The 55,794-nt window shown below is 67.9% G+C and carries 51 protein-coding genes and 2 tRNA genes (2 of these 53 running past the window's edge); 35 read left to right on the forward strand and 18 right to left on the reverse strand.

What is annotated here, in order from left to right; all coding sequences use genetic code 11:
- The 4 genes in view from ACAM42_RS18315 to ACAM42_RS18330 are tightly spaced (at most 16 nt apart) and all read right to left on the reverse strand, a layout consistent with a single transcriptional unit that may run on beyond the window.
- Nucleotides 1-430, reverse strand: the start of a protein-coding gene (locus ACAM42_RS18315) for an ABC transporter ATP-binding protein (RefSeq protein WP_369628957.1). 1,211 nt of this gene lie to the left of the window's left edge; 430 of the gene's 1,641 nt are visible here — the first part of the coding sequence; its start codon is at nt 428-430; its stop codon lies off the left edge, out of view.
- Nucleotides 427-1,470, reverse strand: coding sequence for an ABC transporter permease (locus tag ACAM42_RS18320; protein ID WP_062479825.1), 1,044 nt, complete (start codon nt 1,468-1,470; stop codon nt 427-429). Before ACAM42_RS18320 ends, ACAM42_RS18315 begins: the two co-directional genes overlap by 4 nt.
- Nucleotides 1,463-2,476, reverse strand: coding sequence for a microcin C ABC transporter permease YejB (locus ACAM42_RS18325; RefSeq protein WP_062479827.1), 1,014 nt, complete (start codon nt 2,474-2,476; stop codon nt 1,463-1,465). Before ACAM42_RS18325 ends, ACAM42_RS18320 begins: the two co-directional genes overlap by 8 nt.
- A 16-nt stretch (nt 2,477-2,492) precedes the next feature.
- On the reverse strand, nt 2,493-4,325 hold the full coding sequence (locus ACAM42_RS18330; RefSeq protein WP_369628958.1) for an extracellular solute-binding protein: 1,833 nt from the start codon (nt 4,323-4,325) through the stop codon (nt 2,493-2,495).
- 37 nt (nt 4,326-4,362) lie between these two features.
- Between ACAM42_RS18330 and fabI the strand changes: the two genes are divergently transcribed.
- A complete protein-coding gene (fabI, locus tag ACAM42_RS18335; protein WP_062479830.1) occupies nt 4,363-5,145 on the forward strand; it encodes an enoyl-ACP reductase FabI in 783 nt (260 codons plus the stop codon).
- A gap of 31 nt (nt 5,146-5,176) precedes the next feature.
- Nucleotides 5,177-6,025 carry a DNA ligase gene (locus ACAM42_RS18340; protein WP_369628959.1) on the forward strand — a complete coding sequence of 283 codons (849 nt, stop codon included), beginning with the start codon at nt 5,177-5,179 and terminating at the stop codon, nt 6,023-6,025.
- A 45-nt stretch (nt 6,026-6,070) separates the two neighbouring features.
- Here ACAM42_RS18340 and ACAM42_RS18345 read toward each other — a convergent pair whose 3' ends face one another.
- Entirely contained in the window at nt 6,071-8,368 is a 2,298-nt protein-coding gene (locus tag ACAM42_RS18345; RefSeq protein ID WP_062479834.1) for an arginine/lysine/ornithine decarboxylase, read from the reverse strand.
- A 216-nt stretch (nt 8,369-8,584) separates the two neighbouring features.
- On the opposite strand from ACAM42_RS18345, the gene ACAM42_RS18350 reads away from it, so the two are divergent.
- The 5 genes from ACAM42_RS18350 (at nt 8,585) to ACAM42_RS18370 (ending at nt 14,281) form a co-directional block, all read left to right on the forward strand.
- On the forward strand, nt 8,585-9,010 hold the full coding sequence (locus ACAM42_RS18350) for an NfeD family protein (protein WP_139701638.1): 426 nt from the start codon (nt 8,585-8,587) through the stop codon (nt 9,008-9,010).
- Nucleotides 9,011-9,068: 58 nt separating this feature from the next.
- On the forward strand, nt 9,069-9,998 hold the full coding sequence (locus ACAM42_RS18355; RefSeq protein WP_093239542.1) for an SPFH domain-containing protein: 930 nt from the start codon (nt 9,069-9,071) through the stop codon (nt 9,996-9,998).
- A 36-nt stretch (nt 9,999-10,034) separates the two neighbouring features.
- A tRNA-Ser gene (locus ACAM42_RS18360) sits at nt 10,035-10,125 on the forward strand.
- 344 nt (nt 10,126-10,469) lie between these two features.
- Entirely contained in the window at nt 10,470-13,262 is a 2,793-nt protein-coding gene (locus tag ACAM42_RS18365; protein ID WP_369628960.1) for an ATP-binding protein, read from the forward strand.
- Nucleotides 13,263-13,573: 311 nt separating this feature from the next.
- Nucleotides 13,574-14,281, forward strand: coding sequence for a response regulator transcription factor (locus ACAM42_RS18370; protein WP_062470253.1), 708 nt, complete (start codon nt 13,574-13,576; stop codon nt 14,279-14,281).
- 13 nt (nt 14,282-14,294) lie between these two features.
- Here the strand turns inward: ACAM42_RS18370 and ACAM42_RS18375 are convergent, their stop codons facing one another.
- The 3 genes from ACAM42_RS18375 to ACAM42_RS18385 form a co-directional block, all read right to left on the reverse strand.
- Complete coding sequence (locus ACAM42_RS18375) at nt 14,295-14,972, reverse strand: response regulator transcription factor (RefSeq protein WP_062470250.1); 678 nt, start codon at nt 14,970-14,972, stop codon at nt 14,295-14,297.
- A gap of 121 nt (nt 14,973-15,093) precedes the next feature.
- Nucleotides 15,094-15,492 (reverse strand): helix-turn-helix domain-containing protein, encoded by a 399-nt coding sequence (locus ACAM42_RS18380; RefSeq protein WP_369628961.1) that lies wholly within the window; start codon nt 15,490-15,492, stop codon nt 15,094-15,096.
- Nucleotides 15,493-15,565: 73 nt separating this feature from the next.
- On the reverse strand, nt 15,566-15,718 hold the full coding sequence (locus ACAM42_RS18385; protein WP_369628962.1) for a hypothetical protein: 153 nt from the start codon (nt 15,716-15,718) through the stop codon (nt 15,566-15,568).
- Nucleotides 15,719-15,872: 154 nt separating this feature from the next.
- Between ACAM42_RS18385 and ACAM42_RS18390 the strand changes: the two genes are divergently transcribed.
- Both ACAM42_RS18390 and ACAM42_RS18395 read left to right on the forward strand, forming a co-directional pair.
- The gene (locus tag ACAM42_RS18390; protein WP_369628963.1) at nt 15,873-16,088 is read left to right on the forward strand and encodes a hypothetical protein; all 216 of its coding nucleotides are present in this window, start codon (nt 15,873-15,875) and stop codon (nt 16,086-16,088) included.
- A 102-nt stretch (nt 16,089-16,190) separates the two neighbouring features.
- Nucleotides 16,191-19,214, forward strand: a complete 3,024-nt coding sequence (locus ACAM42_RS18395) for an ATP-binding protein (RefSeq protein ID WP_369628964.1) — start codon at nt 16,191-16,193, stop codon at nt 19,212-19,214.
- A 7-nt stretch (nt 19,215-19,221) separates the two neighbouring features.
- Here ACAM42_RS18395 and ACAM42_RS18400 read toward each other — a convergent pair whose 3' ends face one another.
- Nucleotides 19,222-20,460, reverse strand: coding sequence for an EAL domain-containing protein (locus ACAM42_RS18400; RefSeq protein WP_369628965.1), 1,239 nt, complete (start codon nt 20,458-20,460; stop codon nt 19,222-19,224).
- A 228-nt stretch (nt 20,461-20,688) separates the two neighbouring features.
- Here ACAM42_RS18400 and ACAM42_RS18405 point away from each other — a divergent pair, with 228 nt between their 5' ends.
- Together ACAM42_RS18405 and ACAM42_RS18410 are read left to right on the forward strand one after the other, a co-directional pair.
- A complete protein-coding gene (locus ACAM42_RS18405; protein WP_070060782.1) occupies nt 20,689-21,054 on the forward strand; it encodes a hypothetical protein in 366 nt (121 codons plus the stop codon).
- Nucleotides 21,055-21,157: 103 nt separating this feature from the next.
- Nucleotides 21,158-21,547 (forward strand): response regulator, encoded by a 390-nt coding sequence (locus ACAM42_RS18410; RefSeq protein ID WP_062470237.1) that lies wholly within the window; start codon nt 21,158-21,160, stop codon nt 21,545-21,547.
- A 104-nt stretch (nt 21,548-21,651) separates the two neighbouring features.
- Here the strand turns inward: ACAM42_RS18410 and ACAM42_RS18415 are convergent, their stop codons facing one another.
- From ACAM42_RS18415 to ACAM42_RS18430, 4 genes are all read right to left on the reverse strand, one after another.
- Nucleotides 21,652-22,857, reverse strand: a complete 1,206-nt coding sequence (locus ACAM42_RS18415; RefSeq protein ID WP_369628966.1) for a branched-chain amino acid ABC transporter substrate-binding protein — start codon at nt 22,855-22,857, stop codon at nt 21,652-21,654.
- A gap of 136 nt (nt 22,858-22,993) precedes the next feature.
- Entirely contained in the window at nt 22,994-23,422 is a 429-nt protein-coding gene (locus ACAM42_RS18420) for a hypothetical protein (protein ID WP_139701649.1), read from the reverse strand.
- Nucleotides 23,422-23,865 (reverse strand): DNA polymerase III subunit chi, encoded by a 444-nt coding sequence (locus ACAM42_RS18425; protein ID WP_369628967.1) that lies wholly within the window; start codon nt 23,863-23,865, stop codon nt 23,422-23,424. Before ACAM42_RS18425 ends, ACAM42_RS18420 begins: the two co-directional genes overlap by 1 nt.
- Nucleotides 23,862-25,421 (reverse strand): leucyl aminopeptidase, encoded by a 1,560-nt coding sequence (locus tag ACAM42_RS18430; RefSeq protein ID WP_369628968.1) that lies wholly within the window; start codon nt 25,419-25,421, stop codon nt 23,862-23,864. The genes ACAM42_RS18425 and ACAM42_RS18430 overlap by 4 nt, the downstream gene beginning before the upstream one ends.
- A gap of 21 nt (nt 25,422-25,442) precedes the next feature.
- On the opposite strand from ACAM42_RS18430, the gene lptF reads away from it, so the two are divergent.
- The 8 genes from lptF (at nt 25,443) to ACAM42_RS18470 (ending at nt 31,400) form a co-directional block, all read left to right on the forward strand.
- Nucleotides 25,443-26,588 carry an LPS export ABC transporter permease LptF gene (gene lptF / locus ACAM42_RS18435; RefSeq protein WP_062470224.1) on the forward strand — a complete coding sequence of 382 codons (1,146 nt, stop codon included), beginning with the start codon at nt 25,443-25,445 and terminating at the stop codon, nt 26,586-26,588.
- On the forward strand, nt 26,585-27,691 hold the full coding sequence (gene lptG / locus ACAM42_RS18440) for an LPS export ABC transporter permease LptG (protein ID WP_369628969.1): 1,107 nt from the start codon (nt 26,585-26,587) through the stop codon (nt 27,689-27,691). Before lptF ends, lptG begins: the two co-directional genes overlap by 4 nt.
- Nucleotides 27,688-28,059, forward strand: coding sequence for a sirohydrochlorin chelatase (locus ACAM42_RS18445; protein WP_369628970.1), 372 nt, complete (start codon nt 27,688-27,690; stop codon nt 28,057-28,059). Before lptG ends, ACAM42_RS18445 begins: the two co-directional genes overlap by 4 nt.
- 63 nt (nt 28,060-28,122) lie before the next feature.
- Nucleotides 28,123-29,064, forward strand: a complete 942-nt coding sequence (locus ACAM42_RS18450) for a CysB family HTH-type transcriptional regulator (RefSeq protein WP_062470216.1) — start codon at nt 28,123-28,125, stop codon at nt 29,062-29,064.
- A 32-nt stretch (nt 29,065-29,096) separates the two neighbouring features.
- Complete coding sequence (locus ACAM42_RS18455) at nt 29,097-30,278, forward strand: pyridoxal phosphate-dependent aminotransferase (RefSeq protein ID WP_369628971.1); 1,182 nt, start codon at nt 29,097-29,099, stop codon at nt 30,276-30,278.
- Between the two features lie 28 nt (nt 30,279-30,306).
- The gene (locus tag ACAM42_RS18460; RefSeq protein WP_062470211.1) at nt 30,307-30,681 is read left to right on the forward strand and encodes a hypothetical protein; all 375 of its coding nucleotides are present in this window, start codon (nt 30,307-30,309) and stop codon (nt 30,679-30,681) included.
- A gap of 11 nt (nt 30,682-30,692) precedes the next feature.
- Nucleotides 30,693-31,142, forward strand: coding sequence for a DUF3592 domain-containing protein (locus ACAM42_RS18465; protein ID WP_369628972.1), 450 nt, complete (start codon nt 30,693-30,695; stop codon nt 31,140-31,142).
- A 99-nt stretch (nt 31,143-31,241) separates the two neighbouring features.
- Nucleotides 31,242-31,400 (forward strand): DUF3309 family protein, encoded by a 159-nt coding sequence (locus ACAM42_RS18470; RefSeq protein ID WP_082817953.1) that lies wholly within the window; start codon nt 31,242-31,244, stop codon nt 31,398-31,400.
- 45 nt (nt 31,401-31,445) lie between these two features.
- On the opposite strand, the gene hrpA is transcribed toward ACAM42_RS18470, so the two are convergent.
- Nucleotides 31,446-35,228 (reverse strand): ATP-dependent RNA helicase HrpA, encoded by a 3,783-nt coding sequence (gene hrpA / locus ACAM42_RS18475; protein WP_369632782.1) that lies wholly within the window; start codon nt 35,226-35,228, stop codon nt 31,446-31,448.
- A gap of 533 nt (nt 35,229-35,761) precedes the next feature.
- On the opposite strand from hrpA, the gene ACAM42_RS18480 reads away from it, so the two are divergent.
- The 11 genes from ACAM42_RS18480 (at nt 35,762) to ACAM42_RS18530 (ending at nt 49,227) form a co-directional block, all read left to right on the forward strand.
- Nucleotides 35,762-37,783, forward strand: a complete 2,022-nt coding sequence (locus tag ACAM42_RS18480) for an AAA family ATPase (protein ID WP_369628973.1) — start codon at nt 35,762-35,764, stop codon at nt 37,781-37,783.
- 43 nt (nt 37,784-37,826) lie between these two features.
- Nucleotides 37,827-39,173 (forward strand): amino-acid N-acetyltransferase, encoded by a 1,347-nt coding sequence (gene argA / locus ACAM42_RS18485; RefSeq protein WP_062470199.1) that lies wholly within the window; start codon nt 37,827-37,829, stop codon nt 39,171-39,173.
- 31 nt (nt 39,174-39,204) lie between these two features.
- Nucleotides 39,205-39,852 (forward strand): LysE family translocator, encoded by a 648-nt coding sequence (locus ACAM42_RS18490; protein WP_369628974.1) that lies wholly within the window; start codon nt 39,205-39,207, stop codon nt 39,850-39,852.
- Nucleotides 39,853-39,973: 121 nt separating this feature from the next.
- Nucleotides 39,974-40,969, forward strand: a complete 996-nt coding sequence (locus ACAM42_RS18495; RefSeq protein ID WP_369628975.1) for a DUF3829 domain-containing protein — start codon at nt 39,974-39,976, stop codon at nt 40,967-40,969.
- A 58-nt stretch (nt 40,970-41,027) separates the two neighbouring features.
- Complete coding sequence (dapC, locus tag ACAM42_RS18500; RefSeq protein ID WP_369628976.1) at nt 41,028-42,239, forward strand: succinyldiaminopimelate transaminase; 1,212 nt, start codon at nt 41,028-41,030, stop codon at nt 42,237-42,239.
- Between the two features lie 49 nt (nt 42,240-42,288).
- The gene (dapD, locus tag ACAM42_RS18505) at nt 42,289-43,122 is read left to right on the forward strand and encodes a 2,3,4,5-tetrahydropyridine-2,6-dicarboxylate N-succinyltransferase (RefSeq protein WP_095745420.1); all 834 of its coding nucleotides are present in this window, start codon (nt 42,289-42,291) and stop codon (nt 43,120-43,122) included.
- Nucleotides 43,123-43,212: 90 nt separating this feature from the next.
- Entirely contained in the window at nt 43,213-44,361 is a 1,149-nt protein-coding gene (locus tag ACAM42_RS18510) for a PilT/PilU family type 4a pilus ATPase (protein WP_062470184.1), read from the forward strand.
- A gap of 25 nt (nt 44,362-44,386) precedes the next feature.
- Entirely contained in the window at nt 44,387-45,574 is a 1,188-nt protein-coding gene (gene dapE / locus ACAM42_RS18515) for a succinyl-diaminopimelate desuccinylase (RefSeq protein ID WP_369628977.1), read from the forward strand.
- Nucleotides 45,571-46,452, forward strand: coding sequence for a 50S ribosomal protein L3 N(5)-glutamine methyltransferase (prmB, locus tag ACAM42_RS18520; protein WP_369628978.1), 882 nt, complete (start codon nt 45,571-45,573; stop codon nt 46,450-46,452). The genes dapE and prmB overlap by 4 nt, the downstream gene beginning before the upstream one ends.
- Nucleotides 46,453-46,593: 141 nt before the next feature.
- On the forward strand, nt 46,594-48,597 hold the full coding sequence (locus ACAM42_RS18525; RefSeq protein WP_369628979.1) for an ABC-F family ATP-binding cassette domain-containing protein: 2,004 nt from the start codon (nt 46,594-46,596) through the stop codon (nt 48,595-48,597).
- Nucleotides 48,598-48,714: 117 nt separating this feature from the next.
- A complete protein-coding gene (locus ACAM42_RS18530) occupies nt 48,715-49,227 on the forward strand; it encodes a hypothetical protein (RefSeq protein WP_139701662.1) in 513 nt (170 codons plus the stop codon).
- 40 nt (nt 49,228-49,267) lie between these two features.
- On the opposite strand, the gene ACAM42_RS18535 is transcribed toward ACAM42_RS18530, so the two are convergent.
- Complete coding sequence (locus ACAM42_RS18535) at nt 49,268-49,498, reverse strand: helix-turn-helix domain-containing protein (protein ID WP_062470169.1); 231 nt, start codon at nt 49,496-49,498, stop codon at nt 49,268-49,270.
- A 70-nt stretch (nt 49,499-49,568) separates the two neighbouring features.
- Between ACAM42_RS18535 and ACAM42_RS18540 the strand changes: the two genes are divergently transcribed.
- The 3 genes from ACAM42_RS18540 to ACAM42_RS18550 all read left to right on the forward strand — a co-directional run bounded on the left by ACAM42_RS18540 (nt 49,569) and on the right by ACAM42_RS18550 (nt 52,229).
- Nucleotides 49,569-50,294: a LexA family transcriptional regulator gene (locus ACAM42_RS18540; protein WP_083259139.1), complete on the forward strand. Its 726-nt coding sequence runs from the start codon at nt 49,569-49,571 to the stop codon at nt 50,292-50,294.
- A 540-nt stretch (nt 50,295-50,834) separates the two neighbouring features.
- Entirely contained in the window at nt 50,835-51,068 is a 234-nt protein-coding gene (locus tag ACAM42_RS18545) for a hypothetical protein (protein ID WP_369628980.1), read from the forward strand.
- A gap of 102 nt (nt 51,069-51,170) precedes the next feature.
- Nucleotides 51,171-52,229 carry an asparaginase gene (locus tag ACAM42_RS18550; protein WP_369628981.1) on the forward strand — a complete coding sequence of 353 codons (1,059 nt, stop codon included), beginning with the start codon at nt 51,171-51,173 and terminating at the stop codon, nt 52,227-52,229.
- 15 nt (nt 52,230-52,244) lie between these two features.
- Here ACAM42_RS18550 and ACAM42_RS18555 read toward each other — a convergent pair whose 3' ends face one another.
- Nucleotides 52,245-53,147 (reverse strand): LysR family transcriptional regulator, encoded by a 903-nt coding sequence (locus tag ACAM42_RS18555; RefSeq protein ID WP_369628982.1) that lies wholly within the window; start codon nt 53,145-53,147, stop codon nt 52,245-52,247.
- A 121-nt stretch (nt 53,148-53,268) separates the two neighbouring features.
- Between ACAM42_RS18555 and ACAM42_RS18560 the strand changes: the two genes are divergently transcribed.
- Nucleotides 53,269-53,976 carry a type 1 glutamine amidotransferase domain-containing protein gene (locus ACAM42_RS18560; protein WP_369628983.1) on the forward strand — a complete coding sequence of 236 codons (708 nt, stop codon included), beginning with the start codon at nt 53,269-53,271 and terminating at the stop codon, nt 53,974-53,976.
- 15 nt (nt 53,977-53,991) lie between these two features.
- Entirely contained in the window at nt 53,992-54,849 is an 858-nt protein-coding gene (locus tag ACAM42_RS18565) for a type 1 glutamine amidotransferase domain-containing protein (protein WP_307635746.1), read from the forward strand.
- 78 nt (nt 54,850-54,927) lie between these two features.
- Here the strand turns inward: ACAM42_RS18565 and ACAM42_RS18570 are convergent.
- Both ACAM42_RS18570 and ACAM42_RS18575 read right to left on the reverse strand, forming a co-directional pair.
- A tRNA-Lys gene (locus tag ACAM42_RS18570) sits at nt 54,928-55,003 on the reverse strand.
- 51 nt (nt 55,004-55,054) lie between these two features.
- Nucleotides 55,055-55,794, reverse strand: the 3' portion of a protein-coding gene (locus ACAM42_RS18575) for a ThiF family adenylyltransferase (protein WP_369632783.1). The gene runs 79 nt beyond the window's last position; only the last 740 of its 819 coding nucleotides appear in the window; its start codon lies beyond the right edge, outside the window; the stop codon is at nt 55,055-55,057.

The following is a 55,794-nucleotide window of genomic DNA, read 5'->3' on the forward strand; positions in this document are numbered from 1 at the left end:
GCTGCACCGCCGCCTCCTGTGCGGCGCGGGCCGACAGCCCTTCGTGCAACTCGAGCACCTCGGCGATCTGGTCGCCCACGGTGTACAGCGCATTGAGCGCAGTCATCGGCTCCTGGAAGATCATCGCGATCTCCTTGCCGCGGATGCCGCGCAGCTCACGCTCCGGAATCGACAGCAGGTCACGCGCACCGCGCTGCGCCTGCGACCCCAAGAGAGTCGCCACCCCGCCAAGGTCGGCGTTCTGCACCAGCCGCAGCAGCGACAGCGCCGTGACCGTCTTGCCCGAGCCCGACTCGCCGACCAGCGCGAGCTTTTCGCCCGCCGCGATCTGCAGGTCGATGCCGTGCACCACCGGCTTGCCGCCGAAGGCGACGCGCAGCCCCTTCACGTCGAGCAGGGGCTGGTTCTTCGTCGTGTCGCGCGTCGTCATTTGTCGGCCTTCCGGGGATCGAGCGCATCGCGCAGCGCGTCGCCCATGAAGGTCAGCAGCATCAGCGTGACGACCAGCACGCAGAAGGTGGACAGCGAGATCCACCACGCATCGATGTTGCCCTTGCCCTGGCTCAACAGTTCGCCGAGCGACGGCGTGCCGGGCGGGACGCCCAGTCCGAGGAAGTCGAGCGAGGTCAGCGCGAGGATGGCCGCGCTCATGCGGAACGGCAGGAAGGTGACGACCGGCACCATGCTGTTGGGCAGGATGTGGCGCCACATGATCTGCAGGTTGCCCACGCCGAGCGCGCGCGCGGCGCGCACGTAGTCCATCTGGCGGTTGCGCAGGAACTCGGCGCGCACGTAGTCCGACAGTCCCATCCAGCCGAACAGGCTCAGCAGGATCAAGAGCAGCGACACGCTCGGCGTGAAGATCGCGCTGAAGATGATCAGCAGGTACAGCTCGGGCATCGCGCTCCAGATCTCGATCAGGCGCTGGAAGGTCAGGTCGATCTTGCCGCCGAAGAAGCCCTGCACGGCGCCGGTCGCGATGCCCAGCACCACCCCGACCACCGTGAGCGCCAGCGCGAACAGCACGCTCACGCGAAAGCCGTAGATCAGCTGGGCCAGCAGGTCGCGCCCGCGTTCGTCGGTGCCCAGCAGGTTCGCGTGCGAGGGCGCGGCGGGGTTCGGCGGCTTCGAGAAATAGTTGAGCGTGGCCGGGCCGTAGCGGTTGGGCGCATACAGCGCCCAGTTGTCGCCCTGCGTGATGCGCTGCTCGATGAAGGGGTCGAGGTAGTCGGCCGGCGTTTCGAAGTCGCCGCCGAAGGTCTTCTCGGAATAGTCGCGCAGCACGGGGAAGTAGGTCTGGCCTTCGTAGCGCACCACCAGCGGCTTGTCGGTGGAGAGCACGTCGGCGAACAGGCTCAGCACCACCAGCGCCGAGAAGACGACCAAGCTCCAGAACCCCAGCGGGTTGCGGCGGAAACGGCGCCAGGCACGGCGCCCGGGGCTCACGGACACGGCGGCGGCTTCAGTCAAACTTCACCCTCGGATCGACCCAGACGTAGCAAAGATCGGAGATGAGCTTGGTCACCAACCCGATCAGCGTGAACAGATAGAGCGTGCCCAGGAACACCGGGTAGTCGCGCCGCAGCACGCTCTCGTAGCTCAGCAGGCCCATGCCGTCGAGCGAGAACAGCGTCTCGATCAGCAGCGCGCCCGAAAAGAAGGCGCCGATGAACGCCGTCGGAAAGCCCGTGATGATCGGGATCAGCGCGTTGCGGAACACGTGCTTCCACAGCACCTGCCGCTCGGCCAGCCCCTTGGCCCGCGCCGTCAACACGTACTGCTTGCGGATTTCCTCGAGGAAGGAGTTCTTGGTGAGCATCGCGGTGATCGCGAAGCTGCCCAGCACCATGGCCGTCACCGGCAAGGTGATGTGCCACAGGTAGTCGACGATGCGCGCGCCCCAGCTCAGCGACTCCCAGTTCGGCGAGGTCAGCCCGCGCAGCGGGAACCACTGCAGCTGGCCGCCGAAGATCACCAGCAGCGCCACGCCCAGCACGAAGCCCGGAATGGCGTAGCCGACGAGCACCAGCAGCGTCGTGAAGAAGTCGAAGCGCGAGCCCGCGCGCACGGCCTTGGCCACCCCGAGCGGCACCGCGATCAGGTAGCTGATGAAGAAGGTCCACAGCCCCAGGCTGATCGACACCGGCAGCTTCTCCTTGATGAGCTGCCACACGTCCTTGCTCTGGAAGAAGCTCTTGCCCAGGTCGAAGCGGGCGAACTGCTTGAGCATCTGCCAGAAGCGCTCGGGGGCCGGCTTGTCGAAGCCGTAGAGCGCCTTGATCTCGGCCACCTGCTTGGCGTCGAGCGTGCGGCCGGTGGGGCCGCCCGAGATGCGGTTCTCCTTGTTGGTGAGTTGCGAGAGCAGCTGCTCGGCCGGACCGCCCGGCACGAACTGCACGATGGCGAAGTTCAGCAGCAGCACGCCGAACAGCGTCGGAACGATCAGCAGGAGGCGTCGGATCAGGTAGGCGGCCATGCGTGTTCTTGTTCTCTTACTTGGCGCTCGGCTCGATCCACCACATCGTCAGCATCGCCGACCCCGCGAGCAGGCGCTGCGGCAAGGGCGCGTCCGGGCGACGCAGCTTTCGCTTGTGGGCAATGAAATACTGCTTGCCGTAGTACATCGGGGTCATGTAGTGCTGGTGGAGCAAGTAGCGGTCCAGCAGCCGCGCGGCCGCCGCGAGCGAGGCGCGGTCGTGGCTGTTGACGATCACCTCGACGATCTCGTCGACCACCGGGTCGCTGATGCCGCTCAGGTTCTGGCTGCCCTTCTCGCTCGCCGATTTCGAGCCGAAGTCGTCGTACAGCTCGTTGCCCGGGCTCGACGAGCCACCGACGAGGCTGATGGCCATGTCGAAGTCGAAGTCGTCCAGCTTCTTCTTCAGCAGGCTCGGGTCGCGCAGGCGGTAGTCCAGCCGGATGCCCAGCTTGCCGAGGTTGCGCGCATACGGCGCGAGCACCACGCCCGAGCTGCGGTCGGCGATGTCGATGGTGATCACGAACGGCGTGCCGGCCTTGTCGCGCAGCGCGCCGTCGCGGTAGGTCCAGCCGGCCTCCTTGAGCAGTTCCTGCGCCTTCACGAGGTTGCGCCGCAGGCCCTCGGCGGTGTCGCCGCTGCCGTCGGGGCGCGGCAACTCGCCCTTCGTGTTGTCGAGGTAGCGCTGCCGGGTCTTGAGCTTGTCGATCAGCGCCTGCTCCTCGGGGCTGACCTCGGGCTGCGCCATGAGGTCGTCGCTGTTCTGGAAGTAGCTCTGGGTGCGCCCGCGGCGGCCGTAGAACAGGTGGGCGTTGAGCCAGTCGAAGTCGAAGGCCAGCGCCAGCGCCCTGCGCACGCGCATGTCGGCGAAGCGCGGCTGCCGCAGGTTGGGCGCCAGGCCCTGCATGCCGGTGAAGCGGCGATGCGCGATCTCTTCCTTGACCAGCTCGCCGGAGTCGAAGCGGCGGCCCTTGTAGCGGCGCACCCACGCGATGATCGAGCGCTCTTCCATCGCGTCGAGCGCGCCGGCCTTGAGCGACTCTTCCTCGCCGAGCGAGTCCTTGAAATACTGGTACGACACCGTGTCGTAGTTGAACATCCCCTTGCGCACCGGCAGGTTGGCGGCCCAGTAGTCCGGGCGCCGGCGGTAGGAGATGAACTTGCCGAAATCGACCCTGTCCACCACGTACGGCCCGCTCGCGATCGGCGCCTCGGTCACGATCTGGTCGAAGGGCTTGCCCTTGCCCCAGGCGCTGGAGAACACCGGCAACCCGCCGATGATCATGTGCAGCTCGGCGTTCTGGCGCACGAAGTCGAAGCGGATGGTGCGCTCGCCCGTCACCACGGCCTCCTTGATGTCGGCCCAGTACGAGCGGAAGGTCGGCCCGGCCGCCTTGCTGCGCAGGGTGTCGAAGGAGTACTTCACGTCTTTCGCCAGCACCGGCGAGCCGTCGGAAAACCGCGCCTTGGGGTTCAGCCGGAACGTGACGCTCAAGCGGTCGGGCGCCAGCTGGATGTCCTCGGCCAGCAGGCCGTACTGCGAGAAGGGCTCGTCCTCGCTCGGCGTGGTCAGCGAGTCGAAGAGCAGGCCGTACTCGGAGAACACGAAGCCGTTGGCGCTGTAGCCCATGCCCACCGGGGGCACGCCGCGCAGGGTGAAGGGGTTGAGCTTGTCGAAGCTGCCGGCGGCCGACAGGGTCAGGTCGCCGCCCTTGGGCGCGTTGGGGTTCACGTAGTCGAAATGCGTGAACGATGCCGGGTACTTGGGCTCGTAACCCATGCCCAGCCCGTGCGCCGCCCACGAGGGCAGCGCCAGGAGCGCCAACATCCAGAGCAGCCAACCTCGCATGCGAGAATTCTGCCCAAGATTTTCACGAGGCAACTTCATGGGCTTTCTTTCCGGCAAGAAACTGTTGATCACCGGTGTGTTGAGCAATCGCTCCATTGCATATGGCATTGCCAAGGCCTGTCACGACCAGGGCGCGGAACTCGCCTTCAGTTATGTCGGCGAGCGATTCAAGGACCGTATCACCGAATATGCCGCAGACTTCGGCTCGAAACTGATTTTCGACTGCGACGTGGGCGACGACGCGCAGATCGACAAGCTCTTTGCCGACCTCGCCCAGACTTGGCCCACCTTCGACGGCTTCGTGCACAGCATCGGCTTCGCCACGCGCGAATCGATCGCCGGCGACTTCCTGGAAGGCCTCTCGCGCGAAGGCTTCAAGATCGCGCACGACATCAGTGCGTACAGCTTCCCGGCCATGGCCAAGGCGGCCCTGCCCTACCTCAACGACAAGTCGGCCCTGCTCACGCTGACCTACCTGGGTGCCGAGCGCGCGCTGCCCAACTACAACACCATGGGCCTGGCCAAGGCCTCGCTCGAGGCGTCGGTGCGCTACACAGCCGCCTCGCTCGGCCCGAAGGGCATGCGCGTGAACGGCATCAGCGCCGGCCCCATCAAGACGCTCGCCGCCAGCGGCATCAAGAGCTTCAGCAAGATCCTCACGGCCGTGGCCGACGCCTCGCCCATCCGCCGCAACGTGACCATCGAGGAAGTCGGCAACGTGGCTGCCTTCCTGCTGAGCGATCTGGCCAGCGGCGTGACCGCCGAGATCACCTACGTGGACGGCGGCTTCAGCAACGTGGTCGGAGGCATGGCGGAGTAATTTCCCCTCTCGGCTCCCAGCGCCTGCCACCGTGTTGAACCGACGCACCCTCCTCCTGTTCGCGGGACTGGGCGCAGCCCTTTCGGGCCGCGCCGCGTTCGCGCGCGTGGCCGCCCCCGCCCTGATGCTGGCCGAGGTGTACCGCCCCGGCATGTCGCTCGCGGGCTACTGGGTCAGCGAGAAGTTCGACGGCGTGCGCGGCTACTGGGACGGCCAGAAGCTCTGGACCCGTGGCGGCGAGCCCGTCATGGCACCGGCCTGGTTCACCGCCTCGCTGCCCAAGCAGCCGCTCGACGGCGAACTGTGGGCGGGACGTGGGCGCTTCAACCACACGATGTCCACCGTGCGCAGCCAGACGCCCAGCGACACCGCCTGGCACGAGATCCGTTTCATGGTGTTCGATCTGCCGGCCCAGGGCGGGGACTTCAACACCCGCCTCGCGGCGCTGCGCAAGCTGCTGCCGATCACCGACGCGCCCTGGGTGGTGGCCGTGCCGCAGCAGCCCGCCACCACGCACGAAGACCTGCAGGCGCTGCTCGACAAGACCGTGAAGATGGGCGGCGAAGGCCTGATGCTGCACCGGGGCGCGTCGATGTACCGCGGCGAGCGCAACAACGACCTGCTCAAGGTCAAGCCCTTCGAAGACGCCGAGGCCCGCGTGGTCGCGCACCTGCCTGGCAAGGGCAAGCACCACGGCCGGCTCGGCGCGCTGATGGTCGAGATGCCTGACGGCCAGCGCTTCCGGCTCGGCACCGGCCTGACCGACGCCGAGCGCGACCAGCCACCGCCGATCGGCAGCCTGGTCACCTACCGCTACAACGGCACGCACCCGAGCGGGTTGCCCAAATTTGCCCGCTTCATGCGGGTGCGCGAAGGCTAGCCCAGCCTTCGCAGACCGTGCCCCTCACCTGGGCACGCTCCTCTTTCAACTTGCCTGACGCACGCAGTCCGCGTAGTACCGCTTCTTGCCCGTCTCGTCGATGCGCGCCACCAGGCCGTGGATGTCGGTCTCGAAGCCCGGGCACTGCAGGTTGAACTCGCGCGAGAACTTGAGGTAGTCGACGATCTTCTTGTTGAACACTTCGCCCGGGATGAGCAGCGGAATGCCCGGCGGGTACGGCGTGATCAGGCTGGTGGTGATGCGGCCTTCGAGCTCGTCGATCTCCACGCGCTCGGTCTTGCGGTGCGCGATGTGGGCGAAGGCGTCGCTGGGCTTCATGGCCGGCGTCAGGTCGCTCAGGTACATCTCGGTCGTGAGGCGAGCCACGTCGTAGCGCGCGTACAGCTGGTGGATGTGCTGGCACAGGTCGCGCAGGCCCAGGCGCTCGTAGCCCGGGTGCTGCTGGCAGAACTCGGGCAGGATGCGCCACATCGGCTGGTTGCGCGCGTAGTCGTCCTTGAACTGCTGCAGCGCCGTGAGCAGCGTGTTCCAGCGGCCCTTGGTGATGCCGATGGTGAACATGATGAAGAAGCTGTACAGGCCCGTCTTCTCCACGATCACGCCGTGCTCGGCCAGGAACTTGGTCACCACGCTGGCGGGGATGCCGGTCTCGGCAAAGTTGCCTTCCAGGTCCAGGCCCGGCGTGACGATGGTCGACTTGATCGGGTCGAGCATGTTGAAGCCGTCGGCCAGTTCGCCGAAGCCGTGCCAGTTGCGCGGCGACTTCTTGCTCTTGGGCTTGCCGTTCTTCTCGCCGTGCATGATCCAGTCTTCGGCGCGGCCGATGCCTTCGTCGACGAGCTTCTCGGGGCCCCAGACCTTGAACCACCACTCGTCCTTGCCGAACTCTTCCTCGACCTTGCGCATGGCGCGGCGGAAATCGAGCGCTTCCAGAATGCTCTCTTCCACCAGCGCGGTGCCACCGGGCGGCTCCATCATGGCGGCGGCCACGTCGCAGCTCGCGATGATCGCGTACTGCGGGCTGGTCGACGAGTGCATCAGGTAGGCCTCGTTGAAGAGGTCCCGGTCCAGCGCGCGGTTCTGCGAGTCCTGCACCAGCACGTGGCTGGCCTGGCTGATGCCGGCGAGCAGCTTGTGCGTCGACTGCGTGGCGAACACCAGCGATTCCTTCGGGCGCACGCGGCGCTTGCCCATCGCGTGGTACGCGCCGTAGAACGGGTGGAAGGCGGCGTGCGGCAGCCAGGCTTCGTCGAAGTGCAGCGTGTCGACGTAGCCGTCGAGCATGTTCTTGATGGTCTCGGTGTTGTAGATCACGCCGTCGTAGGTCGACTGGGTGAGCGTCATCACGCGCGGCTTGACCTTGTTCGGATCCACGTCGGCGAGCAGCGGGTTGGCCTTGATCTTGGCCTTGATGGCGCTCTGCTCGAACTCGCTCTTCGGAATCGGGCCGATGATGCCGAAGTGGTTGCGCGTGGGCTTCATGAACACCGGGATCGCGCCGGTCATGATGATCGCGTGCAGGATCGACTTGTGGCAGTTGCGGTCGACCACCACCACGTCGTCGGGCGCCACCGTGTGGTGCCACACCATCTTGTTGCTGGTGCTGGTGCCGTTGGTCACGAAGAAGCAGTGGTCGGCATTGAAGATGCGCGCCGCATTGCGCTCGCTGGCCGCCACCGGGCCGGTGTGGTCGAGCAGCTGGCCCAGTTCTTCCACCGCGTTGCAGACGTCGGCGCGCAGCATGTTCTCGCCGAAGAACTGGTGGAACATCTGGCCCACCGGGCTCTTCAGGAACGCCACGCCGCCCGAGTGGCCAGGGCAGTGCCACGAGTACGAACCGTCTTCGGCGTAGTCGATCAGCGCTTTGAAGAACGGCGGCTGCACGCCTTCCAGGTAGCTCTTGGCCTCGCGGATGATGTGGCGCGCCACGAATTCGGGGGTGTCCTCGAACATGTGGATGAAGCCGTGCAGCTCACGCAGGATGTCGTTCGGGATGTGGCGCGAGGTCTTGGTCTCGCCGTAGATGTAGATCGGCACGTCGGCGTTCTTGCGACGCACCTCGCCGATGAAGCTGCGCAGGCTCAGCACGGCCGGGTCGAGGTCGGGGCCGACCGAGAACTCTTCGTCGTCGATCGACAGGATGAAGGCGCTGGCGCGGCTTTGCTGCTGCGCGAACTGGCTCAGGTCGCCGTAGCTCGTGACGCCCAGCACCTCGAAGCCCTCGCTTTCGAAGGCCTGCGCGAGCGCGCGGATGCCGAGGCCCGAAGTGTTTTCGGAGCGGAAGTCCTCGTCGATGATGACGATGGGAAAGCGAAATTTCATGAGCGGGGCTCCGGACGGGCAGTCAGACAGGCAATGAGCGAGGCGCGAAGTGTACGGAATTCGGATGACGGATTGCGCCAGGCGCCTGCAAGCCCCGCAGGGCAAGCCGGCCCAAGCAGCCCCACCGGGCGCCATATCCCTACGCGACACAGGCGCATGGCGCGCCATGCCGCAGAATGGCGAAGGTCCAAGTAACAAAAGAAGAGAGGAGTTGCCATGGGAAATCCCACCTTCTGGTGGTTGATCGCAGGCGCGGCCATCGTGGCCGAGTTGTTGTCCGGCACGGTGTACCTGCTGCTGCTGGCCGCCGGCTTCGCCGCCGCAGCCATCGCCGCGCACCTGGGCTTCAGCCTCGTCACGCAGCTGCTGGTGGCCGCCGTGGTCGGCGTGGGCGCAGTCGTGACCTGGTACCTGATCCGCCGCAACCGCCCTGCCGAGCCCTCCAGCGAGGCCAACCGCGACCTCAACCTGGACATCGGCGAGAGCGTGTACGTCGATGCCTGGAACCTCGACGGCACCGCCACCGTGCGCTACCGCGGCTCGCAATGGACCGTCGTGCTGCGCGCGGGCCATGCGCCCTCCACCGGCGAACACCGCGTGGTCGAGGTGGTCGGCAGCCGCCTCGTGGTCGACAAGATCTAGCAGATCTAACAGTTCAATCGGTCAGTCAGAAAAACGCATTCGAAAAGGAAGCAACACCATGGAATTTTCCGTTCCTCTCATCATCCTGGTCATCGCGATCATCTTCATCAGCCAGTCGGTCAAGTTCGTGCCGCAGCAGAACGCATGGGTGCGCGAGCGCCTGGGCAAATACCACGGCACCATGACGCCCGGCCCGAACTTCCTGATCCCGTTCATCGACCGCGTGGCCTACAAGCACAGCCTGAAGGAAATCCCGCTCGACGTGCCCAGCCAGATCTGCATCACGCGCGACAACACGCAGCTGCAGGTCGACGGCATCCTGTACTTCCAGGTGACCGACCCGATGCGCGCCAGCTACGGCTCGTCGAACTACATCGTGGCCGTGACCCAGCTCGCACAGACCTCGCTGCGCAGCGTGATCGGCAAGCTCGAGCTCGACAAGACTTTCGAGGAGCGCGACGTGATCAACGCCCAGGTCGTGGCCGCCATCGACGAGGCCGCGCTCAACTGGGGCGTGAAGGTGCTGCGCTACGAAATCAAGGACCTGACGCCGCCCAAGGAAATCCTCTTGGCCATGCAGGCGCAGATCACCGCCGAACGCGGCAAGCGCGCGCTCATCGCGGCCTCGGAAGGCCGACGCCAGGAACAGATCAACATCGCCACCGGCGAACGCGAAGCCTTCATTGCCCGCTCCGAGGGCGAGAAGCAGGCGCAGATCAACAACGCGCAAGGTGAAGCCGCTGCCATCACAGCCGTGGCCACCGCCACCGCAGACGCCATCGAGCGCGTGGCCGCCGCCATCCGCCAGCCGGGCGGCGAACAGGCCGTGCAGCTGAAGGTGGCCGAGCGCGCCGTCGATGCCTACGGCAAGGTGGCCGCCGATTCGAAGACCACGCTCATCGTGCCGAGCAACATGACCGAGACGGCGGCGCTGATCTCGTCGGCCATGCGCATGATCCAAACCGGTAAAAGCTCTGGCCCGACCTGAAAACGGCTGAAAACCCGCGCTACAATCGTGGGCTCAGGAGCGGTGGATGAGCGGTTTAAGTCGCACGCCTGGAAAGCGTGTGAGGGTTAATAGCCCTCCGCGGGTTCGAATCCCGCCTGCTCCGCCAGAGAAGTCATGAACAACGGGGCCTTGTGCCCCGTTTTTCTTTGGCGCCTTCGAACCCGCATCGGGGCACGCCAGTGCCCTACGATGGCAGGCATCTCCTGCCCGCTCCGATCACACGGATGCCATGATGCCCAGCGATCTCCCGCGTTTCTTCGGCTTCGGCGCGTCGCGCGCCACCCCACGCGGTGTGATCAGCCTGCTGAACCGCTACCAGCGCGCGCTGCTGTACGTGGGCGGCGCCGTCACCTCGCTCGTGCTGCTGGCCGCCACCGGCGTGATGCTCTCGTCGCGGAGCGACAAGCCGAGTTCAATGCGCGCAAGGCCCTGCTCCACCTCGAACTCTTCGTGCGCCAGGGCTCGGCGCGGATCAACATCTTTCACGAGGAAGGCGCCTGGGAACGGCGCGCGCGCGCGCCGCAGTCGCTGGTCGACGCCTTCGCCGCGCACGACGGCCGGCTGGTGCTGCCCAGCAACAAGGACTTCCCGCCGATGCTGCTGCTGGGCGACCTCTCGGCGCAGCGCCCGGCCGACAGCTTCGCGCAGTACCTCGGGCTGGCCGAAGAGGTCGGCTACCGCTCGGCGGCCTACACGAAGACGCTGACGCTGCACTCCAGCTATTTCTATGCGCCCGACCTGCGCTTTCTGGCCGTGGTGCCGGCCCCCGCCGCGGCCGACCTGTTCGAGCGCCACGGCGCGCGCAGCACCGAAGACCTGCTCCAGCGCATCGCGCCGCCCGAGCTCGGCGACCTGAGCGACCCGGCCGTCGTCGCCCGCCTGCGCGACAGCGGCACGGCCGTGTGGCTGCCACCCGCCGTGAGCCCCTTCACCGGCGAGACGGTGCTGCGGCTGGCGCAGCCCGGCTTCCACGACGGCAAGCCCTTCGTCGTGCTGGTGAACGACTACCCGCTGGACATCATCACCGCGCACCTGTCGAACGAGCGCCACGACGAGGCCTCGATGTTCGTGGACCCGTCGGGCCGGGTGATCGCCGAGACGCACGGCCCCAACGGCACCGAGGGCCTGCAGGCGCGCGCGCTGCAACTCTCGCAGCCGTCGCTGGCCGCCAACAGCGCCACGCTGCAGTACCGCGACGGCCTCTTCACGCTGCGCGCCCCGATCGCCGACGCCAACTGGACCTACCTCTACGCCTTTTCGTGGCGCACCATCGCGTCCGAGCTGGGGCTGCGGTTCGCGCTCTACGCGGGCGCCATGCTGCTGCTCATCGCCTTCGTCTGGGCCGCGCTGCTCCTGCTCGACCGCAAGGTGTTCCGGCCCGGCTATGCGCGCTCCCAGCGCATCGTGGAGAGCGAGAACCTCAACCGCACCATGGTCGCGACCACGCCCTCGGGCCTGGCGCTGCTGCGCTACCCCTCGGGCGAGGTGCTGCTGCAGAACCAGGTGATGCAGGCCTGCACCGACAACGCGCGCCCCGAAGACCCGCCCCTGCCGCAGCGCCTGCTGCGCCTGTACGACGACGCGCCCGGCGCTCCCGAATGGCTGCCCGACCTGGAGCTGCCCGTGACGCTGGCCAGCGGCGAGGTCACCGAGCTGCTGGTGAGCGTGGTGCGCACCAAGTACCAGGGCAGCGACGTGCTGCTGTGCAACTTCTCCGACATCACGACGCGCAAGAACGCCGAGCGTGCATTGGAAAGCGCGCGCGAGGCCGCGCACCAGGCCAACCATGCGAAGTCGGCCTTCCTGGCCATGATGAGCCACGAGATCCGCACGCCGCTGAACGCCATCATGGGCAACCTCGAGCTGCTGCAGCGCTCGCCGCTGTCGGCCGCGCAGAACGAGCGGCTCGGCGCCGTGACGTCGTCGTCGACCGCACTGCTGGGCAGCATCAACGACATCCTCGACTTCTCGAAGATCGAGTCGGACCAGATGCGCCTGGAGTCGATCCGCTTCGACCTCGCGGACACGGCGCGGCAGGTGATCGCGGTCTTCACGCCGCTGGCGCAGGCCAAGCGCCTGGCGCTCGATTGCGTGATCGACGACGCCCTCGCCCCGCACCACCTCGGCGACCCGACGCGCCTGCGCCAGCTGCTCATGAACCTGCTGAGCAACGCCATCAAGTTCACCGACACCGGCGACGTGCTGCTCGAGGTCTACCTGAAGGACGACGCCGACCCCGCCTCGCCGGTGGTGATTGGCGTGAGCGACACCGGCATCGGCATGACGGCGGCGCAGCAGAAGGCGTTGTTCGAGCCCTTCACGCAGGCCGACAGCAGCATCGCGCGCCGCTTCGGCGGCACCGGCCTGGGGCTGGCGCTGTGCCGCCGGCTGGCCGGGCTCATGGGTGGCGACATCCAGGTGGTGAGCTCGCCGGGCAAGGGCAGCACCTTCCTGGTCACGCTGCCGCTGCCTGCCGCGCCCGCCCTGCCCCCGCGCGCGCCCGCACCGCCGGCCACCGGCGCCGACACGGCCGCGCCGGCGGCGCACATCCTTGTGGTGGATGACCATCCGGCCAACCGCGAGCTGGTGAAGATGCAGCTCGAGGCGCTGGGCTACACCTCCGACCAGGCCTCGGGCGGCCTGCAGGCGCTCGACCTGTTCGCCCGGCGGCGGCACGACCTCATCATCACCGACATCAACATGCCGGGCATGGACGGCTACACGCTGGCGCGCGCGCTGCGCGCACAGGGCTCGCGTGTGCCCATCGTGGCGCTCACGGCCGACGTCGCGGTGCGCGAACGCGAGCGCTGCGAATCGGCGGGCATCGACACCGCGCTGATCAAGCCCATCCTGCTGGGCACGCTCGACCAGACCGTGCGGCAGCTGACCCTGCGCGACCCCGAGGCCGCGCCATCGGCCGGCGCCCGGCGGCAGGACATCGCCCAGGGCACCCTGCCCGCGTCGGTGCACCGGCCGCTCGCGCAGTCACTGGCCGACACCGCGGCGGCCATCCGCGCGGCGCTGGACGCCGGCGACAGCGCCGCGCTCGGTGCCGGGCTGCATTCGCTGCGCGGCGCCTTCGCGCTGATCCACGAAGCCGGGCTCGCCGCCGACTGCGTCGCCATGGAAACGCAGCTGCGCGACGCCGACCTGCCCGCGCTGGCGCAGGCCTTCGAGCGCTTCGAGCCGGCGGCGCGCGCCGCGCTCGCACGCCGGGCGCCCGAGGGCGCGGCCGCGGCCTGAAGCTGCCCGGGTCCGAACCCGTTTTCGGACCCGATCCGATCCGCCGGCGCCCCCGGTCCTAGCCCCAGGCACCCCGCGTCTTACAAATTAGGACGGGTCCTATGCATTGGCGGCCCGCTATCGGATCAGGCCGCTTAACGCAGGACCGATGCCCTCCTAAAGTCCAGTCATCCCCTGCTGGCATCGCCCGAGGCACCCGCCACCGGCCCCTTTTTCAGACGTCCCCGACGCCGGGGGCCGGGCGTTCGACAGCAGCCCTTCCTGCACGCGGCGCGCGCAGGTCCGACCCCTCTGCGTTCCACAGGTCCGCCATGAAGCCATTCAATCTCCGCGTCCTGATCGCGGACGACCATCCCGCCGTTCGCATCGGCATCGAGAGCACGCTGCGCGAAAGCCAGGCGGTCACCGTCGTGGGCGCCGCGCGCGACTCCACCGAGATGATGGAGATGCTCAAGCAGCACGACTGCCAGATCCTGGTGTCCGACTACGCCATGCCCGGCGGCCTGCACGGCGACGGCATCGCGCTGTTCGCGCTGGTGCGCCAGCGCTACCCGCGGCTGAAGATCGTGGTGATGACCATGCTGGACAACCCCGGCATCATCCATTCACTGCTGGACATCGGCGTGCCCTGCATCCTGAACAAGGCCGACTCGGTGAGCCACCTGCTGCCGGCCGTGCATGCGGCCTACGCGAGCGGACGCTACCTGTCGCCCAGCATGGCGGAGATCGCCGCGCGCACCGCGCCGCACCGCACCGACACCCAGCCGCACGCCATGCTCTCCAAGCGCGAGCTCGAGGTGGTGCGCATGTTCGTGTCGGGCCTCACGGTGACGGAGATCGCCGAGCGGCTGCACCGCAGCAAGAAGACCATCAGCACGCAGAAGGGCTCGGCCATGGCCAAGCTCGGCATCCTGCGCGACATGGACCTCGTGCGCTACGGCATGGAGACGGGGCTCATGAGCACGTCGGCGGCTCCCCCGCCGCCACCGCCGGGCCTGCCGGCGTTGCCCTGGCCCTGAGGCCACACGCGGGTCAGCCTTGCGGCGCGCCCGTCACCGTGGCCGTCAGGCCGTTTTCGAGCGCGTAGCGCAACAGGTCGACATCGCGCTCGATGCCCAGCTTTTCCATCGCCTTGGTCTTTTGCGTGCTGATGGTCTTCTTGCTGCGGTGCAGCTGCTCGGCGATCTCGTTGATCGTGAGCCCCGACGCATACAGCCGCACCACCTCCGACTCGCGCTGGCTCAGCACGCCCGCGGCGTTGCGGCTGCGCACCTCCCAGTCGATGGAGCGCACCACCGCGTCCATGGTCGGCGAGTAGTACGTGCCGCCGGTGCGGGCGGCGTGGATGGCGGGAATGAGGTGCGCCACCGCATCCGATTTGCTCACGATGCAGCGGATGCCACTGGACACCAGCGAGTGCAGCACCGCCGGGTTGTCGAGCATGGTCATCACCACGATCTGCGTGTCGGGAAAGCGCCGCTTCACCAGCTTGAACAGCGGCACGCCGTCGCCGAACTCGCCGGCCGGCATCGCGTAGTCGGACACCAGCACATCGCAGGGCGTGGTCTCCAGCAGCGCCATGAGCCCGGTCGAATTGGCCACCTCGCCCACCAGCGTGAGGGTCTCGACCGACGCCAGCTCATGCCGGACCCCGGCCAGCATGCCGGGATGGTCGTCGGCCAGAACGACGCGGATTTCGAAGCGGTCCATTGCCATTGTTTTTTCCCTTTCGCTTGCCGGCGTGGCCGGCGGACGAGGGTCCGGGCGCTGCGCCGGGGCATCTTACCCGCCGGTCTTGCGCGGGCGGGGCCGCGGCGCGCAGGTGAACGGCTCAGGCGGTTTCGGTGGGAGGCGCCGCGGCAGCGGGCTGCGAAGCGCGCGCGCCCGAGGCCGACAGCATGTCGCCCGGGAAGGCCTGCGCGATGGCCTGGAGCGCCGCGTGCGCGGCTTTCTTGCCGGCGTCGTCCGAGGTCCGGTAGGCGCGCAGCAGCGACACCTCCTCGCGGCTCACCGACAGGTCTTCGGTGCAGGTGGGCATGCCGGTCACGACGTACAGCACGTCGATGCCGATGACGGCCATGGTGGCCAGGTAGGCCGCGTCGGGGTGGCGCGCGCCTTTTTCGAAAGCCTCCTGCACGGAGGCATCGACGCCACCGAGCACCGCGAAGGCGGAGGCGCTCAGGCCGAGCCTGCAGCGCTCCATGGACAGGCGGTGTCCGATCATCCGCATAAGCGCGCTCCCCATGAAGGGTCGAGGCCCCATCCGCCTGCGATCTTGATCAAGGCCAAGTGCGACCGCCTGCTCAAAGGAAGTTGTCGTTCCGAGCCGTGGCCGATGGCTTATTTGCCAGCACCAAAGCGCCGAACAACGCGCTTCGCCGCGTGCAGCCGGTTGCCTGCATTCGCTTGCCACGCAGGAATTCCCACAATTTCTTGATCCACAAGATATTCATCATCGATGACCTCTAAAAAATATTCAATCCAGCGCCCTTGCACAGATGCCAAAGAGGCGACAAAGGTAATTTTTCAATCCTATGTTTTCAGCCTCAAAAATCCAATCGGACCCGTCTGAAAATCGCTCGCGCGGTGCTTGCCTATTGGTAGCTCATCGTGAAGGTCGCGCGGCCATTGGCGTTGCCGCTCGTCACTGTCGATTTGCAGGGCAGCCTTGCCGACCCAGCGATCTGTTCGCAAGAGATCGAATCCACCCGAACAGATGATTTATTTTTCATCGACACCTGCGACTGCAGAATACAGATGGAAATTCCAGAAGCCCAGCCTCGCTCACCGGCTCAGCCGAATCCTGAAAAAGAAATACCTGCATAGGACTCGTCCTATAAACAGAAGCACTCCTGGAATTCATGGAAATCCACGTGCAATTCACCCTACCATTTCCGCCAATCATTTTTTATTCGCGTCTTTTTCGCCATGTCTCCGCCCGCCCTCCCCGCCAGCGCCCCTCCAGCCCCGACACCTTCCCGGCAGGCCCAGGAGCTGGACCTGCTGCGCCGCTACCAGCACGCCCTGCTCTATGGCGGCGGCGCGCTGCTGTCGCTGCTCATCGTGCTGGCCGCGGGCCTCGTGCTGTACAACGCCGCCGCCAATGCACTCGCGAACCTGCGCACCACGCTGGCCGCGCACAGCGCGCAGATGCAGCTCGACATCGAGGAAAAGCAGGCGGCGATGCGCCGCGGCGTGGTAAATGCCGAGCTGCTCTGGAACAGCCAGACGCCGCCGGCCGTCGGCACGCTGGAGGCCTTCGTGCGCGACGGAGGCCAGGTGGTCCTGCAGGCCGGGGCCCAGCTGACGCCGGCCATCGCCGCGGTCGACACCGCCCACACCCACGACCTGCATGAATTCGCGCCCTACCTGGGCATGCTCGAGATGCAGGCCTACAGCGTCACCGCCGTCGCACAGCTGCGCAATTCGCCGCTGGGCGCCTACGCCTACACCCCCGACCACCGCCTGCTCACGCTGATGCCCGCGCCCGAAGGCGGCCTGCAGGGCGCGCTGGCTCGCACCGGCCTGCCGGACACCGCAGCGCTCATCGCGCGCCTGAGCTACGACATCGGTGATCTCGCCGGCGACCCGGCACTCGCCGCGCAGTGGCGCATGCAGCGGCGCGTGGCCTGGCAGCCGCCGGCGCCCGACCTGCTGGCACCGGGGGCATCGCCCTTCAAGCTGGTGCAGCCCGGCTTCGACGCCCAGGGCCGCCCCTTCATGGTGTTCGTGAGCAACCTGCCCTCGGGCGTGCTGCAGGACCGCCTGCGCCACACGCCGCAAGACACGGCCGCCCTGCTGGTCGACGCGCAGGGCCGGGTGCTGCTCTCGGCCGACCGCACGGGCGACGCCATCGACGGCGGCGCGCTGATGGCCACGGCGCTGGCCCACAGCCTGCGCCAGGCCGGCCCCGCGCTGCCGCGTGAAACCTACCGCGCGGGCGTGTTCAGCCTCTCGACGCCGCTGGCCGGCACCGGCTGGTCGCTGGTCTACGCCTACTCGTGGCGCACGGTCTTCGCCACGCTGAAGCCGCAGCTGCTGCGCTACGGCGGCGCCACGCTGGTGGTGCTGGGCACGCTCTGGGGCCTGCTGCTGCTCTTCAGGCGCAAGCTGCTGGAGCCCGCCTATCGCCGCTCGCAGCGGGTGTTCGAGAGCGAGCAGCTCAACCGCGCGATCATCGCGACCTCGTCGTTCGGCGTTTGCCTGATCGCGCTCGACGACGAGCGCGTGCTGCTGCAGAACACCCTGATGGAACACTACGCGGCGGCCACCGCGCCGCCCGAGCCGCTGCACCGCCAGATGGCCGCGCTCTACCGCGAACGCGCCCAGGGCGGCACGCTGCACGACGCCGACATGCCGCTGGCGCTGAAGAACGGCCAGGCCTGCGAGCTGCTGCTGCAATGCACGCGCACGCGCTACCAGGGCGCAGACGCCCTGCTGTGCAGCTTCTCCGACACCACCGAGCGCAACGAACTCGACAAGAAGCGCGAAGAAGCCCGCGAGGCAGCCGAGGCGGCCAACCGCGCCAAGTCGGTGTTCATCGCCACCATGAGCCACGAGATCCGCACGCCGCTGAATGCGGTGCTGGGCAACCTCGAGCTGCTCGGCCAGGGCGCGCCGCCCGAGGTGCAGGCCCGGCGCCTGCAGTCGGTGCGCCAGGCCTCGCGCACCCTGCTCGAGATCGTCAACAACATCCTTGACCTGTCGAAGATGGAATCGGGCCACCTCAAGCTCGAAACCACGCGCGTGGCGCTGCCCGAGATCGTGCAGGCTTGCGCGCAGATGTTCGAGCCTTCGGCGCACGCCAAGGGACTGCGGCTCGACTGCGTGGTGCACCCGGGCCTGGCCGCCGGCTACGAAGGCGACCCGACGCGCATCCGCCAGATCGTGGTCAACCTGCTGAGCAACGCGATCAAGTTCACGGCCTCGGGCGCGGTGACGCTGGAGGTCGGGCCGCTGTCGCCGGGGCAGGCCTCGCCGGTCGCGATCCGCGTGACCGACACCGGCATGGGCGTGCCGCCCGAGCAGATTCCGCACCTGTTCGACATCTACATGCAGGTCTCGGCCTCGACCGCGCGCGAGTTCGGCGGCTCGGGGCTGGGACTGTCGATCTGCCAGCGGCTGGCGCGCAAGATGGGCGGCACGATCGCAGTAAGCAGCCAGCTCGGTGCGGGCTCGTGCTTCACGGTGACCTTGCCGCTGGTGGCGCTGGCGCCCGAAGTCGTCGCACCGCCGGACACCGGGGCTGCCGACGCGGCCCTGCCCTTGCGTCCCGTGCGCCTGCTGGTGGTGGACGACCATCCGGCCAACCGCGCCCTCATCAGCGACCAGCTCGATGCGCTCGGCGTCGCCGCCGACGTGGCACCCGACGGCAACGCCGCGCTGGCCCTGTTCGCCGCGCAGCGCTACGACCTCGTGCTGACCGACCTGAACATGCCCGGCATGGACGGCTACACGCTGGCCCGGCGGCTGCGCGAGCGCATGCCGTCGATCCCGCTCGTCGCCATCACGGCGCACCTGGAGCAGGAGGGCTACCAGCAATGCTCGCTGGCGGGTTTCGCGGGGGTGCTGCTCAAGCCGGTGCTGTTGCCGGCGCTGGAGCAGGCGATCCTCAAGACGCTGGGCGCTGCTGCGCCGCCACGGGTGGCCAGCGCCCCGGTCGCTCCTGCGCACGCGCCGCTCGACGCGCGCCTGCACGACGCGATGGTCTCGTCGCTGGCGTCTTCCGCGCAGCAGGTCCGCGAGGCCCTGGCGACCGGCGACCGGCGCGTCATCGGTGACGAGTTGCATGCGGTGCGCGGTGCCTTCGCCATGATCGGCGAGCCGGCCATTGCCGCGATGTGCGGTCGGCTCAGCGTCCTGGTGAAGCAGGAGGCGATGGCGGTGATCGCCCCCGATTGGACGGAACTGCAGGCAGCCGCCGAAGCGGTGCTGGCACGGCGCGCCGCCTGAGCGCGCCTCAACCCGCGTCGGGGTTGTGCGGCGCCTGCGGGCGCCCCGCCGCATAGCGCAGCAGCGCCGCGTACTGCACGAGGGCCGACTCGGCCATCGGCGCGGCGTGCTGCGCACCCTGCGTGAAGTGGCACCCGAGGCTGCGGGCCAACGCGAGGTCGTGCTCGCCGTCGACGCCCTTCACGAGCAGCGTCGCATGCTGTTCGCGCGCCATGGCGATCACGCTCGCCAGGATGTGGCGCGCATGCGGGTTCTCGCGCGCCTGTACCAGTTGGCGCGCGTCGATCTGGAGCTCGCTGAACGGCACCTTGAACCAGCGGCTCAGGGTCGAGTCGCCCTGGCCGAAACGGTCGATGGCGCAGTGGAACCCGCGCAGCCGCAGGTGCGCGACCGCGCCGGCCAGCACCTCGTTGCAGCGCGCGCCGCCGTCTTCGGCAATCTCCAGCACGAGCTGGTCGGCGGCGATGCCGGCGCGTTCGGCCTGCTCGGCCACGCCCTGCGCCCAGGACACCGAGGCGGCCACCGACGCGGGCACGCGCACGCCCAGGCGCAGGCCGTGGTCCTTGTGCATGTAGCCGAGCAGTTCGAAAGCGCACTCGAGCATGCGTTGCACCAGCGCGTCGTGCAGGCCGGCCTGCGCAATGGCGGGCAGGAAGTCGGCCGCGGACAGCCAGGTGTCGTCGGGCCGGTACCAGCCCGGCTGCAGCTCGGCGCCGCGCAGCACGCCCGTGCGCGCGCAGTGCCGAGGCTGGAAGTGGGCGGCGATCTGGCGCGTGGCCAGCGCCTCGCGCAGGACTGCTTCCGTGAACGCCGGTGCGCCGTTCGCAGGTGGGGCGCTTCCGCACCGCAGCCCGGCCCGGTGGCGCCGTTCGCGCGCCATGGCCTGCGCCGCCGACGCCATCGTGACCATGGTGCGCGGCTTGGCGATGGCCGAGAGCACGCGCGCGCCGCGAGCCCGGGCGTAGTCTTGCGCCGCCTGCAGGATGCGCGGCGGCTGGGCGCTCATGAGCACCAGCGCGGCGGGGCTGCCGGCCTCGACCACGGCATCGATCATCTGCAGGCCCGTGACTTCGGGCGTGTCGATGTCCACCACCAGCAGGTCGTGGCGCCGGTGCTGTACTGCCTCGACAAAGCCATGGCCGCTGCGCGTCACGTCCACGCGGGGAATGCCGGCGTGGCGCATGAAGGTGGCCAGCGCGAGGCCGGTGCGTTCGACCTGGTCGATCACGAGTGCGTGTCTGATCATGGCGAGCCTTGGAGGGGGAAGAGGATGTTCTGCATCTTCCCGGGGGCGGCAAAAATCCCCCATCGGCCCAGTCCGAAACTCGCGGCCGATTCCGTAGGACTTCGGCTGAACCCTGTTGCCCCGCAGCAACCGTTGCCAATCCTGAGCAAGGCCGCATCTGGCGGTACGATGCGCGGAATCGAATCGACCGACATTCCACCCCACTTCGCCTGCCGCAAAGGAGCCTCGATGGCCGGACCTTCCCCCACCTTGACGCGCGGCACCACCTCGCTGGACAAGACCCTGAAAAAGAGCGAACAGGTGGCCGCCGATGTGCAGCGCGCCTCGGACAACCTCGCCGTCGTGAGCACCGTGCTGGAACAGGAACTGCCGGACGAGGTCCAGGTCGGCGAGGTGGCGCAGGCCATCGAGCACACCAGCCAGCTCGAGGAAAAACTCGCCCAGTCGGCCGAGAAGCTGGCCGAAGTGAATGCGGCGCTGAGCGAGGAAATCGAGAAGCGCCTCGAAGTGACCGCCGAGCGCGACGAGAGCCAGGCGCTGGCCGAGCAGCTCAAGGCGCGCATCCGCACGCAGGCGACGTCGGACAAGCGCTGACCGCCGTTGTTTCCGCACGGTTTGCGTGCGTCGTTCTCCCTTCTCCTACGCGGAGACCGCTTGCGCCACGCTACGCTATTGGTTCACACATCAAAACCGCGGCATGGCCCTCATCACGTTCCTCGTCGAGGACAACAAGACCATCAGGGACAACCTGGTCCCGGCCCTCGAGGACCTCGTCAACGGCCATGTCGTCGGCTATGCCGAAACCGAATCGGGCGCCCTCGCCTGGCTCGCCGCCCACCCCGATGCCTGGCAGTTGCTCATCGTCGACCTGTTCCTCAAGGAAGGCTCGGGCCTGGGCGTGCTGTCGGGCTGCCGCGAGCGCGGCCCGCACCAGCGGGTCGTGGTGCTGAGCAACTACGTCACCCCGGACATCCGCACGCGCTGCCAGGCCCTGGGCGCCGACGCGGTGTTCGACAAGTCGCGCGACCTGGACGCCTTCATCGAGTACTGCAACGCGGACCGTCCCTCGGGCCTGGCCGCGCTCTGAAGGCCGACCCGCGCCACGGCGGCGCGCACCCCTGAATGAAAAAAGGGCCCGAGGGCCCTTTTGTCATGGAACGACCCGGTGAAGGGTCGTTGGCTGCAATGCGATCAGCGCACCACGGCGATCTGCGTGCGCACGCCACCCTTGTAGGTGAAGAGCGTCAGGGCGCCGTTCTTGATGTCACCCTTTTCGTCGAAGGCGATCGGGCCGGTCACGCCCTTGTATTGCACCTTGCCGACTTCAGGCAGGTACTTTTCCGGGTCGGACGAGCCGGCCTTGGCCATGGCTTCGGCCAGCACGTTGACCGCGTCGTACACGTACGGTGCGTAGATCTGCACTTCGACGCCGTTCTTGGTCTTGAACTTGGCCTTGAAGTCTTCCAGCGGCTGCTTGAAGTCGCCGTCGACACCGCCGGCTTCGGCGCAGACCACCATGTCTTCACCGATGGCGTCGCCTGCCAGCTTCGGCAGTTCGCCGGTGCACAGGCCGTCGCCGCCCATGAACTTGACGTTCAGGCCGAGCTGCTTGACCTGCTTGAGCATCGGGCCGCCCACGGCGTCCATGCCGCCGAAGAACAGCACGTCGGGCTTGGCAGCCTTCAGCTTGGTCAGGATGGCGTTGAAGTCGGTCGACTTGTCGGTCGTGAACTCGTGGCCCACGATGGTCGCGCCGGCGGCCTTGGCAGCCTTCTCGAACTCTTCGGCAACGCCCTGGCCGTAGGCCGTGCGGTCGTCGATCACGGCGATGTTCTTGCCCTTGAGCGTTTCGACGGCGTACTTGCCGAGCGTGCCGCCCAGCTGCGTGTCGTCAGCCACGACGCGGAACGTGGTCTTGAAGCCCTGGCGGGTGTACTTGGGGTTGGTGGCCGACGGCGAGACCTGCGGAATGCCGGCGTCGCTGTACAGCTTGGAAGCGGGGATCGTGGTGCCCGAGTTCAGGTGACCGACGATGCCGTTGACCTTTTCATCGACCAGCTTCTGGGCGACGGCGGTGCCTTGCTTCGGATCGCCTGCGTCGTCTTCGGGAACCAGCACGAACTTGGCAACCTTGTCACCGATCTTGAAGCCCTTTGCATTCAGGTCTTCGATGGCCATCTTGGCACCGAGCTCGTTGTCCTTGCCGAGGTGGGCAATGGGACCGCTGGTCGGGCCGACGTGGCCGATCTTGACGACCAGGGCATCAGCCGGAGGCGCAGCAGGGGCCGGAGCCGCAGCCGTGGGTGCCGGTGCCGCCGGTGCAGCAGCTTCTTCCTTCTTGCCGCAAGCCACGAGCGTGAGTGCAGCCAGTGCGACCGCAGTCCATTTCAATTGCATGAGAACCTCCAGAACTTGGATGAAAAGATATAAAAACCGGTCGTTCGATCCGGGCGTTCAGACCTCGCAAGTTTCGCGCCGCAGACCAGCGGCACCCTCACGCCATTCCGACCTGCGGCGCAGTTTAGCCGAGGATTTATGCGCCGGAAGTTGGCGTAGACCCTGTGTTTTCCCCTGTGTTTTCACAGAGTTCAGCGGCCATGGATTCGATGACGAGCGCGCGCAGCACGGCCTCGATTTCGCCGCGCAGACGCGGCACCATTTCGTCGAGCTGATGCTGAACGGCAGCTGACACGGCGTCGCTCAATCGCTCTTCCAGCGACAGGTCGACGCGCTGCAGCACGCGGTGCAGCAATTGCTCTTCAAGGCTGACGATTTCGGCCGGCGTGAGCGACACCGACGGCGGCAACGCCACGGCGCTCGCAGGGTCCGGCGGCGGGGGCTGCGACACCGGCGCACCCGTGGGTCGCACCGTCTCGGCGACCGGCACGGGCTCGGCCGGGATCTCGAGCACGGTCGTCAGCGTCGGGACGAACCGGGGTGGCGTGCGCAGCGTGCTGGCCATCAGGAAGCGCTCCTTGCGAAATCGTGCGGCTGGATCGTGTAGCCCCGGTCGGCGTAGTGGCGCCAGCGGGTGCGGCCGACCTGCCGGTCGTTGGCCTCGTCGCTCACGATGTCGATCATGCGTTCGAAGCGTTCGAAGCCGGCCGGCACCTCGAGGCCCAGGTTGACCAGCATCTCGCGGTGCGGCAGCGAGGCTGCGTCCGCACCTTCGGCGCACAGGATGACGGGCGATCGCGCCACCACATGGGCCGGCGCATCGGCGCGGCAGTGCGCGACGAAGTCGACCGGCGACAGCTGCCAGAGCGCGGCATCGACCGTGTCGAGCGCGCGCGCATCGCCCACCACCACCACGCGCAGGCCGCGTGTGTTCACGGCCTTGCGAACCAGCCGGCAAGCGTAGGTGAGCTTGTCGGGCGCGTTGTAGTGAAAGCCGATGTCGGTCACTGCGCGGACCGGGCCTTTCGGGCCGGCTTGGCCGGGGCCTTGGGCGACGCGGCCTTCTTCACGGGCTTGGCGGCCTTCCCGGCCTTCGGTGCGGTGGCAGCGGCGTTGCTGCTGCCCGCGCGGTTCGTCAGGTACGACACCAGCAGGCCGACGGGCCGGCCGGTCGAGCCCTTGGCCGCCCCGCTCTTCCAGGCCGTGCCTGCGATGTCCAGATGCGCCCAGGCGTAGTCGGCCGTGAAGCGCTGCAGGAACTTGGCCGCGGTGATCGCGCCGCCGGCACGCCCGGCGATGTTGGCCACGTCGGCGAAGTTGCTCTTGAGGCCTTCGGCGTAGTCGTCGTCCAGAGGCAGGCGCCAGCAGCGGTCTTGCGAGGCCTCGCCGGCCGATTCGAGCGCGGAGGCCAGCGACTCGTCGCTGGCGAACAGGCCGCTGCGCACGCCGCCCAGAGCCACCACGCAGGCGCCTGTGAGCGTCGCGATGTCGATCACGGCAGCCGGGTCGAAGCGCTTGGCATACGTGAGCGCGTCGCACAGGATGAGACGGCCTTCGGCGTCGGTGTTCAGGATCTCGATGGTCTGCCCGCTCATGCTGGTGACCACGTCGCCGGGCTTGACGGCCTTGCCGTCGTTCATGTTCTCGCACGAAGGGATCAGGCCGACCACGTTGATCGCCGGCTGGATCGCGCCGAGCGCGCGGAAGGTGCCGAGCACGCTGGCGGCGCCGCACATGTCGAACTTCATCTCGTCCATCTCGGCCGCGGGCTTGAGCGAGACGCCGCCGGTGTCGAAGGTGATGCCCTTGCCCACGAGCACCACCGGGGCCTCGTCCTTGGCGCCGCCCTGGTAGCGCAGCACGATGAAGCGCAATGGTTCGGCCGAGCCCTGGGCCACGGCGGCGAATGCACCCATGCCGAGCTTGTCGACTTCCTTCGGGCCCAGCACTTCGCACTTGATGCGCGGCAGCTTCGCCAGCCCCTTGGCGGCTTCGGCCAGCAGCGTGGGCGTGGCATGGTTGGCGGGACGGTTGCCCCACTCCTTGGCGAGCTCGATGCCGGCGACCGTGGCGCGGGCGTCGTCGAAGGCCTTCGTGATGGCGGGGCTGGCAGCGTCGGGCACGCCCAGCGTCAGGTGGCGGATGCTGCGCGGCTCGGCCTTCGACTTGGTCGTGGTGTAGACATAGCTGGCATCGGCTGCAGCCGTGACGGCGGCGGCCACCGCGGCAGCGTCGGCCGGCTGCGCGAAGACGATCACGACGCGCTTGGGGCCATTGGCCTTGGCGGCGGCAACCGCCGCACTCACGGCGCTGCGCACCGAAGCGGCCTTGCCGTCGCCGATGGCGGCCAGCAGCACGCGCGAGGGCACCACGGTCTCGGGGCGGTACAGCGCGAGCAGCTTGCCGGCCTTGTCGGGCAGGTCGCCGGCCTTGCGGGCGCTGGCGGCGAGCACGGAAACGGGGTCTTTGGCGGTGGGGAGAGCGCTGCCGACGAGCACGATGAGGAGGTCGGATTTCTCGGCGGCGGCCTGGGCGACGGTGAGGGTCTTGAGTTGAAAGTCCATAATCCTTTTTTTCCTCGAACGATGTTATTCCATTCTTCCCTACGCAAGGAGCTGTCGCGCAGCTTCGGAGCGACCCTCGTCGTCCTGGTCACCATCGTGATGACCATGATGCTCATCCGTACGCTCGGGCTGGCGTCCAAGGGCAGCGTGAACCCGCAGGAGGTCTTCCTCGTGATGGCGTACACGGTGCTCGGCTACATGCCGACCATCCTGAGCCTGAGCCTGTTCATCGCCATCGTCGGCACGCTCTCGCGCATGTACCGCGACAGCGAAATGGTGATCTGGTTCTCCAGCGGGCGCGGCCTGGCCGATTTCGTCCAGCCACTGTTCCGCTTCGCCTGGCCTGTGCTGCTGCTCATCGCGGCCATGGCGCTGGTGGGCTGGCCCTGGGCCAACTCGCAGACCATCGGCATGCGCCAGCAGTACGAGCAGCGCAGCGACATCGAGCGCGTCACGCCGGGTGAGTTCCGCGAGTCCTCGGGCCGGCTGCGCGTGTTCTTCATCGACAAGGACACGCCCGACGGCGCCACCGCCACCAACGTGTTCATCTGGGCCGTCGAGCGCGGCCTGCAGATCACCACCTCGGCGCGCAGCGGCCGCATCGAGGACATCGACAACCACCGTTTCCTGCTGCTGAGCAACGGCCAGCGCCTGGAGCGCCCGCTGTTCACGGAATCGGGCCTGAAGATCAGCGAGTTCAAGACCTACGGCACGCGCGCCGGCGGCAGCTCGAACGCCACCGGCGACAGCACGCCCACGCGCGCGCGCTCCACGCTCTCGCTGCTGCGCGACCGCAGCGATGCCAGCCTGGGCGAGCTGGGCTGGCGCTTCGGCATGCTCTTGGCCGCCATCAACTTCGTGCTGCTGGCGCTGACGGTGTCCAGCGTCAACCCGCGCGTGGGGCGCAGCGGCAACCTGGTGTTCGCGCTGTTCGCCTTCGTCGTCTACTACAACCTGCTGAACCTGGGCCAGAGCTGGATCAGCTCGGGCCGCTACGGCATGGGCTCTTTCATGCTGCTGCTGCACGGCGGCGTCTTCCTCTTCGCCACGGCCTGGCTCACGCTGCGCAACAACAACTGGTCGGCCCGCCGCCAGGCCCGCGCCAGCGCCGCCACGGCCGGCGCCCTGCCGGCCGTACCGCCTTCCCGGATCGACCCGACCTCGTGAAAACCATCCGCCGACTGATCTACGTCGAGGCACTGAAGGCCGTCGCCTTCGTGACGCTCGGCTTCCTGAGCCTGTTCTTCTTCTTCGACTTCGTCGACGAGCTGCAGTCCGTGGGCAAGCCCGAAAGCCTGGCCTATGGCCCGGTGCAGGCGCTGATCTACGTCCTGCTGCTGGTGCCCAGCCACCTGTACGAACTGCTGCCGATCACGGTGCTGATCGGCTGCATCTTCGTGATGGCGCGGCTGGCGCAAAGCTCCGAATACACCATCCTGCGCACCAGCGGCCTCGGCCCATGGCGCGCGCTGCGCACCCTGCTGCTGCTGGGGCTGGGCTTCGTGGTGCTCACCTTTGCCATCGGCGACTACATCGCGCCGCTGTCGGGACGCACCGGCCAGCTGCTCAAGTCGCGCTACCAGGGCACCTACTCGCTCGTGGGCAACACCGGCGCCTGGCTGAAGGAAAAGCGCGGCGATACCTCGTATGCGGTCAATGTGCTGTCGATTTCGCGCGACGGCTCGCTGCAGAACACGCGCATCTTCGAGTTCGACGGCAACGGCTACGTGAGCAAGCAGCTCATGGCCAAGTCGGCCCGCATCCTCGACGAGAAGTGGGTGCTCTCCGAGGTCGAGCAGCAGGACTACGAAACCCGCACCGCCGACAAGGCCCGCATCACGACCACCCATGTCGAGAAGATGGACTGGCCCACCTCGCTCACCGCCGAAATGGTCTCGGTCGCCCTGCTGCGGCCCGACCGCATGAGCACCATCGACCTGTTCGACTACATCCGGCACCTGAACGCCAACGGCCAGACGGCGCAGCGCTACGAGATCGAGTTCTGGCGCAAGGTGTTCTATCCGCTGTCGTGCCTGGTGATGGTGGTGCTCGCCCTGCCCTTTGCCTACCTGCACTTCCGCCAGGCCGGCATCACGACCTACGTGTTCGGCGGCGTGATGATCGGCATCAGCTTCTTCCTGCTGAACAACGTGTTCGGCTACCTCGGCAACCTCAGCAACTGGTCGCCCTGGCTCACGGCGGCGGCGCCCGGAATGATCTATTCGGTGCTGTCGCTGACCGCCTTCAGCTGGCTGGTCCTGAGGCGATGACCGCGCGGGTGCCGGGCACGGTGCTGCTCGCGCACGGCTCGCGCGACGCGCGCTGGCGCGAGCCCATCGAGGCGGTCGCTGCCCGCATGCGCGAAGACGACCCCGCCGTGCGCGTGCTGTGTGCCTACATGGAACTGGCCGCCCCCGACCTGCCCGCGGCCGCGGCCGCTCTGATTGCCGACGGCGCCACCGCGGTGCATGTCGTGCCGCTGTTCCTGGGCATGGGCAAGCACGCCCGCGAAGACCTGCCGCTGCAACTGGACGCCCTGCGGCTGCGCTGGCCCGACGTGGACTTCTCGCTGGCCCCGATCGTGGGCGAATCGCCCGAACTGGTCGCTTTGCTGGCCCGGATTGCCATCAAATCCTGAAGTCCCGGTCATTTTTATAGACTTCAAAGGCATAATGAATTCCGCAATAAGACGGAATTTGATATGAATCTGCACCAGTTCAAGTTTGTTCAGGAAGCCGTGCGGCGCAACCTGAACCTCACCGAGGCGGCCAAGGCGCTCCACACCTCGCAGCCCGGCGTCTCCAAGGCGATCATCGAACTCGAGGAAGAGCTCGGCGTCGAGATCTTCGCCCGCCACGGCAAGCGCCTGAAGCGCATCACCGAACCCGGCCAGCACGTCATCGCCAGCATCGAACTGATCATGCGCGAGGTGGGCAACCTCAAGCGCATCGGCGAACAGTTCAGCGCGCAGGACAGCGGCACCCTCTCCATTGCCACCACCCACACCCAGGCGCGCTATGTGCTGCCGGTGCCCGTGGCCAACCTGCGCGAGGCCTACCCGAAGGTCAACGTGAGCCTGCACCAGGGCTCGCCCGACCAGGTGGCGCGCATGGTGATCGACGAGATCGCCGAGATCGGCATCGCCACCGAATCGCTCGACGGCTATGCCGAGCTGGTCACGCTGCCCTGCTACGAGTGGCAGCACGTGCTGGTGCTGCCCAAGGACCACCCGCTGGCAGCCAAGGAGCGCGTGTCGCTCGAAGACCTCGCGAGCGAGCCGATCATCACGTACCACCCGTCGTTCACCGGCCGCACGCGCATCGACCATGCGTTCGCGCAGAAGAAGCTCACGCCGCGCATCGCGCTCGAGGCCATCGATTCCGACGTGATCAAGACCTACGTGCGCCTGGGCCTGGGCGTCGGCATCGTGGCCGAGATGGCCGTGCGCGACGAGTCGAACGCCGACCTCGTGGTGCGCCCGATGGGCCACGTGTTCGGCCAGAACATCGCGCGCGTCGCCTTCAAGCGCAGCGCCTACCTGCGCAACTTCGTCTTCAAGTTCGCCGAGCTGCTCTCCGACCGCCTCGACCGCAACCTGATCGCGAAGGCCCTGAGCGGCCACCAACAAGACTACGAACTCTGATCCTCCAGCCTTTCTCCCCGCGACGACCGACCATGAGCACCGCCACCCCTTCGTCTTCTCCCCGCACGCCCGAGATCACCACCAAGCTGCCGGCTGTCGGCACCACCATCTTCACCGTGATGTCCACGCTCGCGGCCGAGAAGAACGCCGTGAACCTCGGCCAGGGCTTCCCCGATTTCCACTGCGATCCGAAGCTGCTCGAAGACGTGACCGCCGCCATGGCGGCCGGCCACAACCAGTACCCGCCGATGCCGGGCATTCCGTCGCTGCGCGACGCCATCGCCGCCAAGATCGAGGCGCTCTACGGCCGCAGCTACAGCGCCGCGACCGAGATCACGGTCACGGCCGGCGCCACGCAGGCCATCATCACGGCCATCCTGGCCATCGTGCGCCCCGGCGACGAAGTGATCGTTCTGGAGCCCTGCTACGACAGCTACGTGCCCAACATCGACCTCGCCGGCGGCAAGGTCGTGCGCGTGCCGCTCGTGCCCGGCACCTTCCGCCCCGACTTCGACAAAATCGCCGCCGCGCTCACGCCGAAGACGCGCGCGATCATCATCAACACGCCGCACAACCCGAGCGCCACGGTCTGGACCGAGGCCGAGATGCGGCAGCTCGAAGACCTGCTCGCGCCCACCGACGTGTTCGTGATCAGCGACGAGGTCTACGAGCACATGGTGTTCGACGACGCGCGCCATGAAAGCGTGGCGCGCTTCCCCGGCCTGGCGGCGCGCAGCTTCATCGTCAGCAGCTTCGGCAAGACCTACCACGTCACCGGCTGGAAGGTCGGCTTCGTGGCCGCGCCCGCGCCGCTGATGGCCGAGTTCCGCAAGGTGCACCAGTTCAACGTGTTCACGGTGAACACGCCGATGCAGCACGCGCTGGCACAGTACATGGCGCGGCCCGAGCCCTACCTGGAGTTGCCGGCCTTCTACCAGCGCAAGCGCGACCTGTTCGCGGCCGGCCTGGCCGAGAAGACCCGCTTCAAGCTGCTGCGCAGCGAAGGCAGCTACTTCCAGTGCGTGGACATCTCGGCCGTGAGCGACCTGTCGGAGGCCGAGTTCTGCCTCTGGCTCACGCGCGAGATCGGCGTGGCGGCGATTCCGCTGTCGGCCTTCTACGGCGACGGCTTCGACCAGCGCGTGGTGCGCTTCTGCTTCGCCAAGAAGGACGAGACGCTGCTCGCCGCGCTCGACCGCCTCGCGAAGCTCTGACGCCGGCGGCCACGCTCCGGGGGCAGCGATGACGATGAACCGGCCGCGCTGGATCCTGCTGGCCCTGGCCCTCTCGTTCCTCGTGGTGGGCGTCGCCGACGCGTTCCTGCCGCCGCTGCGCGGCAAGGACTACACCGCGCTGGACGTGGCGCATGTGTTCCTCATCTCGGCGCTGTGCTACACGTGGTGCCGGGCCGACGGCCTCGCGCGCGGCGTGCCCGCGCCTGGTCGCTCGGCGCTGCTCGCGGGGGTGTTTCCACTGCTGGGCATTCCGGTCTATTTCTTCCGCACGCGCCCCTGGCGACGGGCCTTGCTGGCCACGCTGGGGGCCGTGGCCTTCCTGGTGTCGAGCCTCGTGCTGGCCGCGGTGGGCACCTTGTCGGCCGAGTGGATGCGCAACTGAAAGCCGCCCGAATGAACCCCACCCGCCTCATCACGCGCATCTTCACGCTCGTCGGCGCGCTCATGCTCGTCGGCGGCTGGCTGCTCTACCAGAACACCACGAAATTCATCGCATCGGCCGGCAAGGCGCAGGGCGAGGTGATCGCGCTGCAGTCCGCGGGAAGTTCGAGCCGCAGCAATTCGCCGACGTGGCGCCCGCTGGTGCGCTTCACCCTGCCCTCGGGCGCGATCGTCGAGTTCTCGCCGTCGAGCAGCAGCAACCCGCCGGCCTACGACAAGGGCGAAGTCGTGGGCGTGTTCTTCAACCCCGCGAACCCGCAGGACGCCCGGCTCGACGGCTTCTTCGACCTGTGGGGCGGCGCCGCCATCGTCGGCGGTCTGGGCGCCATCTTCCTGGCGGTGGGCGTGGCCATGCACTGCCTGCTGGCAGGCGCACCGGTAAAGCGCCGACGCCCGCGGTAGGACAGCCCTGACCGCGTCAGGGGCGGCTCTCCGGCGCTCGCGGCGCCCCAGGACGACGAGCATGGAGGCTCGTGACAACAACGTCCCAGGAGAAAAAACATGTCCCTCTCGTTCATTCTGCTGATCGTCCTGATCCTGCTGCTGATCGGCGCGCTGCCGAGCTGGGGTTACAGCCGGTCCTGGGGCTACGGACCCAGCGGCGGCCTCGGGCTCGTGGTGCTGGTCCTGGTGATCCTCGTGCTCATGGGCCGCATATAGCGCCCGCGCCATCATGAAAAAAGCCCGCGTCGCCGCGGGCTTTTTTTACGCCTGAAGCTGCGCCCAGGCCTTGTCGAGCCGCTTCACGCTCACCGGCTGCGGCGTGCGCAGCTCCTGCGCGAAGAAGCTCACGCGCAGCTCCTCGAGCAGCCAGCGGAATTCGAGCATGCGCTCGTCCACCACGCCCTTGCGCTCGGCCACGAGGCGCCAGTAGCGCTGCTCCTGCGGCTTCAGCTCGGCCAGCTTGGCCGTGTCGCGCGCGGGGTCGGCGCGCAGCTTGTCCAGGCGCAGCACGATGGCCTTGAGGTAGCGCGCGAAGTGCTGCAGCTGCGTCCACGGCGCGTCGGCGATGAAGCGCTTGCCCACGAGCTTCTGCAGCTGCTGCGCCGCGTCCTGCACCGCGTCGGGCTGGACCTTCGTGTCCTTGATCTTGCGCGCCGCCGCCGCGTACTCCGAGAGGATGACGCCTGCGAGCCGCGCCACCTCGTTGGCGATCAGCGTGAGCCGCCCGCGCCCTTCTTCGAGCCGCTTCTTGAAGGCGAACTCGTCGGTCGGCAGCGGCTCCTGCAGGAAGGCGCGGTCGATCGCCACGTCGATGATCTGCGTGCGCAGTTCTTCCGAGGTGCCCAGCGGCATGTAGGCGACCGACATCTTCTGCAGGTCGGGGATGTTCTTCTCGAGGTACTTGAGCGCGTCCTTCAGCTGCAGCGCGAACAGGCGACGCAGGCCGGCGCGGTGCTTCGCGGCCGCCACGGCGGGCTCGTCGAACACCTCGATGGTCACGGCATCGCCTTCGTCGCGCAGCGCCGGGAAGCCGATGAGCGATTGCGAACCGCGCCGCACTTCCATCAGCTCGGGCAGCTCGCCGAAGGTCCAGCTCGTGTAGCGCTGGCCGGCGGGCAGCGTGGGTGCCGCCTTCTCGGGCGCGGCGTTCTTCGCCGGCGCCTGGGCCCCGTTCGCAGGCGCGGCCTTGGGGGCTGGCGACGCCTTCACGTTGAGCCCTGCGAGCGCCTGGAACGCACCGCGCGCCTGCGCGCCCAGCTCCGCCTTCAGCGCGCCGAGGTTGCGGCCCATGCCCAGCTGGCGGCCGTGCTCGTCGACGATGCGCAGGTTCATGAACAGGTGCGGCGCCAGCATGTCGAGCTTGAAGTCGGCCCGCTTCACGTCGATGCTCGTGAGGTCGCGCACGCGCTTGAGCAGCACGTCGGTGAGCGAGCCGGTGCCGAAGAGTTCGGGCGCCGACAGCTCCTCGGCCAGCTTGGTGGCCGACTCGGGCAGCGGCACCAGCCGCGAGCGCGGGCGCTGCGGCAGGCTCTTGAGCAGCGCCTGGATCTTGTCCTTGAGCATGCCGGTCACCAGCCACTCGCAGCGTTCTTCGTTCACCTGGTTGAGCACGAACAGCGGCACGCTGACCGTGAGGCCGTCCTTCGCATCGCCCGGTTCGTGCAGGTAGCTCGCGGCGCAATCGACACCGCCCAGGCGCAGCGTGGGCGGGAACGACTGCGTCGTGATGCCGGCCGCCTGGTGGCGCATGAGCTCGTCGCGCGTGAGGTAGAGCAGGCGCGGCTGGTCCTTCGAGGCGTGGCGGTACCAGTTCTCGAAGGTGATGCCGCTGGCCACGTCGGCCGGCAGTTGCGCGTCGTAGAAGGCGAAGATCAGTTCGTCGTCGACCAGCACGTCCTGCCGGCGCGCCTTGTGCTCCAGGCCTTCGACCTCGCGCACCAGCTTGCGATTGGCGGTGAGGAAGGGGAACTTGCTTTCCCACTGGCCGCCGACCAGCGCTTCGCGGATGAAGATCTCGCGCGCCGAGACCGGATCGACCTTGGTGAAATCGACGCGCCGCCCGCTGTAGACCACGAGGCCGTACAACGTCGCGCGCTCCAGTGCCGAGACCTGCGCGCCCTTCTTCTCCCAGTGCGGATCGAGCAGCTGCTTCTTCAGCAGGTGCCCCGCCACCTGCTCGAGCCACTGCGGCTCGATGTTGGCGATGCCGCGCCCGAACAGGCGCGTGGTCTCGACCAGTTCAGCCGCGACGATCCAGCGCCCCGGCTTCTTCTTCAGGTGCGCGCCGGGGTGCTTGTAGAACTTGATGCCGCGCGCGCCGAGGTAGGCCTCGTCGTCCTCGAGCTTCCAGCCCACGTTGCCCAGCAGGCCCGCGAGCATCGACAGGTGCAGCGGCTCGTAGCCGGCCGGCGTGGCGTTGATGCGCCACTTGTGCTCGGTGACCACCGTGAGCAGCTGCGAATGGATGTCACGCCATTCGCGCACGCGGCGGATGTTGATGAAGTTCTGGCGCAGCAGCTGCTCGTACTGGCGGTTGCTGAGCTTGTGCGTGTCACCGTGGCCGCCGCGCGCGTCGGCGATCCATTTCCACAACCGCAGGTAGCCGCTGAACTCGCTCTTCTCGTCGTCGAATTTCGAGTGCGCCTGGTCGGCCTGCTGCTGCGCGTCCATCGGGCGGTCGCGCACGTCCTGCACGCTGAGCGCCGAGGCGATGATGAGCACTTCCTCGAGCGCACCGCGCGTGCGGGCTTCCAGGATCATCCGGCCCACGCGCGGATCGAGCGGCAGCTTGGCCAGCTCGGCGCCAGTGGCCGTGAGCTCGTTGGCGTCGTCGACCGCGCCGAGTTCGTTGAGCAGCTGGTAGCCGTCGGCAATCGCGCGCGGCGACGGCGCTTCGAGGAACGGAAAGCGCGCCACGTCGCCCAGCCGCAGCGACTTCATGCGCAGGATCACGCCCGCAAGCGACGAGCGCAAGATTTCCGGGTCGGTGAAACGCGGACGGCCCGCAAAGTCCTTCTCGTCGTACAGGCGGATGCAGATGCCGTTCGCCACGCGGCCGCATCGGCCCGCGCGCTGGTTGGCCGCGGCCTGGCTGATCGGCTCGACCAGCAGCTGCTCGACCTTGCTGCGGAAGCTGTAGCGCTTGACGCGCGCCGTGCCGGTGTCGATCACGTAGCGGATGCCCGGCACGGTGAGCGAGGTCTCGGCCACGTTGGTGGCCAGCACGATGCGCCGGCCGTGGTGGCTTTCGAAGATGCGGTCCTGCTCGGGGCCCGAGAGCCGGGCGAACAGCGGCAGCACCTCGGCATTGCGGAACAGCGGCTGGTGGCTGACGTGGCGGCGCAGGTGATCGGCCGCCTCGCGGATTTCGCGCTCGCCGGGCAGGAAGATCAGGATGTCGCCGGCGTTGTGCGGGTCGCGCCAGAGCTCGTCGACCGCGTCGGCGATGGCGTCGTTCAGGTCGTGCTCGCGCGACTCCTCGAACGGCCGGTAGCGCTGCTCGACCGGGAAGGTGCGGCCCGACACCATGATGGTCGGCGCGGGACCCTTGGCCGAAGCGAAGTGCTGCGCGAAGCGGTCGGCATCGATGGTGGCCGAAGTGACGATCACCTTCAGGTCGGGCCGGCGCGGAAGAATCTCGCGCAGGTAGCCCAGGAGGAAGTCGATGTTCAGCGAGCGCTCGTGGGCCTCGTCGATGATGAGAGTGTCGTAGGCCTTGAGCAGCGGGTCGGTCTGCGTCTCGGCCAGCAGGATGCCGTCGGTCATCAGCTTGACCGAGGCGTCGCGGCTCAGGCGGTCCTGAAAGCGCACCTTGAAGCCGACCACGTCGCCCAGCGGCGTCTTCAGCTCTTCGGCGATGCGCTTGGCGACCGAGCTGGCGGCGATGCGGCGCGGCTGCGTGTGGCCGATGAGGCGGCCCTTGCCGGGTTCGGCATTGAGCTTGCCGCGCCCGAGCGCCAGCGCGATCTTCGGCAGCTGCGTGGTCTTGCCCGAGCCCGTTTCGCCGCAGACGATCACGACCTGGTGCGCCGCAATGGCGGCCATGATCTCCTCGCGCCGGCCGGAGACCGGGAGCGATTCGGGAAACTCGATGCGCAGGGGGGCGGGAGGTGTGAGGGTCGTCAAGGCAAGGCAGTCGTCGGTCGTTGCGCGCGGCGGCAGGCGGGCAAACCGCCAATTATCGCGGGGCCCCGGCGCTGTTGCATGGCATCCACAGCGAGGCCGCATGCAGCAGGTGGCGCAGAAAATTTCGTAAAGACTCTTTACTCTACCGCATGCCGCCGCTACGATCGCGGCCATGACCTCCTTCCTTGCCCCCCTTTCGATGCGCATCCGCTGCGCAAGCCGCGTCCTTGCACGCGGCGGGGTCAAGGCGACCCGCCCGGCCTGACGAAGCCCGCGCGCCGGCTTCAGCTTCCTTCGCGGAACTGAACGCCCATCGCTCGCGCTTCACGGACTGAAGCGCGCCAGCCTGACCCGCACAGCGCCTGCACCACCGCCCTCCTCGCATCTCGCGCGGAGAAGCGGCCGCATTCCTGTTTCCGTGTCCCGAATCATTCGAAGAAAAAAAGAACCTCATGTCGCAACAAGACATTTCCCGCGACCTGCACACCACGCTGGCCGAGCGCACGCGCCACCTGCAGGCCATTGCCCATTCGCTGAAGGCCGAGCTGTTCGGCATCGACGAGATCATCGATCGCGTGATCGATTCGCTGCGCGCCTGGTACGTGCTGCCGCAGCTCATCAGCCGCCCGGTCGTCATCTGCCTGTGGGGCCTGACCGGCACCGGCAAGACGCAGCTCGTGCGGCGCCTGGCGCAGCACCTGGGCTTTTACGACCGCTTCATCGAAGTGCAGATGGACGGCTTCAGCCACGGCTCGGGCCACCGCACCGCCGGCTCGATCTCGGCCATGCTGGCCGAGTCGGGCATCGCCGAGGGTGCGCCCGGCATCCTCGTGCTCGACGAGTTCCAGCGTTTTCGCACCGTGGACGCCAGCGGCAAGGAAGCGCGCGTGGAGCGCTACCAGGACGTGTGGGCGCTGCTCTCGGACGGCCGCCTGCCGCCGTCGCTGTCGGTGCTCAGCGAGATCGAGTCGTCGCTGGCCTGGGCCGAGTACGACCAGGACCGCCGCACCGATGACGACGATGAAGACGAAGAGGAAGACGGCGCCAAGGCTGGCAAGACCAAGCGCAAGCGCCGCCTGCAGCTCTCGCCCTGGGAAGCCCAGGAGTTCAAGCGCTGCCTGAAGCTGCGCGAGTCGCTGCTAGAAATCATGACCTGGAAGCCCGACGAGATCCAGGCGCGGCTGCGCGCCTTCCGCGCCTCGCAGGACAACTGGGAAACCGACTACTCCAAGCTGCTGGTCTTCGTCTCGGGCAACCTCGACGAGATGTACGCCGAGACCGCCAAGCGGGTGGAAGACTGCGACACCGACGCCGACATCTTCCACGCGCTGACGAAGAAGCTCTCGCTCATCGACGTGAAGAAGGCGCTGGCCGAACGCTTCAAGCCCGAGCAGGTGGCGCGGCTGGGCAACAACCACGTGATCTACCCCTCGTTCAGCCGCGCCACCTACGTGCGCCTGATCCTGTCGATCTGCGACCGCTACGTGAGCGAGATCCAGGAAAGCTCGGGCGTGCGCTTCGTGCTCGACGCGAGCGTGTACGAGCAGATCTACGCCAACGCCGTGTTCCCGGCGCAGGGCACGCGGCCGCTGTTCTCATCGATCCACGCGATCCTGAGCGCGACGCTGGTCAACGCCGCGCTGTGGGCGCTCGAACAGGGCGCGCACGGCAGCGAGCCCGTGTGGCTGATGCTCGACCCCGGCGAGGTCACGCCCGGCGGCCCGCGCCTGGTCGCGCGCTTCCGGCTGGCACGGCGCGAGTTCCCGGTGGCGCTGGAGCTGAACCGGCTCAAGCAGCGCGCCAACGCCGACTTCCGTGCGCTGCTCGCGGTGCACGAAGCCGGCCACGGCCTGGTGTACGCCCTGCTCTTCGGCCGCGCGCCGCAGGAGATCCGCATCAACGTGGCCTCGTTCGAGGGCGGCTACAACAGCTACGTGAAACGCAAGGCCTGGTCCAAGCGCAACCTGCTGGACAGCGTGTGCGTGAGCCTGGCCGGCCGCGCGGCCGAGCGGCTGGTGTTCGGCGAATCGGGCTGCACCACCGGCGCCGAGCGCGACCTGATGCAGGCGACCGCGACGGCGGCGCGCCATGTGCGCCACCTGGGCTTCGGCACCCGCTGGAGCCGCACCGACGTGACGACCGATTCGAACGACAACCTGAACACCGACGTGGCCGCCACCAACCGCGAGATCGAGGCCATCCTGGCGCGCGAACACACCCGCGCGCTGGGCCTGCTCGAAGCGCACGCCACCGCCTTCATGGCGGTGGTCGATGCGCTGATGGCGCACGGTTCGATCGCGCCGGACGAGCTCGCCGGACTGCTCGGCCTGCCGCTGGCACCGGCCGCGCCGGCGGGTGCGGCCGAGGCGGCGGTCGAGCCGCTGGACGCCTACGCTGACCAGCTCGAGGCCTTCAAGGCCCGCGGCACGCCCGCCGCGGCCGGGGCCGGCCGACTGCTGCGCGCCCTGGCATGACGCGCTGCACCAAAACCTTGCCAAGAATGCACAATCACGCCCCATGTCCACCGTCTTCAATTTCACCTTCGTGCCCTGGTTCCGCTCGGTCGCGCCCTACATCCACACGCACCGCGGCAAGACCTTCGTGGTCGCGCTCGCGGGTGAGGCCATCGCGGCGGGCAAGCTGCAGAACATCGCGCAGGACCTGGCCCTGATCCAGAGCATGGGCGTCAAGATCGTGCTGGTGCATGGCTTTCGCCCGCAGGTCAACGAGCAGCTGGCGGCCAAGGGCCACGAGGCGAAGTACTCGCACGGCATCCGCATCACCGACGCCGTGGCGTTGGACTCGGCGCAGGAGGCCGCGGGCCAGCTGCGCTACGAGATCGAGGCCGCCTTCAGTCAGGGCCTGCCCAACACGCCCATGGCCGGCTCGACGGTGCGCGTGATCTCGGGCAACTTCATCACCGCGCGCCCCGTGGGCGTGGTCGACGGGGTGGACTTCAAGCACTCGGGCCTGGTGCGCAAGGTGGACGCGGCCGGCATCCGCCGCACGCTCGACTTCGGCGCGATGGTGCTGATGTCGCCCTTCGGCTTCTCACCGACCGGCGAGGCCTTCAACCTGACGATGGAAGAAGTGGCGACCAGCGTGGCCATCTCGATCCAGGCCGACAAGCTGATCTTCCTGACCGAAGTGCCGGGCATCCGCGTGGACAGCGAGCTGCCCGAGAGCGAAGACAACCCGATCGACACCGAGTTGCCACTGGCCGCCGCCGAGAAGCTGCTGGCCTCGCTGCCGCCCGCGCAGAAGCCGACCGACACCGCCTTCTACCTGCAGCACTGCGTGAAGGCCTGCAAGGGCGGCGTGGAGCGCAACCACATCCTGCCGTTCGCGCTCGACGGCTCGCTGCTGCTCGAGATCTACGTCCACGACGGCGTCGGCACCATGGTGATCGACGAGAAACTCGAGAGCCTGCGCGAAGCCACCGTGGACGACATCGGCGGCATCCTGCAGCTCATCGAGCCCTTCGAGCGCGACGGCACGCTGGTCAAGCGCGACCGCACCGAGATCGAGCGCGACGTGGGCCACTACACGGTCATCGAGCACGACGGCGTGATCTTCGGCTGCGCGGCGCTGTACCCGTACCCCGAGGCGAAAACCGCCGAGATGGCCGCGCTCACGGTGTCGCCGCAATCGCAGTCGCAGGGCGACGGCGAACGCATCCTCAAGCGCATCGAGCACCGCGCCAAGGCCATGGGCCTGGAAAGCATCTTCGTGCTCACCACGGTCACGATGCACTGGTTCCTCAAGCGCGGCTTCCAGCAGGTCAACCCCGACTGGCTGCCCGAGGCGCGCAAGCGCAAGTACAACTGGGACCGCAAGAGCCAGGTGCTGGTCAAGAAGATCTGAAGAAGAAACCCATCCGAAGAAAGACGCCCCGATGACGCTCGCCACCGCCCTGCTGTTCGCCATCGTGGCCTTCGCCGCCATCGCCACGCCCGGCCCCACGGTGCTGCTGGCCCTGAGCAACGGCTCGCGCCACGGCGTGCGACGGGCGCTGCCGGGCATGCTCGGCGCGGTGCTGTCCGACTTCGTGCTGGTCGGCGCCGTGGCGCTCGGCCTGGGCGCGCTGCTCGCGGCGTCGGAGTTCTGGTTCTCGATGCTCAAGTGGGTCGGCGCGGTCTACCTGGCCTGGCTCGGGCTGCGCATGCTGCGCTCCCAGGGCGGCTTCCAGCTGCCGAGCGCGGACGCCGCGGCCGCCGTCACGGCGGTCGAAAGCCGGCGCATCTTCTTCAAGTCGTTCCTGGTGGCGGTGACCAACCCCAAGGGCTACATCTTCTGCTCGGCGCTGCTGCCGCAGTTCATCGACCCGACCGCCGCGCAGGCGCCGCAGTACCTGATCATTGCGCTGATCTTCGCGGGGCTGGACATGGCGGTGATGCTGGCCTACGCCTTCGTCGGCGCCCGTGCGATCCGGCTGCTCACGGTATCGGCCACGCGCTGGATCGACCGCGCCTGCGGCGGCATGCTGCTGGCGCTGGCAGGCTCGCTCGCTTTCTACCGACGCAGCGCGGCCACCGCCGTCTGACCATCCCGCCCCCTCGACCGCTGTCCTCAGGCAGCGGCGCGCCTCCCCACGATGTTTTTCCGGCAAGCCGCCGTTCCGCGGCCTGCCCGTGCTGTTTTTTTTCAACGGAGGAAATGAAAGAATGAAGAACTACCAGGCCCTGCTGGGTGCCACCCTCGTCGCCGTGTCGGCGCTCGTCGCGGGCTGCGGCGACAAGACGGACAAGACGGCCCCACCCGCTTCCGCCGAAGCCAAGCCCGCCGCCCCGGCCGGCAACGACCAGCAGCAGCTCGTCGAGAAGTACAACCTCTACGTCGACGTCTCGAACAACCTGCGCACCTCGTTCCAGGAAGCCCGCGAAAGCTACGTGACCGGCCAGGTGCCGCTGCTGCAGGCCAAGGCGCCGCTCACCAGCCTGCGCATCCAGAACGACATCCTGGTCGACCGCTCGGCCAAGAAGCTCGATGCCGCCGCCGCCATCGCCGCGCCGCTGCCCGAGATCGACGAATCGGCCAAGGCCTTCTCGGCCGCGCTCAAGGTGCTGTCGCCGCTGAGCCGCGAGCTGAACGACTACGCCAATTCCAAGGGCTACCTCGCCGACAACGGCGACAAGGCCCGCCAGATGAGCGCCGACTACCTGGCCGCGCTCACCACCGTCGCGCAGGCCGAAGCGGCCTTCGACAAGGGCCTGAGCGCCCGCGACCGGGCGCTCACCAGGGAAGCCTTCGAGAAGGCGCCCAAGGACACCGCCGCCTACTACCGCGCCGGCCTGATCTACCACGGCAAGCTCAACCACGCCGACGCCATGGCGCTGTTCGCCGCGCCCAACGACCCGCAGGCCCTGGCCGCCTTCGAGGCCTCACTGGCGCTGGTGGCCGACTCGGCCGCAGGCTGGAGCAAGAAAACCAGCGAGCAGTCGACCCAGAACGGCAAGAGCTGCAGCGGCGGCATGCTGCAGATCAACGAGTTCATCGGCCAGTCGCGCTCGGTGATCAAGGACACCAAGGACGGCGTGTTCAAGCGCAAGGAAACCGGCGCGATGGCCCGCATGGGCCGCTCGGCCATCGTCGACGCGGCCAACCGCTACAACCAGAACTTCGCCAACATGATCGGCCAGTTCAACCGCCCGCTTTGCTGAGCGGGCCAAGGGGCGCGGGGCGTGCGGGCCGCCCGGCCCGTCGCCGATAATCCGGGGCATGAATCCCTTGCTTGCCAAATTGCAGCCGTACCCGTTCGAGCGGCTGAAGCAGCTGTTCGCGGGCGTCACGCCCGCCCCCGAATTCGCCCCCATCAGCCTGGGCATCGGCGAGCCCAAGCACGCCACGCCGGCCTTCATCAAGGATGCGCTGAGCGCCGGCCTCGGCGCCCTCGCCGCCTACCCGGCCACCGCCGGCGAGCTGAAACTGCGCACCGCCTTCACCCATTGGCTGCATCGCCGCTACAGCCTGACGCTCGACCCCACCACCCAGGTGCTGCCGGTCAACGGCTCGCGCGAGGCGCTGTTCTCGCTCGCCCAGACCGTGGTCGACGCCAGCGCCCAGCCGAAGCCGGTGGTGATGTCGCCCAACCCGTTCTATCAAATCTACGAGGGCGCGGCCCTGCTCTCGGGCGCCGAGCCGTACTACGTGCCCAGCGTGCCCGCGCGCAACTTCGCCGTCGACTGGGACAGCGTGCCGGACGACGTCTGGACCCGCACCCAGCTCGTGTTCGTCTGCTCGCCGGGCAATCCCACGGGCGCGGTGATGTCTCTGGACGAGTGGAAGAAGCTCTTCGCGCTGTCCGACCGCCACGGCTTCGTGATCGCCGCCGACGAGTGCTACAGCGAGATCTACTTCCGCGACGAACCCCCGCTGAGCGGCCTGGAAGCCTCGATGAAGCTCGGCCGGCCCGACTTCAAGAACCTGATCGCGCTCACTTCGCTTTCGAAGCGCAGCAACGTGCCCGGCCTGCGCAGCGGCTTCGTGGCCGGCGACGCGGCCCTCATCAAGGGCTTTCTGCTCTACCGCACCTACCACGGCAGCGCCATGAGCGGCGCCGTGGCCGCCGCCAGCATCGCGGCCTGGGGCGACGAGTCGCACGTGGTCGACAACCGCGCCCAGTACCGCGCCAAGTTCGCCGCCGTCACGCCGCTGCTCGAACCCGTGCTCGACGTGCGCCTGCCCGACGCCAGCTTCTACCTCTGGGCCGGCGTGCCCGAAGTGTGGGCTGGCGACGACGAAGCCTTCGCCCGCGCGCTCTACGCTCAATACAATGTCACGGTTCTGCCGGGGAGCTATCTGGCGCGCGACACCGACCGCAGCGCCAACCCGGGCCGCGGTCGTATCCGCATGGCGCTGGTGGCCGAAACGGCCGAGTGCGTCGAGGCCGCCCAGCGCATCGTCCGGTTCGTCAAAGACGGCCGCCGCTGACCCCCTGTCGCCCCGCTTCCCTGCCCCTTTTTCACCCGAGACTCTCTCCATGACACAGCAACTGCAACAAATCATCGACGCCGCGTGGGAAGACCGCGCCAACATCTCGATCACCGCCGCCCCCGCCGAAGTGCGCGACGCCGTCGAGCACGTGATCACCGAGCTGAACAACGGCAAGCTGCGCGTCGCCACCCGCCAGGGCGTGGGCCAGTGGACCGTGCACCAGTGGATCAAGAAGGCCGTGCTGCTGTCGTTCCGCCTGAAGGACAACGAGCAGATCCAGGCCGGCTCGCTGGGCTTCTACGACAAGGTGCCGACCAAGTTCTCGCACCTGTCGGCCGCCGAGCTGAAGGAATCGGGCGTGCGCATCGTGCCGCCGGCCGTGGCCCGCCGCGGCAGCTTCATCGCCAAGGGCGCGATCCTGATGCCCTCGTACGTGAACATCGGCGCCTACGTGGGTGAAGGCTCCATGGTCGACACCTGGGCCACCGTCGGTTCGTGCGCGCAGGTCGGTGCCAACGTGCACCTGTCGGGCGGCGTGGGCCTGGGCGGCGTGCTCGAGCCGCTGCAAGCCAACCCGACCATCATCGAAGACAACTGCTTCATCGGCGCGCGCTCCGAAGTCGTCGAAGGCGTGATCGTCGAAGAGAACTCGGTGCTGGGCATGGGCGTGTACCTGGGCCAGAGCACCCCGATCTTCAACCGCGACACCGGCGAGATCTCGTACGGCCGCGTGCCCGCCGGCAGCGTGGTCATCAGCGGCAGCCTGCCCAAGAAGACCAAGTCGGGTCAGGACTACAGCACCTACGCCGCGGTCATCGTCAAGACGGTCGACGCGCAGACGCGTTCGAAGACCAGCCTGAACGACCTGCTGCGCGACTAAAAAAAACGCACCCACCACCGGCCGCCTGCTTCACCGCGCGGCCGGTTCGCTTCTTCCCTGAGAAAAAAACAGCACCGAGGAGAGAGACCGATGAACATGATGGAACGGATTCTTCGTTTGATGGCCGAGCGCAAGGCCTCCGACATCTACCTCTCGGCCCACTCCCCGGTGATGATCCGCATCAACGGCAACTGCCTGCCGATCAATGCGCAGGTGCTGCCGCCGACCGCGCCGCTGGCGCTGCTGTCGGAAGTGGTGCCCGAAGCCCGCATCCAGGAACTGGAAAACACGGGCGAACTCAACATGGCCGTCGCCCTCGAAGGCGCCGGCAACTACCGCATCAGCGCCATGCGCCAGCGCGGCAGCTACGCCGTGGTGGTGCGGCACATCGCCTCGGTCATCCCCAGCTTCGACGACCTGAACCTGCCGGACATCCTGAAGTCGCTCATCATGGAAAAGCGCGGGCTGATCCTGATGGTGGGCGCCACCGGCGCGGGCAAGACGACCACGCTGGCCTCGATGCTCGACTACCGCAACGAGCACGCCAGCGGCCACATCCTCACGGTCGAAGAGCCGATCGAGTTCACCTACACCAACAAGAAATCGCTGGTGAACCAGCGCGACGTGGGCAGCGACACCACCTCGCTGCAGGTGGCCCTGAAGAACGCGCTGCGCCAGGCGCCCGACGTGATCCAGATCGGCGAAATTCGCGACCGCGACACCATGACGGCCGCCATCGCCTACGCGCAGTCGGGCCACCTGTGCGTGGCCACGCTGCACGCCAACAACAGCTACCGCGCGCTGAACCGCATCCTGAGCTTCTTCCCGGTCGAGGTGCGCCCCACCCTGCTGGGCGACCTGGGCTCGGCGCTGCGCGCCGTGGTGTCGCAGCGCCTGCTGCGCACGCCGGCCGGCGGGCGTGTGCCCGCGCTCGAAGTCATGCTGAACACCGCGCTGGTGGCCGACCTGATCGAAAAGGGCGACTTCTCCGGCGTCAAGGAGGCCATGGAGCAGTCGATGGCCGAAGGCTCGCAGACCTTCGAGGAAGACATCGCCCGCCTCATCACCGAGGAGCGCGTGACCCGCGAAGAAGGCCTGGCCAACGCCGACTCGCCCACCAACCTGATGTGGCGCCTGCAGAACCGCGACGCGCCCAAGAAGCAGGCCGAGGATCGCGACCTGACCGACCAGCTCGACGAACCCACCTTCACCGACATCACGCTCGACGTGAAGTTCTGACCGCCCCTTAATCCCCGCTCCCTCGATGTCCCGTACGCTCCAGCTCGCCGAACAACTGATCTCGCGCCCTTCCGTCACCCCCGACGACGCGGGTTGCCAACAGATCCTGGGCGAACGCCTCGCCGCGCTGGGCTTCACGCTGGAAACCATCGAGAGCGGCCCGGCCGATTTCCGGGTCACCAACCTCTGGGCCGTGCGCCGCCCCACCAACGGCAAGCCGACCAAGACGCTGGTCTTCGCCGGCCACACCGACGTGGTGCCCACGGGCCCGCTCGACCAGTGGAGCAGCCACCCGTTCACGCCCACGCACCGCGACGGCAAGCTCTACGGCCGCGGCGCCTGCGACATGAAGACCTCGGTCGCGGCCTTCGTGACCTCCATCGAAGAATTCCTGCAGGGCGAGCCCGACCCGGCGCTCACGCTGGCCCTGCTGCTGACCAGCGACGAGGAAGGCCCCGGCGTCGACGGCACCGTGATCGTCTGCAATGCGCTGGCCGCGCGCGGTGAAACCATCGACTACTGCATCGTCGGTGAGCCCACCTCGGTCGCGCGCTGCGGCGACATGATCAAGAACGGCCGTCGCGGCACCATGAGTGGCAAGCTCACGGTGAACGGCGTACAGGGCCACATCGCCTACCCGCACCTGGCGAAGAACCCGGTGCACGCGGTGGCGCCCGCGCTGGCCGAGCTGGTGGCGATCAATGCCGCCGGTGGCTGGGACGCGCAAAGCAACCCCTACTTCCAGCCCACCAGCTGGCAGATCAGCAATTTCCACGCGGGCACCGGCGCGAGCAACGTCATTCCGGGCAGCGCGGTGATCGACTTCAATTTCCGCTTCTCGACCGAATCGACGCCCGAATCGCTGCAGCAGCGCGTGCACGCCGTGCTGGACGCGCACGGCGTCGACTGCACGCTGGCCTGGACCGTCGGCGGCCTGCCCTTCCTGACCACGCCGGGCGAACTCGTCACGGCCGTGCAGGCGGCGATCCGCGAAGAAACCGGCCTGGACACCGAGCTGTCGACCAGCGGCGGCACCAGCGACGCGCGCTTCATCGCCAAGATCTGCAAGCAGGTGGTCGAGTGCGGCCCGGTGAACGCCAGCATCCACAAGATCGACGAGCACATCGAGGTCGCCGAGATCGAGACGCTGAAGAACATCTACCTGCGCACGCTGCGCGGGCTCGACGCGGCGCTTGCGCAAGGCGCGCGATGAGCACGGTCATCGAACTGATCGAAGCCGGCGCCAAGCGGCTCGAAGACGCCGGCGTGGCCTTCGGCCATGGCACCGCCAACGCCTTCGACGAAGCCGCCTGGCTCGTGCTGTGGCGGCTGAAGCAGCCGCTGGACGACCTCGACGCCGTGGCCGACACCCCCGTGTCGCCGGCCGATGCGGCCAAGGTGGCCGCGCTCATCGACGAGCGCATCGCCACGCGCAAGCCCGCCGCCTACCTCACGAAAGAGGCGTGGCTGCAAGGCGTGCCGTTCTACGTGGACGAGCGCGCCATCGTGCCGCGCAGCTTCATTGCCGAGCTCATCGCCGACGGCAGCATCGACTACTGGCTGGGCGAACACACGCAGCGCGTGCTCGACCTGTGCACCGGCAACGGCAGCCTCGCGGTGCTCGCGGCGCTCACCTACCCGGATGTGACGGTCGATGCGGCCGACCTGTCGACCGAAGCACTCGAAGTGGCCGCCATCAACGTCACGCGCCACGCGCTCGACGCGCGCGTCAAGTTGATCGAATCGGACAGCCTGAAGAACGTGCCCGGCACGTACGACCTCGTGCTGTGCAACCCGCCCTACGTGAACAGCGCCAGCATGGCCGCGCTGCCCGCCGAATACCGCGCCGAGCCCGAACTGGCGCTGGCCGGCGGCACCGACGGCATGGATTTCGTGCGGCAGCTGTTCGCCGACGCGCCCGCCCGCATGAGCGAGCAGGCCGTGCTGGTGCTGGAGATCGGCAACGAGCGCGACTACTTCGAGGCGGCGTTTCCGCAGCTCGAGGTGGTCTGGCTCGAAACCTCGGCCGGCGAAGACCAGGTGCTGCTGGTCACCCGGACGGCGCTGCTGGCCGGCGCCGGCGTGCGTTAGCGACGCCCGCCGCCCCCGCTTCACCGCCTTGCACGCAGCCTCCGGGCTGCGCCCCCTTTCATCGGGTGATGTCCGCCTTTGCCCCTTCGCGCCGGCTCGCTGAAGGTCGGACGGGATAATCCCCCCTACGGTTCCTATTTCATGATTACTCTCAAAAACGTCATTCTTCGCCGCAGCGCCAAGAAACTGCTCGACGGCGCCACCGTCAATCTCAACCCCGGCGAAAAGGTCGGCCTGGTGGGACGCAACGGCGCCGGCAAGTCGTCGCTGTTCGCGCTGTTCAACGGCACGCTGCACGAAGACGGCGGCGATTTCTACATTCCCAAGCAGTGGCGCATGGCCCAGGTCGCGCAGGACATGCCCGAGACCGAGGAGTCGGCCACTGACTTCGTGGTCGGCGGCGACACCCGTCTGACCGAGCTGCGCGCCACGCTGGCGGCCATCGAGGCCGCCTACGCCGAGAACCCCGACGACGCCGACATCGGCATGGAGCTGGCCCACGCCTACACCGACCTGGCCGATGCCGGCGAGCACGACGCCGTGCCGCGCGCGCAGGCGCTGGTGCTGGGCCTGGGTTTCAAGTCGCACGAGCTCGACGAGCCCGTCAACAGCTTCTCGGGCGGCTGGCGCATGCGCCTGCAGCTGGCCCGCGCGCTGATGTGCCCGAGCGACCTGCTGCTGCTCGACGAACCGACCAACCACCTGGACCTGGACGCGCTCGTGTGGCTCGAAGCCTGGCTGCAGAAGTACGCCGGCACCATGATCGTCATCAGCCACGACCGCGAGTTTCTCGACGCCGTGACCGACGTCACCCTGCACATCGCCAACGCCCAGCTCACGCGCTACGGCGGCAACTACAGCAAGTTCGAGGACATGCGCGCGCTGCAGATGGAGCAGCAGCAGGTGGCCTTCAGCAAGCAGCAGGACAAGATCGCCCACCTGCAGAAGTTCATCGACCGCTTCAAGGCCAAGGCCAGCAAGGCCAAGCAGGCGCAAAGCCGCGTCAAGGCGCTGGAGCGCATGGAAAAGGTGGCGCCGCTCTTGGCCGAGGCCGACTTCACCTTCGAGTTCAAGGAGCCGGGCAACATCCCGAACCCGATGCTCTCGATCGACAACGCCAGCTTCGGCTACGAGGTCGAGGGCGAAGCGCCCAAGACCATCCTGCGCGGCGTGAGCCGCTCGGTGCTGGCGGGCCAGCGCATCGGCATCCTGGGCGCCAACGGCCAGGGCAAGTCGACGCTGGTGAAGACCATCGCGCGCGAAATGGGCGCGCTGGCCGGCCAGGTCACCGAAGGCAAGGGCCTGAACATCGGCTACTTCGCGCAGCAGGAACTCGACGTGCTGCGCCCGCAGGACAACCCGCTGGAGCACATGGTGCGCATGGCGCGCGAGCTGGGCAGCAATGCCAAGGAAGCCACCGGCGAGCAGGCCCTGCGCGGCTTCCTGGGCAGCTTCAACTTCAGCGGCGACATGGTCAAGCAGCCCGTGGGCACCATGAGCGGCGGCGAAAAGGCCCGCCTCGTGCTCGCGATGATGGTCTGGCAGCGCCCCAACCTGCTGCTGCTGGACGAGCCCACCAACCACCTGGACCTGGCCACCCGCGAGGCCCTGGCCGTGGCGCTCAACGAGTTCGAAGGCACGCTGATGCTGGTGAGCCACGACCGTGCGCTGCTGCGCTCGGTGTGCGACGAGTTCTGGCTCGTGGGCCGCGGCGTTGTCACCGACTTCGACGGCGACCTGGACGACTACCAGCGCTACCTGCTCGACGAGTCCAAGCGCCTGCGCGAAGAGGCCAAGGTGGCCGTGCGCGAAGCGGACGCCGTGGCGGCGGCTGCTGCGGCCGCCGCAGCTGCCGCGTCAGTGAAGAGCAGCAACACCCCCGAGCAGCGCAAGCAGGACGCCCAGGAGCGCCAGCAGCGCAGCGAGCAGGCCAAGCCGCTGAAGAAGGAGATCGCCAAGATCGACGAGCGCATGGCCGCGGCAAGCACCGAGCGCAGCACGCTCGAAGCCCGACTGGCCGAACCGCTGCCGCCCGCCGAGATCGCCGATGCCGGCAAGCGGCTGAAGGCGCTCAACGACGAGATCGCGCAACTCGAAGAACGCTGGCTGGCGCTGTCCGACCAGCTCGAAGCGCTGGCGGCCTAAGCCCCCTGCCCGCGCGCGGCTTCTAAGCCCCCTGCCCGCGCGCGGCTTGCAACCGGCCAGCCTGCGCGGGCCGGGTAGCATGGCAAGGTCAGGGAACCCGCCAAGGAGCCACGCCGCATGCCTTCTTCGATCGAACTCGCCCGGGGCGATGAAAAACTCATCGCGGCCATCCACCGCAGCCGACGCCTGATCGGCCGCAAGGCCCTCATGGCCGCCGCCGCCAGCGCCGTGCCGCTGCCTGGCGTCGACTGGATGGCCGACGCGGCGCTGCTGTCGCGCCTGGTGCCGCAGATCAGCGCAGAGTTCGGGCTCTCCGTCACCCAGGTCGAAAAGCTTGCGCCGCACCAGCGCGAGCGCATCCAGAAGGCCGCGACCACGCTGGGCGCCCTGCTTGTGGGGCGGCTCGTCACGCGCGAGCTGCTCATGAAGCTGGCCCGGCACGCCGGCATCCGCCTCACCGCCAAGCAGGCCACCAAGTACGTGCCCATCGCCGGGCAGGTCGTGTCGGCCGCGCTCGGCTATGCCGCGTTGCGCGCGCTGGGCGAACAGCACATCAAGGACTGCGTGCGCGTGAGCACCACGCTGGCCCTGACGCCGCCCGAGCCCGCCGAACGGCTCAAGCCGGCCTGATCCGGCCACTTCCGGCTCAGTTGCCGGCTCAGTTGCCGGCTCAGTCGCCGGCTGGCGGCGGCCCATAGTGCGGGGCCGGCCGCAGCGCCTCTTCCTTCATGCGCTGCTCGTAGGCGGCCAGCAGCGCGACGTAGTGGCGCGACATCACGTCGCTCACCCGCCCCAGCCCGATCTTGCTGACCGTGGGCTGCGGAATGCCCGTGCGTTCCTGGATCTGCTTTTGCGTCAATCCGAGCGCTCGCAGCGCCTGCACCAATTCGCGTGGCTTCATATCGATCCTCCCTTTTTTTCCTATTTTAGAGTCCAATACGAATATTCATCTGCGCTTGAATCTCCACCCCATGGAGACTATTGCTTCACGTGCCCTGGCCGCACGCAAATTCGCCAAGATGACGCAGAAGCAGGCCGAGGCCGCTTCGGGCGTCAAGCAGTCGAGCATCTCGAAGATCGAGCGTGGCGACACCAGCCGGTCGATGAGCGTGCTCGCCCTGGCACGCGCCTACCGCGCCGACCCCAACTGGCTCGACACCGGCGACGGCCCGGCCCCGTGGGACGAAGTGCAGATCCGCCTGGCACGCGACAACGCCCACGAGCCGCCCGGCCCCTACCGCGTCACCCGCATCGCGCCCGTCGGCCCGGCCTTCGCGCCGCAGACGCCCGGCACCGTGCCGCTGATCTCGTGGGAGCAGGCCGGCGAATGGCGCGGCGCCGAATCGCCGCCCCGGCCCACGCTGGCCGAACGCTGGATTCCCTGCATCGCGCACCACAGCGCCGGCACCTACGCGCTGCGCGTGCGCGGCGACAGCATGACCTCGCCGCACGGGCACCTGAAGAGCTACCCGGCCGGATCGATCGTCTTCGTCGACCCGCAGCACACCACGCCCGACGACGGCGAGCGCGTGGTCGCCAAGCTCGACGACGACATCCGCGGCGAAGTCACCTTCAAGGTCTACAAGGAAGACGCGGGCCGCCGCTGGCTGCTGCCGCTGAACCCTGCACACGAGGCCGTGCGCGTGCCCTTCACCGTGCTGGGCACCGTGATCGGCAAGTGGGAAGACGAAGACTGAAGGCCCAAAGGGCCTCTTTTCGCGAGGTCAGGTTGCGTACAGATTCGCCGGGCACAGTGAGGTTTCTCCCGGTGGCTTGCACCTCTGATCCTCCCTCCTCCAGCAAGTCACCTTCCAGCCCGCCCTCGTGCGGGCTGTTTTTTTGCCTGCCCCGCTGCGCGCCGGGCAGAGGCTTTTGATGGGGTCGGTTCATTCTGGTATATAATTCGCGGTTGCCCGAAATCATCGGGCATTTGCCTGGCCAGGCAAGCTGAATCTCATACCAGCGCGTCGAAGTCATAGCGACGAGAAAAACAACAATGACTTCCGCAAACGAATCTTTGCCGTAGCGTGGACCGCGTAAGAGTTCACGACCACATTCCGACAAAAGCCCTCCTCGCGAGGGCTTTTTCATTTCTGCGCGCTGGCGCCCCCAAGGCGTCCGCCTTCCGTCAACCCCTCTTTTTTCCTACATGGTGTAACGGAATGCGACCTACGCAGTACCACGCGGGCCCAAGAGACGATTCGTTCACTGTCAGCACAGGGAACAAAGGGAATCACATGAGCCTCAGGGACATCCGCGAACGCTACGGCGTCAGCTTCGAAAGAGGAGCCCGCGTCATCTGCGGCGGCCGGCTCGGCACCGTCGCCGGCGCGAGCAATTCGCACATCCGCATCAAGTTCGACGGGCGCCAGATCAGCAGCCCGTGCGATCCCCTGGAGGTTCAGCCCTGCCACGAAGGCGCCGTGAACCTCGCAGCGCAGACCACGCAAGACTGGCACGCCCCGGCGTAGCCCCGCCTGCGTGCCCGATGGGGCACATCTTCCTGGGCGTCCACGGTGTGGCGCAGCCGTCGCGTAGCATCGGCGCGCACCCTCACACCGCCAAGGAAACCCATGAAGACTCTGAAGAGGACACTCGCACTTGCGGCGATCGGCCTGGCAGCCGTGGCCACGTCGGCGCAGGCGCAGACCCGACCCGTCGTGCAGTTCATCGCCACGGGCGGCACCATCGCGATGAAGATCGACCCCGTCACCAAGGGCGTGGTGCCCGCGATCTCGGGCGACGACCTGATGCAGACGGTGCCCGACGCCGGCAAGTACGCGACCATCGAGGTCAACAACTTCTCGGCCATGTCGTCCAACTACATCGAGGCGAAATGGTGGACGCGCCTGACCAAGGCCGTCGACGACGCGCTCGCGCGCCCCGAGGTGGCCGGCGTGGTCATCGCGCACGGCACCGACACCATGGAAGAAACGGCCTACTGGCTGGACCTGACCGTCAAGTCCGACAAGCCGGTGATCCTGATCGGCGCGCAGCGCAATGCCTCGTCACCCGACTTCGACGGCCCGCGCAACCTGCTCAACGCCATCCGCATCGCCACCACGCCCGAGGCGCGCGGCAAGGGCGTGATGCTGGCGATGAACAACCAGATCAACGCGGCGCGCAACGTCACCAAGACGCACACCGCCAACGTCGAGACCTTCAATTCGGGCGACTTCGGTTTCCTGGGCGAGGTGTGGGACGACAAGGTCATCTTCACCCGTGCGCCGCTGCGCCGCCAGCACATCGACATCGGCAGCGCCGAGATGCCGCGCGTGGAAATCGTCGCCATGTTCGGCGGCGCCGACGGCTCGCTCATGCGCTACGCCGTCGACCAGGGCGCCAAGGGCATCGTGGTGCAGGCGGTGGGCATGGGCAACATGAACGTCTCGATGTTCGAGGCGCTCAAGTACGCGCTGTCGAAAGGCGTGCCGGTGGTCGTCTCCACGCGCGTGCACAACGGCCGCACGCGCCCGGTCTACGGCTTCGTGGGTGGCGGCAAGACCAGCGACGAGGCCGGCGCCGTGATGGCCGGCGACCTGAGCCCGCAGAAGGCGCGCCTGCTGCTCATGCTCCAGCTGCACCGCGGCGTCACGGGCAAGGCCGAGCTGCAGGCCGCGTTCGACCGCTGAGCCCCGCGCACCGCGTCAGGCCGGCGCGCCGGCCAACGCATCGATCAGGGCGCGCGAGGCGGACGACAGCCGCCGGTGCGGCGCATAGATCACCGACACCGGCCGCGAACGCCCGCACGCCGGCGCCAGCACCTCCACCGCACGGCCCCGCGCGAACAGCGGGCGCGCGATGAAGTCGTAGGTCTGGCAGATTCCGAGCCCGCTCAGCGCGAGCGCAACCACGCCCAACACATCGTCCGACACCTGGAGGCTGCCGTGCGGCGTCCAGTCCACGTCGCGCCCGTCCTCCTGAAGAATCCACGGCGCCACGCGGCCGGTGCTGGGCATCACGAAAGGCAGGCAGGCGTGCTGCGCGAGGTCGCCGATGCGCGCCGGCATGCCTGCGCGCGCGATGTAGTCCGGCGCGGCCAGCAGGCACATCGGCGCGTCCTCAAGCTTGCGCCCGACCAGGCCGCTGTCGGGCAACGGACCCATGCGGATCGCGAGGTCGTAGCCCTCGGCCACGAGGTCGACGTTGCGGTTGGTGATGTTCAGCTCGACGCGCACCTGCGGGTGGCGGGTGCAGAAAGGCTGCAGCAGCGCCGGCAGCCGGTGATGGGCATAGGTGGTGGGCACGCTCAGGCGCACGCTGCCGGTGAGCTCGTCGCCCTGCCCCTGCATCGCGCGCTCGGCATCGTCGATGAGCGCGAAGGCCGCACGCGACTGCTCCAGGTACAGCCGCCCCTGCTCGGTGAGGCTCAGGCGCCGCGTCGTGCGGCGCAGCAGCTGCACGCCCAGCCGCGCCTCCAGGCGCGTGATCGCGCGGCTGAGCACCGAGGGCGTCGTCGCCAGCGCCACGGCACCGGCAGTCATCGAGCCCTTCTCGACCACGGTGATGAAGGTTTCCACATCTCCTAGGTGATCGAATCGGCGGCTCATCTTGTCTCCCAAAGAACAAATATTTTCCTGACCGGCCAGTTTATCGCCGGCGAGGCAATCAATACATTCGATCTCAAGGGCCGCAGGGCCCGGCCTCTTCACCCTTCTCCAGGAGCTACAGATGACTTCCACCACCACCGCCCCGTCGATCCGCCCCGTGCTCATGGTGCTCACCAGCCATGGCACCAAGGGCGCCACCGGCGGCGAGCCGACGGGCTTCTACCTCGGCGAACTGACCCACCCGCTGGCAGAGCTCGAAGCAGCCGGAATCCCCTTCGAACTCGCGTCCATCCAGGGCGGCGAACCGCCGGTCGATGGCCTGGACCTCGGCGATGCGATCAATGCGCGCTACTGGAACGACAGCGGCTTTCGCGAGGCCCTGCGTCACACGCAGCGCCTGGGCGATGTCGACGCCTCGAAGTACAGCGCGATCTTCTTCGCCGGCGGGCACGGCTCGATGTGGGACTTTCCGACCAGCCCCGACGCAGCGCGCGTGACCCGCGAGGTCTACGAAGCGGGCGGCGTGGTGGGCGCGGTGTGCCACGGCCCCGCGGCGCTGGTCAACGTGACGCTGGGCAACGGCGCCTACCTGGTCGCGGGCAAGAACCTCAGCGCCTTCACCGACGACGAAGAACGCGCCGTCGGCCTCGCGCAGACCGTGCCCTTCCTGCTCGCCACCACGCTCGTGCAACGCGGCGCGCACCACCATCCGGCGCCCGACTGGACGGCGCAGGTCGTGGTCGACGGCCGGCTCGTCACGGGGCAGAACCCGCAGTCGGCCGCGGGCGTCGGCGCGGCGATGCGCGAACTGCTGCTGCGCCAGAACTGAAAGGAAAGAACGTCCATGAACTCGCTCCACAAACTCGCCGCCGTCGCGACCCTCGGCATGGCCGCACTCGGCGCGCAGGCCGCCAACGTGCTGGTCGTGCTGTCGGATGCCGACCACCTCGACCTGAAGGACGGCAAGGTCTTCGCCACCGGCTTCTATCTGAACGAACTGATGCAGCCGGTGAAGCTGCTGCTCGACGCCGGCCACCAGCTGACCTTCGCTACGCCGCAGGGCAACGCGCCCACCGTGGACGCATCGTCGGTCGACAAGATGTATTTCGATGGCGACGAAGCCGCCCTCAAACAGCACAAGGCACTGCTCGACAAATTGAAGCTCACCTCGCGCACGGACTCGCCGGTGATCAGCCTGTCGCGCGTGGCGCAGATCGGCTACGCCCGCTTCGATGCCGTCTATGTGCCGGGTGGCCATGCGCCCATGCAGGACCTGCTGACCAGCCCCGCGCTGGGCCGGCTGCTCGCGGACTTCCATGCACGCCACAAGACCACGGCCCTCGTGTGCCACGGCCCGATCGCACTGCTCTCGACCTTGCCCGATGCACAGGGCTTCACGAACCGGCTCGCGGCGGGCGGCACGGTCGAGCAACGCCCCGACTGGATCTACGCCGGCTACCGCATGACCGTGATCAGCAACCAGGAGGAGGAGCTTGCCAAGGCGGCGCTGCAGGGCGGCACGATGAAGTTCTACCCGCAGACCGCGCTGCAGCAGGCCGGCGGCGCCTACAGCAGCAACCAGGCGCCGTTCACGCCGAACGTGGTGATGGACCGCGAGCTCATCACCGGGCAGAACCCGGCGTCGGCGCTTGGCGTGGGGCGCGAACTGCTCAAGCGGCTCCGGCAACAGCCGGCGTCCTGACCGCCTGCCTGGCGTCGGACCCAAGAAAAAAGCCAGCTGTCGGGTGACAGCTGGCTTTTCATGTTTCGCATGGCTCGGTGGTAGGACGTACTGGATTCGAACCAGTGACCAACGGATTAAAAGTCCGCTGCTCTACCAACTGAGCTAACGTCCCGGAACCATTTTTCTTGCTTCTTGCCGACGTTGAATCCAGCAAAGCCTTGGATTATAGCGTGGTGTTTCTCGCAATTTCGTCGAGCACCCAGCCTGCCGCACATTGACCGAAGGTGGCGGTCACGCTGACCACCGATCCGTAGCCGTGGCAGTTGAGCGAACCGTCGCCCGCATCGATCTGGCAGGACGCATCGGGCGGTGCCACGCTCTCGCGGCTGAACACGCAGGCGAGGCCGATCTTGCGGCCTTCGCGCGGCGCGCCGTGCAGCTTGCGCAGCCGCTGGCGAAGCTGGGCCAACAGCGGGTCGTGGGTGACGAGCGAGAGGTCGTCGATGTCGACCTTGTGCGCCTGCCGCTTGCCGCCCGCCGCACCGACCGTGATGAACGCGGTGCTGCGCGACACGGTGCGTGCCCAGGCGGCGATGGCGAGCTTGGCCTTCACCTGGTCGCAGGCATCGATGACCGCATGGACCGGTCCGTGGGCGGCCTGCGCGGTCTCGAGCAGCGAAGCCCAGTTGTCGGGCTCGACGAACTCGTCGATGGCGAGCACCTGGCAGTCGGGGTTGATCTGCGCGATGCGCTCGCGCATGGCCTCGACCTTGGCCTGCCCGACGGTCGAGTCGAGCGCGTGAATCTGGCGGTTGATGTTCGACTCCGACACGTGGTCGAGATCGATGAGCGTCAGGCGCCCCACCCCACTGCGTGCCAGCGCCTCCACGGCCCACGAGCCCACGCCGCCGATGCCGACGACGAGCACATGCGCGTGACGGATGCGCGCGGCACCGGCCACGC

Source organism: Variovorax sp. V35 (assembly GCF_041154465.1).
Classification (GTDB): domain Bacteria; phylum Pseudomonadota; class Gammaproteobacteria; order Burkholderiales; family Burkholderiaceae_C; genus Variovorax; species Variovorax boronicumulans.

Excerpts from the sequence above, each read along its gene's own strand:
- ACAM42_RS18530 (WP_139701662.1), top strand. The coding sequence starts at position 48,715 with ATGCCTTCTTCGATCGAACTCGCCCGGGGCGATGAAAAACTCATCGCG.
- ACAM42_RS18380 (WP_369628961.1), bottom strand. The coding sequence starts at position 15,492 with ATGCGGATGATCGGACACCGCCTGTCCATGGAGCGCTGCAGGCTCGGC.
- ACAM42_RS18355 (WP_093239542.1), top strand. The coding sequence starts at position 9,069 with ATGGAATTTTCCGTTCCTCTCATCATCCTGGTCATCGCGATCATCTTC.
- dapE (WP_369628977.1), top strand. The coding sequence starts at position 44,387 with ATGTCCCGTACGCTCCAGCTCGCCGAACAACTGATCTCGCGCCCTTCC.
- dapD (WP_095745420.1), top strand. The coding sequence starts at position 42,289 with ATGACACAGCAACTGCAACAAATCATCGACGCCGCGTGGGAAGACCGC.
- ACAM42_RS18470 (WP_082817953.1), top strand. The coding sequence starts at position 31,242 with ATGTCCCTCTCGTTCATTCTGCTGATCGTCCTGATCCTGCTGCTGATC.
- ACAM42_RS18545 (WP_369628980.1), top strand. The coding sequence starts at position 50,835 with ATGAGCCTCAGGGACATCCGCGAACGCTACGGCGTCAGCTTCGAAAGA.
- ACAM42_RS18565 (WP_307635746.1), top strand. The coding sequence starts at position 53,992 with ATGAACTCGCTCCACAAACTCGCCGCCGTCGCGACCCTCGGCATGGCC.
- ACAM42_RS18465 (WP_369628972.1), top strand. The coding sequence starts at position 30,693 with ATGAACCCCACCCGCCTCATCACGCGCATCTTCACGCTCGTCGGCGCG.
- ACAM42_RS18510 (WP_062470184.1), top strand. The coding sequence starts at position 43,213 with ATGAACATGATGGAACGGATTCTTCGTTTGATGGCCGAGCGCAAGGCC.
- ACAM42_RS18560 (WP_369628983.1), top strand. The coding sequence starts at position 53,269 with ATGACTTCCACCACCACCGCCCCGTCGATCCGCCCCGTGCTCATGGTG.
- ACAM42_RS18400 (WP_369628965.1), bottom strand. The coding sequence starts at position 20,460 with ATGATCAGACACGCACTCGTGATCGACCAGGTCGAACGCACCGGCCTC.
- hrpA (WP_369632782.1), bottom strand. The coding sequence starts at position 35,228 with ATGGCCGCCATTGCGGCGCACCAGGTCGTGATCGTCTGCGGCGAAACG.
- ACAM42_RS18385 (WP_369628962.1), bottom strand. The coding sequence starts at position 15,718 with ATGATGAATATCTTGTGGATCAAGAAATTGTGGGAATTCCTGCGTGGC.
- fabI (WP_062479830.1), top strand. The coding sequence starts at position 4,363 with ATGGGCTTTCTTTCCGGCAAGAAACTGTTGATCACCGGTGTGTTGAGC.
- argA (WP_062470199.1), top strand. The coding sequence starts at position 37,827 with ATGTCCACCGTCTTCAATTTCACCTTCGTGCCCTGGTTCCGCTCGGTC.
- ACAM42_RS18455 (WP_369628971.1), top strand. The coding sequence starts at position 29,097 with ATGAGCACCGCCACCCCTTCGTCTTCTCCCCGCACGCCCGAGATCACC.
- ACAM42_RS18540 (WP_083259139.1), top strand. The coding sequence starts at position 49,569 with ATGGAGACTATTGCTTCACGTGCCCTGGCCGCACGCAAATTCGCCAAG.
- ACAM42_RS18410 (WP_062470237.1), top strand. The coding sequence starts at position 21,158 with ATGGCCCTCATCACGTTCCTCGTCGAGGACAACAAGACCATCAGGGAC.
- ACAM42_RS18535 (WP_062470169.1), bottom strand. The coding sequence starts at position 49,498 with ATGAAGCCACGCGAATTGGTGCAGGCGCTGCGAGCGCTCGGATTGACG.
- ACAM42_RS18490 (WP_369628974.1), top strand. The coding sequence starts at position 39,205 with ATGACGCTCGCCACCGCCCTGCTGTTCGCCATCGTGGCCTTCGCCGCC.
- ACAM42_RS18555 (WP_369628982.1), bottom strand. The coding sequence starts at position 53,147 with ATGAGCCGCCGATTCGATCACCTAGGAGATGTGGAAACCTTCATCACC.
- ACAM42_RS18460 (WP_062470211.1), top strand. The coding sequence starts at position 30,307 with ATGACGATGAACCGGCCGCGCTGGATCCTGCTGGCCCTGGCCCTCTCG.
- ACAM42_RS18330 (WP_369628958.1), bottom strand. The coding sequence starts at position 4,325 with ATGCGAGGTTGGCTGCTCTGGATGTTGGCGCTCCTGGCGCTGCCCTCG.
- ACAM42_RS18445 (WP_369628970.1), top strand. The coding sequence starts at position 27,688 with ATGACCGCGCGGGTGCCGGGCACGGTGCTGCTCGCGCACGGCTCGCGC.
- ACAM42_RS18415 (WP_369628966.1), bottom strand. The coding sequence starts at position 22,857 with ATGCAATTGAAATGGACTGCGGTCGCACTGGCTGCACTCACGCTCGTG.
- dapC (WP_369628976.1), top strand. The coding sequence starts at position 41,028 with ATGAATCCCTTGCTTGCCAAATTGCAGCCGTACCCGTTCGAGCGGCTG.
- ACAM42_RS18395 (WP_369628964.1), top strand. The coding sequence starts at position 16,191 with ATGTCTCCGCCCGCCCTCCCCGCCAGCGCCCCTCCAGCCCCGACACCT.
- ACAM42_RS18525 (WP_369628979.1), top strand. The coding sequence starts at position 46,594 with ATGATTACTCTCAAAAACGTCATTCTTCGCCGCAGCGCCAAGAAACTG.
- ACAM42_RS18480 (WP_369628973.1), top strand. The coding sequence starts at position 35,762 with ATGTCGCAACAAGACATTTCCCGCGACCTGCACACCACGCTGGCCGAG.
- prmB (WP_369628978.1), top strand. The coding sequence starts at position 45,571 with ATGAGCACGGTCATCGAACTGATCGAAGCCGGCGCCAAGCGGCTCGAA.
- ACAM42_RS18350 (WP_139701638.1), top strand. The coding sequence starts at position 8,585 with ATGGGAAATCCCACCTTCTGGTGGTTGATCGCAGGCGCGGCCATCGTG.
- ACAM42_RS18375 (WP_062470250.1), bottom strand. The coding sequence starts at position 14,972 with ATGGACCGCTTCGAAATCCGCGTCGTTCTGGCCGACGACCATCCCGGC.
- ACAM42_RS18420 (WP_139701649.1), bottom strand. The coding sequence starts at position 23,422 with ATGGCCAGCACGCTGCGCACGCCACCCCGGTTCGTCCCGACGCTGACG.
- ACAM42_RS18550 (WP_369628981.1), top strand. The coding sequence starts at position 51,171 with ATGAAGACTCTGAAGAGGACACTCGCACTTGCGGCGATCGGCCTGGCA.
- ACAM42_RS18430 (WP_369628968.1), bottom strand. The coding sequence starts at position 25,421 with ATGGACTTTCAACTCAAGACCCTCACCGTCGCCCAGGCCGCCGCCGAG.
- lptF (WP_062470224.1), top strand. The coding sequence starts at position 25,443 with ATGTTATTCCATTCTTCCCTACGCAAGGAGCTGTCGCGCAGCTTCGGA.
- ACAM42_RS18325 (WP_062479827.1), bottom strand. The coding sequence starts at position 2,476 with ATGGCCGCCTACCTGATCCGACGCCTCCTGCTGATCGTTCCGACGCTG.
- ACAM42_RS18345 (WP_062479834.1), bottom strand. The coding sequence starts at position 8,368 with ATGAAATTTCGCTTTCCCATCGTCATCATCGACGAGGACTTCCGCTCC.
- ACAM42_RS18450 (WP_062470216.1), top strand. The coding sequence starts at position 28,123 with ATGAATCTGCACCAGTTCAAGTTTGTTCAGGAAGCCGTGCGGCGCAAC.
- ACAM42_RS18495 (WP_369628975.1), top strand. The coding sequence starts at position 39,974 with ATGAAGAACTACCAGGCCCTGCTGGGTGCCACCCTCGTCGCCGTGTCG.
- ACAM42_RS18370 (WP_062470253.1), top strand. The coding sequence starts at position 13,574 with ATGAAGCCATTCAATCTCCGCGTCCTGATCGCGGACGACCATCCCGCC.
- ACAM42_RS18405 (WP_070060782.1), top strand. The coding sequence starts at position 20,689 with ATGGCCGGACCTTCCCCCACCTTGACGCGCGGCACCACCTCGCTGGAC.